Origin of the sequence: Weizmannia acidilactici (genome assembly GCF_008974225.1) — a bacterium.
GTDB classification, from domain to species: domain Bacteria; phylum Bacillota; class Bacilli; order Bacillales; family Bacillaceae_C; genus Weizmannia; species Weizmannia acidilactici.
This window is the reverse complement of the sequence record NZ_BKZR01000008.1, coordinates 1-57,671: the sequence shown is the minus strand read 5'-3', so window position 1 is coordinate 57,671 and position 57,671 is coordinate 1. Positions and strand designations below refer to the sequence as shown.

50 protein-coding genes, 3 pseudogenes and 1 riboswitch are annotated in these 57,671 nt (G+C 48.1%); of the genes and pseudogenes, 21 read left to right on the top strand and 32 right to left on the bottom strand.

Features of this window, described 5'->3' with window-relative positions; genetic code table 11:
* Positions 1-84: 84 nt before the first annotated feature.
* Positions 85-1,242 carry an iron-containing alcohol dehydrogenase gene (locus tag GBH70_RS04565; protein WP_151679924.1) on the top strand — a complete coding sequence of 386 codons (1,158 nt, stop codon included), beginning with the start codon at positions 85-87 and terminating at the stop codon, positions 1,240-1,242.
* 1,115 nt (positions 1,243-2,357) lie between these two features.
* Here GBH70_RS04565 and GBH70_RS04560 read toward each other — a convergent pair.
* The 3 genes and pseudogenes from GBH70_RS04560 to GBH70_RS04550 all read right to left on the bottom strand — a co-directional run bounded on the left by GBH70_RS04560 (position 2,358) and on the right by GBH70_RS04550 (position 6,134).
* Positions 2,358-3,761, bottom strand: coding sequence for an amino acid permease (locus GBH70_RS04560; RefSeq protein WP_151679923.1), 1,404 nt, complete (start codon positions 3,759-3,761; stop codon positions 2,358-2,360).
* A 1,289-nt stretch (positions 3,762-5,050) separates the two neighbouring features.
* A pseudogene (locus tag GBH70_RS04555) lies at positions 5,051-5,566 on the bottom strand (amidohydrolase family protein); the annotation flags it as partial.
* Positions 5,567-5,666: 100 nt separating this feature from the next.
* On the bottom strand, positions 5,667-6,134 hold the full coding sequence (locus GBH70_RS04550; protein WP_253693476.1) for a PucR family transcriptional regulator ligand-binding domain-containing protein: 468 nt from the start codon (positions 6,132-6,134) through the stop codon (positions 5,667-5,669).
* A gap of 243 nt (positions 6,135-6,377) precedes the next feature.
* Here GBH70_RS04550 and lutA point away from each other — a divergent pair, with 243 nt between their 5' ends.
* Genes lutA through GBH70_RS04535 form a run of 3 tightly spaced genes read left to right on the top strand, consistent with a single transcriptional unit; the run spans position 6,378 to position 9,286 of the window.
* Positions 6,378-7,097, top strand: coding sequence for a lactate utilization iron-sulfur protein LutA (gene lutA, locus GBH70_RS04545; protein ID WP_151679922.1), 720 nt, complete (start codon positions 6,378-6,380; stop codon positions 7,095-7,097).
* A 26-nt stretch (positions 7,098-7,123) separates the two neighbouring features.
* The gene (locus GBH70_RS04540; protein WP_151679921.1) at positions 7,124-8,545 is read left to right on the top strand and encodes a LutB/LldF family L-lactate oxidation iron-sulfur protein; all 1,422 of its coding nucleotides are present in this window, start codon (positions 7,124-7,126) and stop codon (positions 8,543-8,545) included.
* A 21-nt stretch (positions 8,546-8,566) separates the two neighbouring features.
* Positions 8,567-9,286 (top strand): LutC/YkgG family protein, encoded by a 720-nt coding sequence (locus tag GBH70_RS04535; RefSeq protein WP_151679920.1) that lies wholly within the window; start codon positions 8,567-8,569, stop codon positions 9,284-9,286.
* Between the two features lie 763 nt (positions 9,287-10,049).
* Here the strand turns inward: GBH70_RS04535 and bcaP are convergent.
* Positions 10,050-11,459 (bottom strand): branched-chain amino acid transporter BcaP, encoded by a 1,410-nt coding sequence (gene bcaP, locus GBH70_RS04530; protein ID WP_151679919.1) that lies wholly within the window; start codon positions 11,457-11,459, stop codon positions 10,050-10,052.
* Between the two features lie 1,041 nt (positions 11,460-12,500).
* Between bcaP and GBH70_RS04525 the strand changes: the two genes are divergently transcribed.
* Positions 12,501-13,892 (top strand): tetratricopeptide repeat protein, encoded by a 1,392-nt coding sequence (locus tag GBH70_RS04525; RefSeq protein ID WP_151679918.1) that lies wholly within the window; start codon positions 12,501-12,503, stop codon positions 13,890-13,892.
* A 323-nt stretch (positions 13,893-14,215) separates the two neighbouring features.
* Here the strand turns inward: GBH70_RS04525 and GBH70_RS04520 are convergent, their stop codons facing one another.
* The 5 genes from GBH70_RS04520 to GBH70_RS04500 form a co-directional block, all read right to left on the bottom strand.
* Positions 14,216-15,289 (bottom strand): ABC transporter substrate-binding protein, encoded by a 1,074-nt coding sequence (locus GBH70_RS04520; RefSeq protein WP_151679917.1) that lies wholly within the window; start codon positions 15,287-15,289, stop codon positions 14,216-14,218.
* Positions 15,286-16,089, bottom strand: a complete 804-nt coding sequence (locus GBH70_RS04515; protein WP_151679916.1) for an ABC transporter permease — start codon at positions 16,087-16,089, stop codon at positions 15,286-15,288. Before GBH70_RS04515 ends, GBH70_RS04520 begins: the two co-directional genes overlap by 4 nt.
* Positions 16,090-16,098: 9 nt before the next feature.
* Complete coding sequence (locus GBH70_RS04510) at positions 16,099-16,890, bottom strand: ABC transporter permease (protein WP_151679915.1); 792 nt, start codon at positions 16,888-16,890, stop codon at positions 16,099-16,101.
* Positions 16,880-17,986, bottom strand: coding sequence for an ABC transporter ATP-binding protein (locus tag GBH70_RS04505; protein ID WP_151679914.1), 1,107 nt, complete (start codon positions 17,984-17,986; stop codon positions 16,880-16,882). The genes GBH70_RS04510 and GBH70_RS04505 overlap by 11 nt, the downstream gene beginning before the upstream one ends.
* Before the next feature lie 62 nt (positions 17,987-18,048).
* The gene (locus GBH70_RS04500; protein WP_172967521.1) at positions 18,049-18,591 is read right to left on the bottom strand and encodes a helix-turn-helix domain-containing protein; all 543 of its coding nucleotides are present in this window, start codon (positions 18,589-18,591) and stop codon (positions 18,049-18,051) included.
* Positions 18,592-18,879: 288 nt separating this feature from the next.
* Positions 18,880-19,074: riboswitch (Lysine riboswitch) on the top strand.
* Positions 19,075-19,175: 101 nt separating this feature from the next.
* Here GBH70_RS04500 and GBH70_RS04495 point away from each other — a divergent pair.
* A complete protein-coding gene (locus GBH70_RS04495) occupies positions 19,176-20,672 on the top strand; it encodes an amino acid permease (protein WP_172968277.1) in 1,497 nt (498 codons plus the stop codon).
* Positions 20,673-20,988: 316 nt separating this feature from the next.
* On the top strand, positions 20,989-22,485 hold the full coding sequence (locus tag GBH70_RS04490; RefSeq protein ID WP_151679912.1) for a peptide MFS transporter: 1,497 nt from the start codon (positions 20,989-20,991) through the stop codon (positions 22,483-22,485).
* Between the two features lie 511 nt (positions 22,486-22,996).
* Here GBH70_RS04490 and GBH70_RS04485 read toward each other — a convergent pair.
* The 3 genes from GBH70_RS04485 to GBH70_RS04475 form a co-directional block, all read right to left on the bottom strand.
* On the bottom strand, positions 22,997-24,352 hold the full coding sequence (locus tag GBH70_RS04485) for an amino acid permease (protein WP_151679911.1): 1,356 nt from the start codon (positions 24,350-24,352) through the stop codon (positions 22,997-22,999).
* A 433-nt stretch (positions 24,353-24,785) separates the two neighbouring features.
* A complete protein-coding gene (locus tag GBH70_RS04480; RefSeq protein ID WP_151679910.1) occupies positions 24,786-25,352 on the bottom strand; it encodes a nitroreductase family protein in 567 nt (188 codons plus the stop codon).
* Positions 25,353-25,439: 87 nt separating this feature from the next.
* Positions 25,440-26,372 carry an aldo/keto reductase gene (locus GBH70_RS04475; RefSeq protein WP_151679909.1) on the bottom strand — a complete coding sequence of 311 codons (933 nt, stop codon included), beginning with the start codon at positions 26,370-26,372 and terminating at the stop codon, positions 25,440-25,442.
* A gap of 151 nt (positions 26,373-26,523) precedes the next feature.
* On the opposite strand from GBH70_RS04475, the gene GBH70_RS04470 reads away from it, so the two are divergent.
* Complete coding sequence (locus GBH70_RS04470) at positions 26,524-27,018, top strand: spore coat protein (RefSeq protein ID WP_151679908.1); 495 nt, start codon at positions 26,524-26,526, stop codon at positions 27,016-27,018.
* A 277-nt stretch (positions 27,019-27,295) separates the two neighbouring features.
* Here the strand turns inward: GBH70_RS04470 and GBH70_RS16645 are convergent, their stop codons facing one another.
* The 6 genes and pseudogenes from GBH70_RS16645 to GBH70_RS17085 all read right to left on the bottom strand — a co-directional run bounded on the left by GBH70_RS16645 (position 27,296) and on the right by GBH70_RS17085 (position 30,086).
* Positions 27,296-27,460: a hypothetical protein gene (locus GBH70_RS16645; RefSeq protein WP_172968276.1), complete on the bottom strand. Its 165-nt coding sequence runs from the start codon at positions 27,458-27,460 to the stop codon at positions 27,296-27,298.
* Positions 27,459-27,644, bottom strand: a pseudogene (locus GBH70_RS04465) (MFS transporter); the annotation flags it as partial. The gene GBH70_RS16645 and the pseudogene GBH70_RS04465, both read right to left, overlap by 2 nt.
* A gap of 97 nt (positions 27,645-27,741) precedes the next feature.
* Positions 27,742-29,097, bottom strand: coding sequence for a PFL family protein (locus tag GBH70_RS04460; protein WP_151679907.1), 1,356 nt, complete (start codon positions 29,095-29,097; stop codon positions 27,742-27,744).
* Between the two features lie 22 nt (positions 29,098-29,119).
* Positions 29,120-29,389: an ACT domain-containing protein gene (locus GBH70_RS04455; protein WP_151679906.1), complete on the bottom strand. Its 270-nt coding sequence runs from the start codon at positions 29,387-29,389 to the stop codon at positions 29,120-29,122.
* Positions 29,390-29,641: 252 nt separating this feature from the next.
* The gene (locus GBH70_RS17090) at positions 29,642-29,854 is read right to left on the bottom strand and encodes a carboxymuconolactone decarboxylase family protein (protein WP_253693473.1); all 213 of its coding nucleotides are present in this window, start codon (positions 29,852-29,854) and stop codon (positions 29,642-29,644) included.
* Positions 29,855-29,978: 124 nt separating this feature from the next.
* The gene (locus tag GBH70_RS17085; protein ID WP_253693489.1) at positions 29,979-30,086 is read right to left on the bottom strand and encodes a carboxymuconolactone decarboxylase family protein; all 108 of its coding nucleotides are present in this window, start codon (positions 30,084-30,086) and stop codon (positions 29,979-29,981) included.
* A gap of 197 nt (positions 30,087-30,283) precedes the next feature.
* On the opposite strand from GBH70_RS17085, the gene GBH70_RS04445 reads away from it, so the two are divergent.
* Complete coding sequence (locus GBH70_RS04445; protein WP_151679905.1) at positions 30,284-31,453, top strand: MalY/PatB family protein; 1,170 nt, start codon at positions 30,284-30,286, stop codon at positions 31,451-31,453.
* Positions 31,454-31,886: 433 nt separating this feature from the next.
* On the opposite strand, the gene GBH70_RS04440 is transcribed toward GBH70_RS04445, so the two are convergent.
* The gene (locus tag GBH70_RS04440; protein ID WP_151679904.1) at positions 31,887-32,531 is read right to left on the bottom strand and encodes an SDR family oxidoreductase; all 645 of its coding nucleotides are present in this window, start codon (positions 32,529-32,531) and stop codon (positions 31,887-31,889) included.
* Between the two features lie 62 nt (positions 32,532-32,593).
* Here GBH70_RS04440 and GBH70_RS04435 point away from each other — a divergent pair, with 62 nt between their 5' ends.
* The gene (locus GBH70_RS04435) at positions 32,594-32,878 is read left to right on the top strand and encodes a hypothetical protein (protein ID WP_151679903.1); all 285 of its coding nucleotides are present in this window, start codon (positions 32,594-32,596) and stop codon (positions 32,876-32,878) included.
* A gap of 132 nt (positions 32,879-33,010) precedes the next feature.
* On the opposite strand, the gene GBH70_RS04430 is transcribed toward GBH70_RS04435, so the two are convergent.
* The 5 genes from GBH70_RS04430 to GBH70_RS04410 form a co-directional block, all read right to left on the bottom strand.
* Entirely contained in the window at positions 33,011-34,099 is a 1,089-nt protein-coding gene (locus tag GBH70_RS04430) for a phosphomevalonate kinase (protein WP_253693470.1), read from the bottom strand.
* A gap of 236 nt (positions 34,100-34,335) precedes the next feature.
* Positions 34,336-35,316, bottom strand: coding sequence for a diphosphomevalonate decarboxylase (gene mvaD / locus GBH70_RS04425; RefSeq protein WP_151679901.1), 981 nt, complete (start codon positions 35,314-35,316; stop codon positions 34,336-34,338).
* A gap of 3 nt (positions 35,317-35,319) precedes the next feature.
* On the bottom strand, positions 35,320-36,267 hold the full coding sequence (gene mvk, locus GBH70_RS04420; protein WP_151679900.1) for a mevalonate kinase: 948 nt from the start codon (positions 36,265-36,267) through the stop codon (positions 35,320-35,322).
* A gap of 357 nt (positions 36,268-36,624) precedes the next feature.
* Positions 36,625-37,977 (bottom strand): tripartite tricarboxylate transporter permease, encoded by a 1,353-nt coding sequence (locus tag GBH70_RS04415; protein ID WP_151679899.1) that lies wholly within the window; start codon positions 37,975-37,977, stop codon positions 36,625-36,627.
* A 2-nt stretch (positions 37,978-37,979) separates the two neighbouring features.
* A complete protein-coding gene (locus tag GBH70_RS04410) occupies positions 37,980-38,219 on the bottom strand; it encodes a hypothetical protein (protein WP_151679898.1) in 240 nt (79 codons plus the stop codon).
* A 138-nt stretch (positions 38,220-38,357) separates the two neighbouring features.
* Here GBH70_RS04410 and GBH70_RS04405 point away from each other — a divergent pair, with 138 nt between their 5' ends.
* Positions 38,358-39,890 carry a glycosyltransferase family 2 protein gene (locus GBH70_RS04405; RefSeq protein ID WP_151679897.1) on the top strand — a complete coding sequence of 511 codons (1,533 nt, stop codon included), beginning with the start codon at positions 38,358-38,360 and terminating at the stop codon, positions 39,888-39,890.
* Between the two features lie 353 nt (positions 39,891-40,243).
* On the opposite strand, the gene GBH70_RS04400 is transcribed toward GBH70_RS04405, so the two are convergent.
* Complete coding sequence (locus tag GBH70_RS04400) at positions 40,244-40,438, bottom strand: hypothetical protein (RefSeq protein ID WP_151679896.1); 195 nt, start codon at positions 40,436-40,438, stop codon at positions 40,244-40,246.
* A gap of 110 nt (positions 40,439-40,548) precedes the next feature.
* Between GBH70_RS04400 and GBH70_RS04395 the strand changes: the two genes are divergently transcribed.
* From GBH70_RS04395 to GBH70_RS04385, 3 genes are all read left to right on the top strand, one after another.
* Positions 40,549-41,529 (top strand): NERD domain-containing protein, encoded by a 981-nt coding sequence (locus GBH70_RS04395; protein WP_172968275.1) that lies wholly within the window; start codon positions 40,549-40,551, stop codon positions 41,527-41,529.
* Positions 41,530-41,681: 152 nt separating this feature from the next.
* Positions 41,682-43,517 carry a glutamine--fructose-6-phosphate transaminase (isomerizing) gene (gene glmS / locus GBH70_RS04390; protein ID WP_151679894.1) on the top strand — a complete coding sequence of 612 codons (1,836 nt, stop codon included), beginning with the start codon at positions 41,682-41,684 and terminating at the stop codon, positions 43,515-43,517.
* Positions 43,518-43,844: 327 nt separating this feature from the next.
* Positions 43,845-44,783 carry a cation diffusion facilitator family transporter gene (locus GBH70_RS04385; protein ID WP_151679893.1) on the top strand — a complete coding sequence of 313 codons (939 nt, stop codon included), beginning with the start codon at positions 43,845-43,847 and terminating at the stop codon, positions 44,781-44,783.
* On the opposite strand, the gene GBH70_RS04380 is transcribed toward GBH70_RS04385, so the two are convergent.
* Positions 44,769-45,254 carry a hypothetical protein gene (locus GBH70_RS04380; protein WP_151679892.1) on the bottom strand — a complete coding sequence of 162 codons (486 nt, stop codon included), beginning with the start codon at positions 45,252-45,254 and terminating at the stop codon, positions 44,769-44,771. The two genes, GBH70_RS04385 and GBH70_RS04380, sit on opposite strands and share 15 nt — an antisense overlap.
* Positions 45,255-45,444: 190 nt before the next feature.
* On the opposite strand from GBH70_RS04380, the gene GBH70_RS04375 reads away from it, so the two are divergent.
* Complete coding sequence (locus GBH70_RS04375) at positions 45,445-46,899, top strand: S8 family peptidase (protein WP_151679891.1); 1,455 nt, start codon at positions 45,445-45,447, stop codon at positions 46,897-46,899.
* Positions 46,900-47,374: 475 nt separating this feature from the next.
* A complete protein-coding gene (locus tag GBH70_RS04370; RefSeq protein ID WP_151679890.1) occupies positions 47,375-48,016 on the top strand; it encodes an FMN-dependent NADH-azoreductase in 642 nt (213 codons plus the stop codon).
* Positions 48,017-48,058: 42 nt separating this feature from the next.
* Here GBH70_RS04370 and GBH70_RS04365 read toward each other — a convergent pair whose 3' ends face one another.
* The 5 genes from GBH70_RS04365 to GBH70_RS04345 all read right to left on the bottom strand — a co-directional run bounded on the left by GBH70_RS04365 (position 48,059) and on the right by GBH70_RS04345 (position 52,985).
* Positions 48,059-49,057, bottom strand: coding sequence for an NAD(P)/FAD-dependent oxidoreductase (locus tag GBH70_RS04365; RefSeq protein WP_151679889.1), 999 nt, complete (start codon positions 49,055-49,057; stop codon positions 48,059-48,061).
* A gap of 69 nt (positions 49,058-49,126) precedes the next feature.
* Positions 49,127-50,125, bottom strand: coding sequence for a FecCD family ABC transporter permease (locus GBH70_RS04360; protein WP_253693467.1), 999 nt, complete (start codon positions 50,123-50,125; stop codon positions 49,127-49,129).
* Positions 50,122-51,150 (bottom strand): FecCD family ABC transporter permease, encoded by a 1,029-nt coding sequence (locus GBH70_RS04355; protein ID WP_371862231.1) that lies wholly within the window; start codon positions 51,148-51,150, stop codon positions 50,122-50,124. Before GBH70_RS04355 ends, GBH70_RS04360 begins: the two co-directional genes overlap by 4 nt.
* A gap of 30 nt (positions 51,151-51,180) precedes the next feature.
* Entirely contained in the window at positions 51,181-52,110 is a 930-nt protein-coding gene (locus tag GBH70_RS04350; RefSeq protein WP_151679887.1) for an iron-hydroxamate ABC transporter substrate-binding protein, read from the bottom strand.
* A 59-nt stretch (positions 52,111-52,169) separates the two neighbouring features.
* Positions 52,170-52,985: an ABC transporter ATP-binding protein gene (locus tag GBH70_RS04345; protein ID WP_151679886.1), complete on the bottom strand. Its 816-nt coding sequence runs from the start codon at positions 52,983-52,985 to the stop codon at positions 52,170-52,172.
* Between the two features lie 236 nt (positions 52,986-53,221).
* Here GBH70_RS04345 and GBH70_RS04340 point away from each other — a divergent pair, with 236 nt between their 5' ends.
* The 3 genes and pseudogenes from GBH70_RS04340 to GBH70_RS04335 all read left to right on the top strand — a co-directional run bounded on the left by GBH70_RS04340 (position 53,222) and on the right by GBH70_RS04335 (position 54,729).
* Positions 53,222-53,674, top strand: a complete 453-nt coding sequence (locus GBH70_RS04340) for a CHASE4 domain-containing protein (protein WP_151679885.1) — start codon at positions 53,222-53,224, stop codon at positions 53,672-53,674.
* A 23-nt stretch (positions 53,675-53,697) separates the two neighbouring features.
* A pseudogene (locus GBH70_RS17775) lies at positions 53,698-53,769 on the top strand (CHASE4 domain-containing protein); the annotation flags it as partial.
* A gap of 144 nt (positions 53,770-53,913) precedes the next feature.
* The gene (locus tag GBH70_RS04335; protein WP_253693464.1) at positions 53,914-54,729 is read left to right on the top strand and encodes a diguanylate cyclase domain-containing protein; all 816 of its coding nucleotides are present in this window, start codon (positions 53,914-53,916) and stop codon (positions 54,727-54,729) included.
* 89 nt (positions 54,730-54,818) lie between these two features.
* Here the strand turns inward: GBH70_RS04335 and GBH70_RS04330 are convergent, their stop codons facing one another.
* A complete protein-coding gene (locus tag GBH70_RS04330; RefSeq protein WP_253693461.1) occupies positions 54,819-55,703 on the bottom strand; it encodes a nuclease-related domain-containing protein in 885 nt (294 codons plus the stop codon).
* 168 nt (positions 55,704-55,871) lie between these two features.
* On the opposite strand from GBH70_RS04330, the gene GBH70_RS04325 reads away from it, so the two are divergent.
* Together GBH70_RS04325 and GBH70_RS04320 are read left to right on the top strand one after the other, a co-directional pair.
* Positions 55,872-56,624, top strand: a complete 753-nt coding sequence (locus GBH70_RS04325) for a DeoR/GlpR family DNA-binding transcription regulator (RefSeq protein ID WP_151679882.1) — start codon at positions 55,872-55,874, stop codon at positions 56,622-56,624.
* A 769-nt stretch (positions 56,625-57,393) separates the two neighbouring features.
* A partial coding sequence (locus GBH70_RS04320; RefSeq protein WP_172968274.1) for a transposase occupies positions 57,394-57,671 on the top strand: 278 nt, incomplete at its 3' end.

Below are 57,671 nucleotides of genomic sequence, written 5' to 3'. Positions count from 1 at the left end.
ACCATGCAAGCCTTTAAATTAATTGATGCATCCTAAAATGTGGTACAATCTGTCTGTAAAACGCAAAGGAAAGAAGGTTGTTGCATGAACCCATTTACATTTTACAATCCGACTGAATTGATTTTCGGAAAAGGGCAGCTGAATAAGCTGGAAGAGAAAATCGACCAGCTCGGCAAGCGGATTTTGCTTGTGTACGGCGGTGGCAGCATCAAACGTTCAGGGCTTTATGACAAACTGCAGGCTATCTTCCAAAAGAAAGGCTGCAATGTGCTGGAACTGGCCGGCGTTGAGCCGAACCCGCGCCTGTCGACGGTCAAAAAGGGGATTTCCATCATCCGCGAAAACGAACTCGATTGGATTTTGGCTGTCGGCGGCGGCAGCGTCATCGACTGCTCCAAAGCGATTGCGGTGGGCGCCCTGTATGACGGCGATGTGTGGGATTTTTATGAAAGAAAAGCGAAAGCCGAAAAGGCCCTCCCGCTCGGTACGGTGCTCACGTTGGCGGCAACCGGGTCGGAAATGAACCGGGGCTCCGTCGTCACCAATTGGGAAACGAAGCAGAAACACGGGGCAGGCATGACGTTCCCGACCTTCTCGATCCTTGATCCGGAAAATACGTTCACCGTACCGAAAAACCAAACCGTTTACGGCATTTCAGATACGCTTTCGCATGTGTTTGAACAATATTTCTCCCATACGAAAGAAATCCCGTTGCAAACCGGTTTTGCAGAAACAATCATGAAAACGGTCATTGAAAATGCGCGCAAAGTGCTCCAAAACCTTGAAGATTATGATGCGCGCGCCAACTTGATGCTGAGTTCGACATTTGCGCTGAACGGTCTGCTGGCCACCGGCGTTGAAACGGACTGGGCGACGCACTCGATCGAGCATGCGGTCAGCGCCGTTTACGATATTCCGCACGGCGGCGGCCTTGCGATCATCTTCCCGAACTGGATGAAGTACGTTTATAAAGAAAATGTCCCGCGTTTCAAACGGTTTGCTGTGGAAGTGTGGGGCGTGGATCCGGAAGGGAAAACGGATGAAGAAGTTGCTTTGGCCGGCATCGATGCGGTCCGCGCTTTCTTTAACGAAATTGGCGCACCAAGCCGCCTTGCCGATTACAATATCGGGGATGACAAACTTGATGTCATGGCGGAAAAAGCCCTGCCATTCGGCCCGATCGGCAACTTCACAAAACTTACTAAAGAAGATGTTTACGAGATTTTAAAAATGTGTTTGTAATGCGGAAGGATGTCCCCTTTTGGGCGGCATCCTTTTTTAAATGCGGTTTGAATGATGGCGGCGTCTGAAACTGCGATGATTTTTTCTTTTCGGCTTTGCGGAATAAGCGGAAACTAGAGGGAAATTGGCGGACTTCCTCAAGTAATCAGCGGGAAGACCTATTAAATCGGCGGTGCCGCACAAATAATCGGCGCTGGGCAAAAAAAAAGGAGGAAGCGGCACTGAACTTTTGCAAGATTTCCCCTAGAAACGGCGTTATAGTCTGAAACTCCGGCCGTTCTCCTCCTCTCTTTTTCCGGAATCAGCGGAAACTCCGGAAATATCGGCGGACATTCCTTGGAAATCAGCGGAAGGTTCGAAAAATTAGCGGAAAGGTACAAGAAATCGGCGAAAAGTAGAAAAAAAGAAATGATAGCCGCATCTCTATTAGAAAATAGTTGAAAAACCGGCGGTGAAACTTGAAACAGCAGCCAGTCAGCGTACTCATTTTAGAGGAATCAGCGAAAACTAGAGGGAAATCGGCGAATCTCCTCAAAAAATCAGCGAAAAGGCCAATAAATCAGCGAAAACGCACAAATAATCGGCGCTGGGCAAAAAAAAGGAGGAAGCGGCACTGAACTTTTGCAAGATTTCCCCTAGAAACGGCGTTATAGTCTGAAACTCCGGCCGTTCTCCTCCTCTCTTTTTCCGGAATCAGCGGAAACTCCGGAAATATCGGCGGACATTCCTTGGAAATCAGCGGAAGGTTCGAAAAAATCAGCGGAAAGGTACAAGAAATCGGCGAAAAGTAGAAAAAAAGAAATGATAGCCGCATCTCTATTAGAAAATAGTTGAAAAACCGGCGGTGAAACTTAAAACAGCAGCCGGTCAGCGTACTCATTTTAGAGGAATCAGCGAAAACATTGAAAAAATCGGCGAATTTCCCCAAGAAATCAGCGGGAAGACCAATAAAATCAGCTGAACCGTACGAGAAATCAGCGAAAAGAAAAAGATCCTCCGCCCCTTTACTAAAATCGAAGGATCCGCAGAAATTTATTGAATTTTCAATCCTATGTCCGAATCGAAGGAAATCCGTCGAGAAGTATTGTCTTCCCGACGGGTTTCCTTACTTTTTGTTAATTCAACACTTCTTTCAATGCCATGTTTTCCCTCATCAGAACCGGGTACAAAACCAATCCTACGATAAACAGCCCGATGCCGAGGAAGAACGTATTTAAATCGGCAGTGCCGGTGATAATCACCCACACTGAATAAACAAGCGCCATCGCGGTCATGATACCATCTGTTATGCGGGTGCGCAAAGTCGTATACGTTTCCCCGGTCAGAACCAGTTTGAACTGGTATATGACCGAAACGAGGTACGGGATCAAGTATGCCAATGTCGCCACAACAATCGCAAAATCATATGCCTCCGAAATCGTACCGGAAACGGTGGAGAATAAGAAGATTTGCGTCATGATATTCGTTACGGTTAGTGAACGGACCGGCGAGCCTTTGCCATTGCTTTTTCCGAAAAGTTCCGGGAACAGCCCGGCTTTCGCCGCCTGGTACGGCACTTCGGAGCTGACAATAATCCAGCCGACCGTTGAACCGAACAGCGAGATCAGCGCCAATGCCGCCAAAATATACTGGCCGTTTGCACCGAGTACCTGCCCGAGCGCATCGACAAGCGGTTTTTGCGATGCGCGCAGTTCAGCTTGAGACAAGGCTCCCATCGTAAGCAGCGTAATGCCGACATAAATGAGCATCGAAATGAGCAGGCCGAGCAGTGTTGCTTTTTTTACATCTTTTTGCGATTTCGCGCGGTTGGAAAGCATGACGGCCGACTCAATGCCGACAAATGCCCATAATGTCGAGATCGCCGCGCCATTGATCTGGCCGCCGAGCGGAACGGCGTTACCCTTTGCATCCACGAAAGCTTTCGCATTGCCGAAGTTGGCGTCATCAAAGGCAAAGACCGTGATGACAATGAACATCATAAAGCCGAGCACTTTTGTCACCGTTGCAACGAGGTTCATTTTCCCGCCGCTGTTAAAATTTTGGGCGAGAATCCACTGGATGCCCCACAGCATCGCCGTACATACAACGAATGTCAGGAATTTCCCAGTTTCCAATTGGAAAGATCCGATCGAAACCATGATTTTCGTGCTCTGCATGATCGGGAAAAAGGTCGTCAAATAGCCGGCAAACGAAATGATGACGGAAGCAGTGGCAGCCCAGTTGGCCGCCCAGTAGCCCCATGCCATGCTGTAGCCGGCGATTCTGCCCGCTTTTTTCGATTTAAACAATGATTGGGCATAGCTTTGCGGCCCTGCTTTTAATTCCGGTTTGCGGATTGCCAGATTTCCGAACACAAGCGCGATCGTCAAGACGCCGAACCCGGTCAGCAGCCATGCCAACGTCGAACCGAGTACGCCCGAAACTTGCGCCAGGTTCGCCGGCAGCATAAAGATCCCACCGCCCACCATATTTCCTACGACAAACATTGTTAACGTCCATAAACCCCATTTTTTATCCATTTATGTCCACCTTCTAGATTGTTCTCATTTCAATTCATGATATTATTTTAACGCATATCTTTAGTTTGATAAAATGGTAAATTGCTAATTGGATAAATAATATATGGGGATTTTTCCGTTATATGGCAATCAAGTAGGAGGAGGTGACTAACCTCCGTCCTCTCACACCACCGTACGTACGGTTCCGTATACGGCGGTTCCATGAAGTCAGTCGGATAGTGATTTGGTATCTCACTATCCGTTATGCTTTTCTGTCTCTCCTTAAACCACTTTAGTTCTCAGCCCTCTCAATGTCTCCCACGGAATTCACCGTTTCTATCCACTGAGTAAGTCCATCTTTGGATTGTCTGCTTCATTGAACAAAGTGAAATTCGAGTTTATTCCACACTCCTTCATGGTTCAGTCCTTCCAAATGAGGAACTACCTTATTTGTACTATGACCTCTGCTGACTTCTGACTGTTCAATAACCTATCACTAGGTTAGTTACCAACTGAGTCGGCATATCAGTCAGACCTCCCTGGGTAAGACTGCACTCTTTCCCTCCACCTATCTGCCTCATTTACGCTGTATCACCTTTGGCAGTACGGACTTTGCTTTGTTACGCAAGCTCATCCAATGATACCTAGCCTTGTATGAGGTTCATGTTCCTCAAGAATCGGAGGTTTGCCGCCCGCTTCCTTCAGATTCCGCATCACTACGAACACCCTTGCGTTAGGCTATCGCTACTACTGCCTTCGCGTTTCGGGACTTTCACCCTATAGCGTGCAGCCATGCTAGGCGCACCGTAGAAAAGCCCGGCAGCACCAGGCTGTCGGGCATTCAATGTTTGCATCATAATGGAAAGGCGGTTTTTTTACATTTTCTCTGTATATGACTCGTTGATGATCGCAAAATTCACGAGACTCCTGCGGGAAAAGCGAGCAAGAAGAGACCCCTCGTGCTGAGGGACGAGCGAGGAGGCTCTCGGCACGTGCGGAAAGCGATTGAATTTCGCGATCATCAACATTCTCAGATAACATTACCTTACATAAAAAAAGGGGTGCCCACTGGTCAATCTACTGACTTTTGGGACAGCTCCCTCTAATTCCTGCAATCACATTTTTAGCGGAAAATATTTTCTTCCTTCCGGCGTACGGCAGTATTGAAAAACCTTTATTTTTTGTAAAGGTGACAGCGGACCCATACACATCTTCCACCGCTTTCGAAATTTTAAATCCATTTTCGAGCAGATGTCAATCTCGGATTTTTCTTGTTTAAATAATTCTGATTCGCGCATGAACCTCCTCCTTTATACAGTGGCTGCAGCCGGGAACTGTAAAATGCCTTCATTGAATTTTTTCCGTTTGAGATATTTTCCGCTCCCCGGTTCACCGACAAACTGTTTGTCTTTGATAACGAAATTTCCGCGGCATAAAACGGAGACCGGCTCCCCGATAATTTCCATCCCTTCAAATGCGCTGTAGTCTACGTTCATATGATGGGTTCTCGCGGAAATCACACGCTTCACTTCCGGATCAAAAATCACCAGGTCCGCATCTGCCCCTACTGCAATCGTTCCTTTCTCCGGGAACAAGCCGAACAGTTTCGCCGGCTGGGTGGAAACAATATCGACAAACCGGTTTAACGTCAGGATGCCTTTTTTCACACCTTCAGAAAAGAGAATGCTGATCCGGTCTTCAATAAACGGTCCGACGTTCGAAATTTTCGAAAAATAATTGCGCCCGAGCTGTTTTTTTCCGTTAAAGTTAAAAGAGAACTGGTCTGACCCGAGCGTTTGCAGAATTCCTGCTTTTAAAGCGTTCAATCGTTTGCGCAAACGGCAGCATATCCGGCTGCTCCATATCTCTTTGGGTGCATACAATGATGCCGTAATCCGCATTTTTCCCGAAACCGAATTTGGAAAGTTAGTTCTGGATATGCTCCTTATCCAACCCCGGATTGAAAAGCAGTTCCACGAGGGTTTGCTGTGCGAGGGTCTGCCTGTGTTGTTCCATCATCAAAAACTGCACCGTGATTTTGATCAAATCGGCAACCCTGAGTTCCCAAGGCATTTGAAAAACAGGGAAATGATGCACATCGGCGAACTGAAAGACCTTAAGCGGAATTTCCGGAATATAAGGGCCCGTATTGATGACGATCCCAGCCGCATGCCGCTGGAAAGCAAATTTGACCATCTCCGTTAATTTTTCCGGATCATTTGCCATGCTGATCCCAGTCGTGACAAGCAGCTCGTTCGGCTTGAAAAATTGCGCCCAGTCCACACTCTCCGTCACATTGACCCCCGCCACCGCCCGGCTGATCCCCGCTTTCCCGGCAACAAGCGCAATCCGGCTGAAGGCGGGCAGTTCAACAAGTTTTTCCAACGTCACCATAGTTCCACCCCCTCCGTAAAAAGCATTTATGCTTTTATGTTAAGGTTGCAATCGAAAAATGTAAATTTTTTAAATTATTGTATAATGTTTTTCAGTGGTAAAGACTTTCTCAAACGGTAAAATAAAAAGAAAAGGGTTTCATTTCTTGCAAACTCTTTCATTGACAAGTTTTCACTATAAGGAGTATAATAATATAAATCCGATCATCTGATGATTTATCTAATTTTTAAGAAGGTGAAAACTGTGAAAGTGAGTTTGTTCATCACTTGTCTTGTCGATATGTTTAAAGCGGATGTCGGGAAAGCAATGGTGGAAGTGCTGGAAAGGCAGGGCTGTGAAGTCGATTTTCCAAAAGGCCAGATCTGCTGCGGGCAGCCGTCCTACAATAGCGGCTATTTGGAAGACACAAAGCCTGCGATGAAACAAATGATGAGAACGTTTGAAGACGCCGATTATGTTGTTTCACCGTCGGGCTCGTGCGCGTATATGTTCAAAGAATATCCGAAAATTTTCGCGGGAGACCCGGAATGGGAGCCGAAAGCGAAAGCATTGGCGGAAAAAACGTATGAATTTACGCAGTTCCTTGTGGATGTTTTAAAAGTCGAAGATGTCGGGGCAAGCCTGCACGGCAAAGCCACGTACCATCCTTCATGCCATATGACGCGCCTGCTCGGCGTGAAAGATGCGCCTATGAGACTATTAAAACATGTACGCGGCCTTGAATTTGTCCCACTGCCAAACGCGTTGACATGCTGCGGATTCGGCGGCACATTCTCCGTAAAAATGAGCGAAATCTCCGAGCAAATGGTCGATGAAAAAGTGGAACATGTTGAGGAAACGGGCGCGGACTATTTAATCGGCGGCGACTGCGGCTGTTTAATGAACGTCGGCGGCCGGATGCAGCGAAAAGGGAAACCGATTAAAATCATGCATATTGCCGAAGTCTTGAACAGCAGGGATTGAAAAAACACGGTAAAGGGGTGAAACAAATGGGTTTATCGATCAGTGACCAAAAGTTTAAAAGTAGAGTGGAAGAAGGCATCCGGGACGATTTTATGCGGGGCGCCGTCCGAAGTGCCCAGGAGCGGCTCCAGACAAACCGGCTGGCGGCTGCCAATGAACTGGGGAACTGGGAAGAATGGCGCTCGCTCGGCGAAGAAATCCGCCAGCACGTCTTAAACCATCTGGACTATTATCTCTATCAATTAAGCGAAAATGTTTCGAAACGCGGAGGCCATGTGTTTTTTGCGCAGACCGCTGATGAGGCAAGCCAATATATCAAAGAAGTCGTGCAAAAAAAGAACGCGAAAAAAGTGATTAAATCGAAGTCGATGGTGACAGAAGAAATCGGCTTGAATGAATACCTCCAGGAAGCGGGTTGCACTGTGGTGGAATCCGACCTCGGCGAATACATTTTACAGGTCGGGCAGGACCACCCTTCCCACATCGTCGCGCCTGCCTTACATAAAAACAAAGAACAGATCCGGGACGTGTTCAGGGACCGGTTGGGCTACACGGGGACGGAAAAGCCGGAAGAACTTGCCCAATTTGCGCGTGAGGTGCTGCGCAAAGAATTTTTATCCGCTGAAGTCGGCATTACGGGATGCAATTTTGCGATTGCCGAAAGCGGTTCTGTCGGCCTTGTCACGAATGAAGGGAATGCCGACATGGTCACGACGCTCCCGAAAACGCAAATCGCCGTCATGGGAATGGAACGGCTTGTCCCGACTTTTGAAGAATTTGAGGTTTTGGTAAGCCTGCTGACAAGAAGCGCGGTCGGGCAGCGGCTGACGAGCTATATTACGACAATTACCGGTCCGAAAGAAGAAGGCGATGTCGACGGTCCGGAAGAATTCCATCTCGTCATTGTGGACAACGGGCGTTCCGATATTCTCGGCACCGAATTCCAGCCGGTGCTGCAGTGCATCCGTTGTGCGGCCTGCATCAACGTCTGTCCGGTCTACCGGAATATCGGCGGCCATTCGTACGGTTCGATTTATCCGGGCCCGATCGGCGCGGTATTAAGCCCGCTGCTCGGCGGCTACGACAACTACAAAGAACTCCCGTACGCTTCATCGCTTTGCGGCGCCTGCACGGAAGTCTGCCCGGTCAAAATCCCGCTGCACGAGCTGCTGATTAAACACCGCCAAGTGATCGCGGAAAAAGAAAAACGTTCGCCGGTTGCAGAAAGGCTGCTCATGAAGGCGTTTGGAATCGGCGCTTCGAAACCGGGGCTTTACGGCATGGGGGCAAAAGTTGCTTCTAAAGTCGTCCGCCCGCTTTTGAAGGATGATACGATCCATAAAGGACCGGGGCCGATGAAACCTTGGACCGATGTGCGCGATTTCCCTGCGCCGAACAAAGAAACGTTTCGCGACTGGTTTGAAAAACGCAAAAAAGAAAATCAATAAGGGGGTAAGGAGGCAAGCAAAATGAACGGAACCATCCAAAATCGGGACGCATTTTTAGCGAACATTGCAGGCAAGCTCGGCAGAAAACCAATGGCTTCAGGTGTAAAACGCCCGGATTACAAGCACAAGCCGCAATATGAAGTGTTGCCGCAGGCCAGCAAAGAAGAACTGCTTGAAGTTTTAAGGCAGCAGTCGCTCAACGTCCACGTCGATTTTTTTGAAACAGATGTAAAGGCTTTGCCGGGAAAACTGAATGAAGTAGTTGAACTGTACGGCGGCGGGCCGGTTTCGCTTTGGGATGATCAGCGGTTCGAAACATTCGGCTTAACCCCGCTGATTCAAGAAGGCTGGCCAAAGATGGGGATGGATGTGCATGTGTGGGACCCGGCCATCGGCGAAAAAAATATCAAACTTTGCGAGAAGGCGAATGTCGGCATTACGTTCAGTGATATTACACTCGCCGAATCGGGCACGGTCGTCCTGTTCAGCAGCAAGGAACGCGGCCGGTCGGTGAGCCTTCTGCCGAAAACGTACATCGCAATTGTGCCGAAAAGTACGATTGTGCCGCGCATGACGCAGGCCGCCATCCAAATCCGTGAGAAAATCAAAAACGGCGAAACGGTTCCGTCTTGCATTAATTTTATTACGGGGCCAAGCAACTCCGCCGATATCGAAATGAACCTCATTGTCGGCGTCCACGGCCCGGTAAAAGCGGCTTATCTTGTGGTGAATGATAGGTGAACACCCCCCCGATTGCAGTGAACGCATTTGCGCAATCGGGGGGTGTTTAATCTGTATTATATTCACCATACTTCATACCAAATGGAAAAAAACTGCAAAAAAAAATCGAGTAGGAGGAGATAACTAACCTCCGTCCTCTCACACCACCGCACGTACGGTTCCGTATACGGCAGTTCCATGAAGTCAGTCGGGTAGTCTCACTGTCCGTTATGCTTTTCTGTCTCTCCTTAAACCACTTTAGTTCTCAGCCCTCTCAATGTCTCCCACGAAATTCACCGTTTCTGTCCACTGAGTAAGTCCATCTTTGGATTATCTGCTTCATTGAACATGGTTCAGTTCAGTCCTTCCAAATGAGGAGCTACCTTATTTGTACGATGACCTCTGCTGACTTCTGATTGTTCATCAATCTATCACTAGACTGGTTACCAACTGAGTCGGCGTTTCAATCACCGGGTAAGACTATTTCCCTCCACCTATCTGCCTCATTTACTCTATATCACCTTTGGCAGTATGGACTTTGCTTTGTCTGGTAAGCTCATCCAGTAATACCTAGCCTTATATGAGGTTCGTGTTCCTCAAGAATCGGAGGTTTGCCGCCCGCTTCCTTCAGATTCCGCATCACTACGGACACCCTTGCGTTAGCTATCGCTACTACTGCCTTCACGATTCGGGACTTTCACCCTATAGCGTGCAGCCATGCCAGGCGCACCAGTAAAACGGACAGCCCACACAGGCTGTCCATTTTTTATTATTGATTTTCTATTCAAGCTGATTTTTTTGTTTCAAGCTGCAGTGCGCTGTGCCTGTAGCCATATGCGAAGTAAACGACCATGCCGATTGCAAACCAGACAACGAAGCGGATCAGCGTTGCCGGCTGGAGCCCCGCAATCAATGTGCCGCAGGCCAGAATCCCCAGGACCGGAACAACCGGAACGAACGGCGTTTTAAACGGGCGTTCAAGATCCGGGCGCTTGTAGCGGAGAACGATCACAGCCGCGCATACGATGACGAACGCAACCAAAGTACCGATATTGGTCAGTTCTGAAACGATATTGATTGGCAGAAAACCTGCAGTCACAGCCGTTACAATCGCAACAAGAATAGTGGAAGTTGCCGGCGTTTTATGTTTTTCACTGACTTTTCCGAAAACTTTAGGTAAAAGCCCGTCGCGTGACATTGCAAATAATACGCGTGTCTGCCCGTACATCATCACAAGCAGTACGGAAGTGATCCCGCAGATCGCCCCGACGGAAACAAGTGCCGCTCCCCAGTGGATGCCGATTTGCTGCAGCGCATAAGCAACAGGGGCAGAAGCAGCTTCCGGTTTGCTGAAAATACTGAATTTTACAACCCCGGTTAAAATGGCAGAAACAACGATATACAGAACCGTACAGATCAACAGCGAATACAAAATTCCGCGCGGCATATCCTTTTGCGGATTGCGCGTTTCTTCCGCGGCTGTCGATACCGCGTCAAATCCGATGTAGGCAAAGAAAATCACTGCGGCACCGGAAATCACGCCTTTGAAACCGAACGGCATGAACGGATGCCAGTTCACCGGTTTGACATGTCCGACTGCCAGTACAATGAACAATAATACAACTGCGACTTTAATGCCGACGATCAGGCCGTTTAAACGCGATGTCTCTTTAACGCCCGAAATCAGGAGCAATGCAATCAAGCCGATGATCAGGATTGCCGGCAGATTTACGATGCCGCCGTCCATCGGTGCAAGCGTCAGTGCTTTTGGCAGGTGGATGCCGATGTTATTCAGCAGGTTTACCGCGTAACCGGACCAGCCGATCGCAACGGTCGCAACCCCAACGCCGTATTCCAGGATCAAATCCCAGCCGATCACCCATGCCCAAAACTCGCCGAGCGCCGCATACCCGTAAGTATAAGCACTTCCCGCTACCGGCACCATTGCCGCAAATTCCGCATAACAAAGAGCGGCAAATGCGCAGGCGAGGCCGGATAAAATAAAGGAAATGACGAGTGCCGGCCCTGAATAGTTCGCCGCAGCCACACCGGTCAAGACGAAAATACCCGTCCCGATAATGGCGCCGATTCCCAGCAATGTAAGGTCCAATGAGCTAAGCGCTTTTTTCAGCCCTTGTTTGCCCTGCGTTTCTTCTACAAGACGAGTGATTGCTTTAGTCTTAAAGATGCTCATGTAGTATCCTCCTAGTAAATTAGTATGATTACATTTTCTATTATACTTTTAACTGAAAATTAATCAATATAAAAATATAATTAAATTATTAAAAATTTAGCATTGTAAGATATTGTTACAACCTGCATTTTATTCCTGCCCATTCACACACTGGAAGGCGGATTTCCCTTGGACCCTTTTGGCCTAATCGTAAAGGTTTCTTGCAAATTGGTGTTATTATTCATCTTTATTTTGTAAACTTTTTTGCAGCCATACGCCCTGATCTTCAGTGTGTCTTCAAAGTATGTGTAAAATATTTCTCGAGGGAAAAATAGGGATCGATCAGCCTGTATACAAGCACTTCATCGGCAATAGGGAATTTGAGCAAGATTTTTAGGTTTTCATATCTTCACCTGGATAAGGGGCAATCCCAAAATCCTTTAAAAGGCTGAGAATACATGATGATCGCTAATTCCTGAGACTCCTGCGGGAAAAGCGAGCAAGAAGAGACCCAGTGTGTTTGAAGGACAAGCGAGGAGGCTCGCGACGCTTGCGGAAAGCGAGTAAATTTCGCGATCATCAAAAAGAGGTGCCCATATTCCCGGTTTAAAGGCTTTTTGGATTGCCCTTATCCAGAGAAGCAAGCAAAGCGCGGTAGCCAAAAGTGTACAAAAAGTGTTCACCGGAGGAACAGCCTACGGGTTAGAAGGTCGGGCAAAAACCTGGGGGCGCAGACTTTTTAAGTAGTCAAAGCTACAGAGTGTTCTCAGCGTTAACCCAAATGATCCTAAGACCATTATCTAGGAACATCACGAAACGCCCAAGTCCCAAATTGATGTTTTCGGGGCTCGCCCCGAAAACATCAAAGATTCACTTGTCAAAGAACAATCATTCAACTGGAAATTGACTCATTTAGTAGGATCGAAACTTATTATACGAGAGTGTCTGGAAATCACTGATTTTTAAACGATGTCGAGAAAAACTTGACACATACGCCTTAAAACCCTGCCACATGTTTTCCCTTTTTATATGTTATAATCAAACTATCGAGGAGGGGATTTTATGGCAGCCCAATTGACCATTATGGACCATAAGCACACCGTTCAGGCGGAGATCGAAAGGATGGCCGTTTTTTTACAGGGAAAAATCGTCGAGGTTTCAGGGGATGACGGCCGGTTGTGGTACCTCTTTTTTTACCGGAACCAGTATTTAAACGCCATGCCGACAACGAAAATCAAAAGAGGCTCTATTTTGGCCCACGCTTTCCGGGACGGCATCGTGTTTAAAGCACCTGATCCGCTGATCCGCATTCTTTTCCAGGCAAACCGCAACTTTAAGAAAATCAGTTTTGACCACCTCACAGGAAAAATTGAGAAATTGTTTACACCCCATGAAACTGCTTTGATTGCCACATTTTTTGAATCATTTGTCCCAAAACGGAAGCTGTTTGAATATATCCAGTCCATTTTTTATGAATACCGCCGCAACGGGCAATTGCTGCAATGCGCCCGCATTCTCCGCATTTTAACGGACTTTGCGCCGAAGCAAAGCTGGGTCAAACAAATTTCCCGCGATTTGAACTTGATTAAATATGAAAAACTGTACCGAACGGTCTCACCAGAACTGATCCAAAAAGACAGCCTCTATGCCGAAAAAATATTGTATAAGGAAATGAATGACGAAGCGTCTTTTCAAAAGCTGGTTAATCTGCTCCGTTCACAAAACCGCTGGCTGGATGAAACCGTATTGTGGATCCGGAAAATGGAACAGGCGCCATCGGATTCCGGTTACTCCGCCCTGCTGGATCTGCTGGACGGGCATTTGGCAGTACAGGATAAAATGGCCGTGCTGGAAAACCTCTATTCCCGCGCACCCCATTACCAACCGCTGCAGGAAGATTTGCTGGAATATTATCTAAAAATGAAACAGCCGGAGAAATTGATCCCAATGGTCCTCGATCCACAAGTGCAGCTTGGCGGGGAACAAGCCGAAAAAATCTGGAAAATGCTCGCATCATGGAATTTGGATGAAGGTGATGTTGACATTGAACCGCTGAACCGGCTTGCCCCGTTCTTTGCCGGGCACCCTGCACAGGCGGAAACATTCCTGGAAAAATGTATAACCCATCTGTTCCGGAACCGGGATACTTCTTATATAAAAGAATGGCTTCTTCCGTTTAAACAGGCGCTTGGAGCTTTGCCGGTAATCCGGAAAGTGGAACAAATGCACGGAATGGCCGACGACCCCGACCGTCAATCGGCACTCGGGGAACTATACTTTGAGTTTGGGCAGTATGAAAAAGCGATTGAATGTTTCAGCTGGGAAATGGAATTAAAGGGGAACGATCCGAATCCGGTCAAATGGCTGTCAAAAATCTACCATGAGCTCGGCATGCACTCCGAATCGAAAGCTTACCGGAATTTGTATATTGATATGGAAAAAAGAAGGGCGTAATGAGGGGCGGTGCCGACTCAAGACAGGATGGTTGGGGGCCGGATTTAATTTGGAAGGTTGCTACATTGGCTGGCTTGAAATGTCTAATTAGGACCCTCTATGAGACATTTCGGTTCCGGCTCCTCCGACTTTTGTCTAATTTGGACCCTCTATTAGACATTTCTACCGCGGTCCTCCTGTCATTTGTCTAATTGGGCTCTTCTTTGAGACATTCCGGCCGCGGATTTCCCGGCTATTGTCTTTTTCCTGTAACCGTCCTCCAGCCCCAGCCGCTCCCGGTACCCCTCTAAAAAAACTGCCCCGCTCTTTGCGGGACAGCTTCTTTATTTTGTATGCATTTTAAACTCCAAAAAGAGCTCGTTGTACCGGGCGAGATTTTTTTTGCCGAGGTTTTTGTATACTTCCAGCTTTTTCGTCATCGCCACGTCCGGGTAGAAGCGCTTATCGCCTGCGATCGATTTCGGCAGGAGCTTGAGCGCCGCTTTGTTCGGCGTCGAGTAGCCGACATACTCAGCATTTTGCGCGGCATTTTCCGGGTCAAGCATAAAATTGATGAACCTGAGGGCACCGTCCACATTTTTCGCTGTTTTCGGAATGACCATATTGTCAAACCAAAGATTCGAGCCTTCGCTTGGCACGACATAGTTCAGTTTTTTGTTTTCCGACATGATCTCTGCCGCATCGCCGGACCATACGACGCCGATCGAAGCTTCCTCGTTTGCCAAAAGCATCTTGATTTCATCGCCGACGATCGCCTTCACATTCGGCATCAGACGATCAAGTTTCGCTTTTGCCTGCTCCAAATGTTTTTCATTTGTATCGTTCAGCGAGTAGTGCAGGCTGTTGAGGCCCATGCCTATCACTTCGCGGGCGCCGTCCACAAGCAGGATCTCATTTTTCAAATCTTTGTCCCACAAATCATTCCAGCTTGTGATTTTTTTGCCGCCCAGCATGCTCGAATTGTACACAATCCCGACCGTGCCCCAGAAGTAAGGAACGGAATACTTATTTCCCGGGTCAAACGATAAATTGAGAAACCGCGGGTCAATATACTTTAAGTTTGGCAATTTAGAATGGTCGAGCGGGATTAAAAGGTGCTCTTTTTTCATTTTCTCTATCATATATTCAGACGGGACCGCAACATCAAACGTCGTGCCGCCCTGAGAAATTTTTGTCATCATCGCTTCGTTGGAATCGAAAGTTTGGTAGATGACTTTGATGCCGGTCTGCTTTTCAAATTTTTTGATCAAAGCCGGGTCGATATAGTCCCCCCAGTTATAAATCGTCAAAGTGTTGCCGCCGGCGTAGCCTTCCGTTTTGTTCAAGCGGACCGTGAGAAACTGCAAGGCAAGCGCGACAACGAGAACCGCGGCGAAAGCGCGCACCAATTGTTTCATTTTCTTACCCCCATTCCGTTTGTGCGGGCCTGACGCTGATTAATCAGGTAGTACCCGATCACAAGGATTATGGAGAAGAAAAAGAGCAGCGTCGACAATGCATTGATTGTCAGCGAAATCCCCTGGCGCGCCCGCGAATAAATTTCAACGGAAAGCGTGGAGTAGCCGTTGCCCGTGACGAAAAAAGTGACGGCAAAATCATCGAGCGAATACGTCAGGGCCATGAAAAAGCCGGCAAAAATCCCCGGTGTAATATACGGGAGAATGACTTTTGACAACACGTCCCACTGGCTTGCCCCGAGGTCGCGCGCCGCATCGATCAAAGTCGGGCTCATTTCCTGCAATTTCGGCAGCACCATCAGCACCACAATCGGGATGCAAAAAGCGATGTGCGAAATCAAAACGGATGTAAACCCAAGCTTGATCCCCGCAATCGTAAACAAAATCAGGAAAGATGCGCCGATAATGACATCCGGGCTGACAATGAGCACATTATTGAAAGACAGCAGCGTGTTTTTCGTCCTTCTTCTTTTCACAAAGCGGATGGCGAGGGCCCCCATCACGCCGATGACGGTCGAAATCGCGGAAGCAAGAAGCGCAATGACAAGCGTATTGATGACAATAATCATCAGCCTTGTATCGTGGAACACTTCTTTATACCATTCCCAGGTGAAGCCGGTAAAATCATGCATATTGCCGGCCTTATTAAATGAATAGTACATTAAGTAGAAAATCGGCGCGTAAAGGACAATAAAGACGAAGATCAGATAAAGGTTTGACAGTTTCCATTTTCTTTTCATGTTCACCCCTCACTTCCGATTTCCTGTCAGGATCATGATGATGACCATCGCAATGATCAAAAAGACGGCAATCGCAGAACCCATACCCCAGTCCTGCGTGACGAGGAAATGCTCTTCAATCGCAGTGCCGAGCGTAATGACGCGGTTTCCGGCAATCAGGCGCGTAATCATAAAGAGCGACAGGGACGGGATAAAAACGGCCTGGCATCCCGATTTGACGCCGTCCAACGTGAGCGGAAATACGACGCGGCGGAAAGTGGTCCATCTCGATGCCCCGAGGTCGCGCGCCGCATCAATAAATACCGGATCCAATTCTTCCAGGGCGTTATAAATCGGCAAAATCATAAACGGAATAAAAATATAGGTTGAAACAAATAAAAAGCTGAAATCGGTAAATAAAATCTGCTTTTGCCCGATGCCGATAAACTCCAAAAATGAATTGGCCGGGCCGAACGTGCCGAAAATGCCGAGGAACGCATATGCTTTTAACAGCAGGTTGATCCATGTCGGCAAAATGATAAGCAACAGCCACAGCTGCTTATGCCGGGATTTTGTCAAAAGATACGCGGTCGGATACGAAATGAGCAGCGTAAAAGCCGTAATTAAAAATGCGTACCAAAAAGAATTCAGCGCCATTTTCAAATAAACGGGCGTGAAAAATTTTTCATAGTTCACAAGTGACAAATGGCCTTCAATATCAAAAAAAGAATAATAGAGAATGAGCAGAATCGGCGCCACAACGAAGAGGACAATCCACAGCACGTACGGGACGAGGTATAAATTCCGCGCGTTAATTTTCATGACCCACCTCTTCGTACGTTTCCAGGCGTTTGTCAAATTCCTCTTCCGTTTCGCCGAATCTCATGACGTGGATCGCTTCCGGGTCGAAATGGAGCCCTACCCACTCCCCAACTTTTGCTTTTTTCGTGGAGTGGACAAGCCACTCATTCCCCTCTTCGTCGTAGCAGCAAATTTCATAATGTACGCCGCGAAACAGCTGCGTATCGACTCGCACTTTCAATTTCCCTTTTTCCGGGCTTGTCATTTCCAAATCTTCCGGGCGGATGACAATTTCAACCGGCTCGTTTTTGTCAAAGCCGCGGTCGACGCACTCAAACTGCCGCCCGTTGAATTCGACAAGACAGTCGCGGATCATCTTGCCCGGGAGGATATTCGATTCGCCGATGAAATCCGCGACAAAGCGGTTGATCGGTTCATCGTAAATATCGGTCGGCGTGCCACTCTGCTGGATTTTTCCATTATTTATGACAAAAATCTCATCACTCATCGCCAGCGCCTCTTCCTGGTCGTGCGTGACAAAAATAAAGGTAATGCCGAGTCGGCGCTGCAGTTCTCGCAGTTCGTACTGCATCTCCGTCCGCAGTTTCAAATCGAGGGCGGAAAGCGGTTCGTCCAGCAAAATCACTTCCGGTTCATTGACGATCGCGCGCGCAATGGCCACGCGCTGCCGCTGCCCGCCCGACATTTCGCTGATTTCCCTGTTTTCATAGCCTTCGAGATTCACAAACTTCAGCGCTTCTTTTACTTTTTGGTCAATGGCGGCCTGCTTCATTTTTTTAATGCGCAGCCCGAATGCGACGTTTTCATACACATTTAAATGCGGAAATAAGGCATAATCCTGGAAAACGGTGTTCACCTGGCGCCGGTCGGCCGGCACATCGTTGACAATTTTTCCGTTAAAGTAAATATTGCCATTTGTCGGCCCTGTAAATCCGGCAATCAGGCGCAGGATCGTCGTTTTCCCGCATCCGGACGGGCCGAGCAAGGTGTAAAATTTTCCGCGTTCAATTTCAAAACTGACATCGTCCAAAACGGCGGGATCGTCATCGTATTGCTTGGTGACATGTTCAAAACGAATGATGATATTGCTGTCCATCGCTGTCCTCCTCTTTGTTTTTACAGATGATTAACGGATACGGGCATCACCAGGCAAAATGCTTACAGGTAAGATTCCGTGGCAACAAGCAGGAGCCTTGACCGCCCGTTTGCACCATTCACGATCTGGTGCTCATCCGACGCATGGTAGTAAATGGCCTCACCCGCTTTTGCACGGTATATGCGTTTGCCAAGCCTCACCATAATCCGGCCTTCCAACACATAAGCAAATGTCTCCGATAAAGAAGGCTCAAATGTTTTAAATTCCCCTTTTTCCTCGAGCGTCAACAAAATCGGTTCCATTTCCTTTTCATTGGATTCCGGCACAAGCCACTGGATTTTGTAGCCGCGCTCTTCATCCGCATAATCGGTCTGGTCGTCTTCCCCGTATACAACTTTCTGCTCGCGCTCTTCCTCATCGAAAAATTCTTTCGGAGTGCAGCCAAGCACTTCCAAAATATTGAAAAATGTGTCGATTGACGGTGAACTCAAATCTCTTTCCAGCTGTGAAATATAACCTTTGCTTAAGTCGGTACGTTCCCCCAGTTCTTCCTGGGTCAGGCCTTTTTTCAACCGTAAATTTTTAATCTTTTTGCCTATTTCCATCATAAAACCTTCCATACTGTTTAACATTTGTAAACTTCTAAACAATAAAGTTTTACAAAAGTAAACTAAAAGTTTACTATCAACTGTATTATACAAAAAAGCACTTAAATGTCCAGCAATTTTTATGTGGGGCTATTTGATAAGCGGATCCCTCACGGACAACGACAATCTTTTAACAGAGCCTTCTCTCCGGCAAAAACAGCCTGGCAATCCTTCCCTATTGATTTTCCGTCAAAAACGAATATAATAAAAATAGTACTTCAATTGAATAAAAATCCTCATCAAATCCGGTGAGGTAGAGGTCGCAGCTTTTATGAGTAAGTTGGGTGAGACACGGGTAAAGTTAAGGACCCCGATTGAAAGGAAAAGCTGCCGAAATGTGGCGGAGGATCCCGGACCGCCATGTTGGGGCTGTTTCCGAACAGGAACAGAACTGTCACATATGCGCTAATCCTCTCGCATATGTGTTGAGCTATCTACGGAAGGTATGATGGAGGGTATATGCGACATGCCGCTGGTCTCCACGACCGCGGCATTTTTGTTTATTCCCTGCTCCTTCCCATCACAAAAAGGAGTGTATCAACATGGATGACATCTATAAAGGGCAAAGCACTGCAGCCGGAACAGGACCGGTTGCCATTCCGAAAACAGGAGAAGTTACGGAGCTGAAACGGAAGTTAAAATCCCGCCACCTGACGATGATTTCGCTCGGCGGATCGATCGGGACGGGGCTGTTTTTGGCAAGCGGCGGCGCGATCCACAGCGCAGGGCCGGGCGGAGCGCTTTTGGCCTATTCGTTAATCGGCGTCATGGTGTTCTTTTTAATGACAAGCCTCGCGGAAATGGCGGCGTATATGCCGGTTGCCGGGACATTCAGCACGTATGCGACAAAATTTGTGGACCCTGCATTGGGATTCGCGCTCGGCTGGAATTACTGGTACAACTGGGCAATTACGATTGCGGCCGAATTGTCGGCGGCCACGATTATTATGAAGTTTTGGTTCCCGCACACGCCTTCCATTGTATGGAGCGCGGCATGCCTTGTCATTATGTTTTTATTAAATTACTTGTCTGTAAAAGGATTTGGGGAAGCGGAATACTGGTTTTCCATCATTAAAGTCGTGACCGTGATCGCTTTTATCGTGGTCGGTGCTTTGATGATTTTCGGCATTATGGGCGGCAAAGCGATCGGCTTCCACAACTTCACTGTCGCAGACGGCCCGATCCACGGAGGATTTTTGGCCGTGCTCGGCATCTTTATGGCAGCCGGCTTCTCTTTCCAGGGAACGGAGCTGCTCGGAGTTGCGGCCGGCGAGAGCGTGGAACCGAAGAAAACGATTCCGCATGCGGTGAAATCCGTGTTTTGGAGAATCTTGCTCTTCTATATTTTGGCGATTTTTGTCATCGGCCTGTTGATCCCGTTTACGGATTCGAAATTAACGGCCGACGACATTACGATGAGTCCGTTTACGATTGTGTTCCAGCGCGCCGGGGTTGCGTTTGCGGCGTCGGTCATGAATGCGATTATTTTAACCGCCGTGCTATCCGCCGGAAACTCCGGCATGTATGCTTCAACGCGGATGCTTTGGGATTTGGCACGTGACGGAAAAGCGCCGAAATTCCTCGCGAAGCTGAATAAACGCGGCGTCCCGGTAAATGCTTTGATTGTCACTTCCCTTGTCGGCACGCTGGCATTTCTCGCTTCCTTTTTCGGCGACGGGGCAGTGTACAACTGGCTGCTGAACGCATCCGGCATGTCCGGTTTTATCGCATGGCTCGGCATTGCCATCAGCCATTACCGTTTCCGCCGCGCTTATGTCGCGCAAGGAAAGGATTTAAATGATCTTCCTTACCGTTCGAAATGGTTCCCGTTCGGCCCGATTTTCGCGTTTACCGTTTGTGCGCTTGTCATTCTCGGCCAAAATTATTCCGCATTTTTAGGTAGCCACATTGACTGGAAGAGCGTGCTTGTCTCTTACATCGGACTTCCGATCTTTATCGCTGTGTGGCTCGGCTATAAATTTGCGAAGAAAACAAAAATGGTTTCGTTGCAGGAATGCGATTTGAGAAGAGAACAATAATGTTGGTAAAAACCCGCGGGAAGGTACCGCGGGTTTTTTTGCGGAGCAACCCGGACCTACATATTATAAAAATCAGAAGGTTATCATTTTATATAATAATAGAAAATTATTTTTTAAAATTAGAGGAAAAACCGTTGTCTCATGCGGTTTTTCCTCTGAATTTATTATTTTAAAATATAATTTTGGAAATAAATTTATCTTTATTTTTTTTTAGTTTTACGCTAATATTTATTCTATCGTGTTCATTCCGTTCATATTCCAGCACTTATTTTTCAGTCAATTCCAACAATTTATATTTCAATAAGGAGGCAATTGAATGTCAGCAATCATAGATAGGAAAAAAATCCTGGAGACTGTGCCCCAGACAGGATTTTTCGGTCATCCGAAGGGATTGTCGACACTCTTCTTTACAGAGTTTTGGGAAAGATTTTCATACTACGGTATGAAAGGGATCCTCATTTATTACATGTACGACCGCCTGAAAAACGGCGGATTGGGCCTGGACCCTACGACCGCCGCATCCATCGCATCCATTTACGGTGCGCTCGTCTACATGTCGGGGATTATCGGCGGCTGGGTCTCTGACCGCCTGCTCGGTTCCGTGAAAACTGTTTTTTACGGCGGGGTGCTCATTATGCTCGGGCACATCGCACTGGCCATTCCGGCGGGGTTCCCGGCACTCATCGTTTCGATGGTGCTGATCGTGCTCGGCACCGGGTTATTGAAGCCGAACGCCGCTTCAACCGTCGGGGAATTATACGATGAGAAAGACTTGCGCCGCGACTCGGGATTCAGCATTTACTATATGGCTGTCAATTTAGGTGCGTTCCTTGCGCCGTTAATTGTCGGAACTGTCGGCCAAAAATACAATTACCATCTCGGTTTCAGCATCGCAGCTGTCGGTATGTTTTTAGGCCTCGTCGCTTTTTCGACAACGCGGAAAAAATATCTCGGCCTGGCGGGTTCTGTTGTACACAATCCGCTGACGCCGGATGAGAAAAAATCCACCTTTATGAAAATCGGATTGGGCACCATAGGTTTGATCATTATTTTGGCTGCCACGATTCCTACCGGGATATTAAACCTGGACCGCTTTATCACATTGGTCAGCATTTTAGGTTTCTTGATCCCGGCATGGTATTTCGTCATGATGTATTTCAGCAAAAAATCAACACGGGATGAACGTTCGCGCCTGTTGGCTTATATTCCACTGTTTATCGCGTCCATTGTGTTCTGGGCGATTGAAGAACAAGGTGCGAGTCTGCTTGCCGTTTATGCGGACAAGCGGACACAGCTCGATTTCGGCGGCTTCCATATCCTGCCGTCCTGGTTCCAAACCTTGAACCCGCTGTTTATTGTTGTGTTTGCGCCGGTTCTTGCTTCATTGTGGATGAAACTGGGCGACAGGCAGCCGTCGACGCCGGTTAAGTTTTCATTCGGATTGATTTTTGCAGGGCTTTCCTTTATTGTGATGATGGCGCCGGCTTACTTTAACGGATCCCACACCCTTGTGAATCCGTTATGGCTTGTGCTGAGCTACTTCCTCGTTGTCATCGGGGAACTTTGCCTGTCGCCGGTCGGTTTGAGCGTATCGACGAAACTCGCCCCTGCCGCATTCTCGGCGCAAATGCTCAGCCTCTGGAACTTGTCGGATGCAGCGGCGCAAACGCTGAACGCGCAGCTTGTCAAAATGTATGACGCCAACCACGAAGTCATGTACTTCGGCGTTGTCGGCCTCATATCGGCTGTATTGGGCGTTTTCCTTCTGCTCTATACACCGGTCATCAAACGGCTGATGAGAGGCGTAAAATAAAAATCATCATTGAAAAAGGCCGAGGTGGTTATGCCCCGGCCTTTTTTCTGTTTTGGCCGGCCCGGGGGCACCTTTTTAAATTAAGATTGGAAAACAGGCGGCCAATCTCCTCTTCGTTTTTCCGGAATCGGCGGAAACCGCTGGAATATCGGCGGCCTTGTTCTTGAAATCGGCGGAGAGGTCAAAAATATCGGCGAAAAGATGCAAAAAATCGACGAAAGGAAGAAAACTAAGGGAAGTAGGACGTACCCATATTTGAAAAAACTTAAAAAACGGCGGTCAAATCTAAAACTCTGCCCGTCCCATTCCAACCGAAGGAAGAATCGGCGGAAACTCCGGAGAAATCAGCGGACTTAACCAATAAATCAGCGGTAAGATCAAAAATATCGGCGGGAAAATCAAGATATCGGCGCAGGGTAGAAACGCTGCCTCTTTTAAAAATGGCATCTCATTTTGATACCAAAAAAACCCGTTTGGAAAAACCATTTTCCAACGGGTTTTTTAAAAGCTTTTACTTTTTCCGCATCAGCCCATAGGCGATGGCGAGAAGAATGAACCATACTGGCGTGACAAACAAAGCGACGCGCGTATCTTCCGCAAAACCGAGAACGACTAGGACAAAAACAAAAAAGGCAAGCACAATCCAGTTGATCAATGGCGCGAGCGGCATTTTAAACGTGATTTTTGCCGCTTCTTCCGGCATATATTTCCGGAAACGCAGATGGGCAATCAAAATGACGCCCCATACCCATATAAAACAGATTGTCGCGATACTCGTCACAAGCGTAAATACTTTGTCAGGCAATAAATAGTTGAGCAGAACCCCGACGAGCAGGACAGCTGTCGAACCGAGCAGGGCGGGCGCAGGCACGTTGCGGTTGTTCAGCCGCTTAAACATTTTCGGTGCCTTCCCCTCATCCGCCAAGGTGTACAGCATGCGGCTTGTGCTGAATATGCCGCTGTTGCATGAAGAGGCAGCCGAAGTCAAAACGACAAAATTGATAATGCCTGCTGCAGCCGGTACGCCGATATCAGCAAACACTTTGACGAACGGGCTCGCATTCGGATTGACGCGATCCCAGGGATAAATCGACATAATTACGAAAAGTGCCCCGACATAAAACAGCAAAATCCGCAGTGGAATTTGGTTAATGGCCCGCGGCAGCGTTTTCGACGGATCTTCCGCTTCCCCGGCCGTCACGCCGACCAGTTCAATCCCGACGAAAGAAAATACAGCCATTTCAAATGCGAGCAGGAAGCCCCTCGATCCGTTCGGGAAAAAGCCGCCGTGCTGCCACAAGTTGGCAAATGAAGCATGTGTTCCGTTGCTTTTAAATCCGGCGAGCACAAGCACAATCCCGATTATAATCAACGCAATAATTGTAACGACTTTAATGATGGCAAACCAAAATTCAATCTCGCCGAACGCTTTTACGGTTGCGATATTGATGAGAAAGAGCACAGCGACGCAAACTAGGGCCGAGACCCACTGCGGCACATGGGGCGCCCAAAATTTTACATACACACCGACCGCTGTAATTTCGGCAATGCCGGTCACAATCCAGCAAAACCAATATGTCCAGCCAGTAATAAAACCTGCCCACGGGCCGATAAACGTTTCGGCAAAGTGCGTGAATGAGCCTGTAGTCGGCTTGTACATCAATAATTCACCGAGCGCCCGCATCATAAAGAAAAGGGCCACGCCAATAATGAGATAAACAAGCATAATAGACGGCCCGGCAAAATGGATCGAGTTCCCCGAACCGAGAAACAGTCCTGTCCCGATGGCGCCCCCGATCGCAATTAATTGAATGTGGCGGTTTTTCAGCCCGCGTTCCAATGCTTGTTCATTTGAGGTTTCTCCCATACCGATCAACTCCTTTATATGTACACCATTGTGTCCCATCTGAAAAAAAATGCCGACTTCATGATTATAACATAACGAACGGCAATCCCCTTTGCCCGCCATTGCGGCGAATGCGCTTTCTGAAAGGATGCAAAAATTCAGCGATTTTCCAGCCTTCTTTTTAGAATACACAAAAAATTTGGCAAACAAAACTTTTGTTTTTTCTTTCGCGGCAGACAGCAAAAATTTGCCGAGTGTCCGCCCTCGCTTCAGGCAACCAACTGCCCGTCTACCCCCGGGCCGTCTTTTATTCGTGTGCCGGCCGCCCTGTTTGAACCTGCTCCAGTTTTGTCCGGCAACATCCAGCGGCCGCTTGCCCCCGTGTTTGAACCCGAAGTTTTTAATGCGGCAAATAAACAAAAAACCGGCCTTGGGCGGGAGCCGGCATAGAGGTTTAGTCAAACCACTTTGTTTTTTCTTCTGCAGGTGTACGTTGCGCTTTGATATCCATTTCTTTTTTCGGATAGCCGACATATACGAGCCCGGCAACTTTATCTGCCGGTTCAAGGGCAAGATATTCTTTCAATTCCGGTTCGTGAGCGATCTCGCCGGTTCTGACGATGGTCGCCAAACCCAGTTCGGTTGCTGTGAGCAGCAGGTTTTGGATCGCGCAGCCGGTTGCGACAATTTCTTCAATTTCCGGCACTTTTCCGGACGGGCTGACGGCAACCGCAATGACAACCGGCGCCCGCAGCGGCCCTTTCCGCGCTTTTTCTATCTTTTTCGCCACTTCTTCTTCGCTTAAGCCTTCCGTTTTCGACGCTGTGATGCGCGCCATTTCTTCACCGAGTTTTACGCGGCCTTCGCCTTTAAACACGCGGAATTTCCACGGTTCCGTTTTTTTATGGTTCGGCGCCCACGTGGCCGCTTCGAGCAATGTTTTAACCACTTCATCGGGCACATCTTTTTCAGCCGTAACCCCGATGGAACGGCGTGATTTGATCAGATCCATAACGCCCATTGTTCCCAACTCCTTTAACGTTTCTAATTTTAAGTATATGCCAGGAAAATGAAGCCATCAACGGTAAACTACTTTTTCACCGTGAAATCATTTGAAAATCTCGCTGATGTTTTGGACATCTTCCGCCGTGAGATCAACTTCCAATGTTTTCAGATTGTCTACCACCTGCTCCGGCCTTTTTGCACCCGGAATGACCGCGTCAATGGAATCTTGCGCGAGATACCAGGCAAGCACGACATGGGCAACGTCCGCACCTTTTTCTTCGGCAATCGCGCGGAGCTTGTCGACTTTTTCCAAATTGCGGATAAACGTTTCGCCCTGGTACAACGGATTTTTCGCACGGCTGCCTTCAAATTTTGTATCTTTCGTGTATTTGCCGGCCAGAATGCCCGAAGCAAGCGGGAAATACGGGATAAACGAGATGCCGTTTTCAGCGGTATACGGGAGCAAATCTTTTTCCGCCTGGCGTTTCAATAAATTGTACTCGGATTGCAGCACATCGACATAGCCATCTTTGTTCGCTTCTTTCAATTGCCCGATCGTAAAGTTGGACACGCCGATTGCACGGATTTTCCCTTGGTCTTTCAGTTCTTTCAAGGCGCCGACCGCTTCATCTTTCGGCGTATTTTCGTCCGGAAAATGGATATAAAACAAATCAATGTAATCAGTTTGCAGGCGTTTCAGGCTGCTTTCCACCGCGGCTTTTAAAAATGCCGGTGAGTTATCGAACACGACTTTTCCGTGCACGAATTTATGCGCGCCTTTAGTGGCGAGCACAACTTGATCGCGGCAGCCTTTTTCCTTAAGCACTTCACCGATCAATTCTTCCGACCGCTCCGGACCGTAAATAAATGCGGTGTCAAGGAAGTTGATGCCGTGGTCGATCGCGGTGCGCACCACTTCTTTCCCGGTTTCATCGTTCAGATTTGGATGGATGTTATGGCCGCCGACCGCGTTTGTGCCAAGCCCGATCGGATTGACGTACAAGTCTGTTTTGCCGAGCCTTGTTTGTTTTTCCATTTTTCACTCCGCCTTTCATGTCATTTTCATCCATATCATAGCAAATCACGGGGAAATGTAAAAATATTTCGGCTTCTGGTAATACAGGCACATGCTGTGGCTTTGCGAATACAAATGGGTTAGTGTGAGGAGTAAAAGGAGGGATCCGCCAATGCCGAAAACATTGGCCTGGCATGAAACATTGGAAATTCACGAGCTGGTTGCATCGCAAACGATTTGCCTGATCCAGTGCAAATCTTCTTTGAACAATGTGACGGATGATAGGCTCCGCGAACTGTATACTTTTTCTGTGCAGGCGCTGGAGAAAAATATCCGGGATTTGCTGCAATTTTATCCGCAGGCGCCGCGCGAAGAGGAAATGTTGGAAGATGAAGAGCGGCAGACCGGCACGGGGTTCCAGGCCGGCGAGCTGCTGAGCGCTTCGAAATCTGCGGTTAGAAATTATGCGATTGCGATTACGGAAACCGCAACGCCGGCTTTGCGAAATGTGCTCATCCGCCATTTAAACAGCGCGATCGACTGGCATGCGCGCGTATTCAACTATATGCATGAACATGGCATGTACCAGGCCTACAACTTAAGCCAGTTGCTGAACAACGATGTCCGGAACGCCAACCGGGCGCTGCAAATGCGGGAAGAGGAATAATAGGGCGTTTTGGCAAGCTGTGTGGACGGCTTGCTCGTTTTTTATTACTTTCTAAAAAATAGGGCTGTCCCAAAAGCCGGTAGATTGACCAGAGGGCACCCCTTATTTCAAGGTAATGTTATCTGTGGTTCTGAGAAGCTTACTCAGCACCGTTTGAGAAAAAATCCCCCGTGGATATGGTTCACAGAAGCCTTATCAGGACCGTTGAGAAAAATTTCTGCTTAAGAGGGACTTTTGGGACAGCCCCGTGTTTCTCCTTTTCCAAAAAACTTTTTTGTCATTTATAAAGGTTGCTAATTACTTCCTTTAACCCGCTCCCAATAGCTGTAAAAGTAATTTCAAGGAGACGGATGCCCGCCCGAAGAAGCTGTTCACCGTTTTCTATTGCATCTGCTGCAGTTTTCCCACGCAGCACTGCAATAAAACGGTTTTCATAGATCAATCGACATCCATAAAACAGTGACAGGGTTTCCCAAAATTAAGAAAGTGTTCGCGCGGGAACGTTCTTCTTTTAAAAACCAGTTGCTTAAAAAGACAAGCATGGCCGGCATTACAGCAGATTCCACCACGCCAAGGAAAAACCGGATCGAATACAGCCACGTAACATCGTGTACCAGTCCGGTTGAAGCAAGCCTCTTCGTTTCGGCACAGGTCAGCATGATTCTTGTTCAAGAGATTCATAAACCAAAAAAGAGAGCCCTTTTCCAAGAGCTCTCCTTTAAATCAGTTTTTAAACGAGTGGATCGGTGCCGGAATTCTGCCGCCGCGGGCGATGAATTCCGCCGATGAGCAGGAATGAACGCCCATGACCGGCGCATGGCCGAGCAGGCCGCCGAATTCGACGCGGTCACCGACGTTTGTGCCCGGTGCTGGAATGATCCGGACCGCTGTCGTTTTATTGTTGATGACACCAATTGCAGCTTCGTCTGCGATCATCGCCGAAATCGTTTCGGCCGGAACGTCGCCCGGGATTGCGATCATATCGAGCCCAACCGAGCAGATCGCAGTCATCGCTTCAAGTTTCTCGAGATTCAAAGCGCCGCGGTTAACCGCATCGATCATGCCGGCGTCTTCGGAAACCGGGATGAACGCACCGCTAAGCCCGCCGACATGGCCGCACGCCATGACGCCGCCTTTTTTCACGGCATCGTTCAATAACGCGAGCGCCGCCGTAGTCCCGTGCGTACCGACCGATTCAAGGCCCATTTCTTCCAAAATATGCGCAACGGAATCGCCGACAGCCGGGGTCGGGGCAAGCGACAAGTCCACAATGCCGAACGGGACGCCGAGCCGTTTCGACGCTTCCATGCCGACGAGCTGGCCCATGCGCGTAATTTTAAACGCTGTTTTCTTCACCGTTTCCGCCACGACATCAAACGGCTTCCCTTTTACTTTTTCGAGGGCGCGCTTCACGACACCCGGGCCACTCACGCCGACGTTGATCGCAACATCTGCCTCGCCGACCCCGTGGAAAGCGCCGGCCATGAACGGATTGTCTTCCACCGCATTCGCAAACACCACTAGTTTCGCGCAGCCGAGCCCCTGCGAATCCGCGGTCAGTTCAGCCGTTCTTTTAATGATCTTGCCCATGTCGCGGACCGCGTCCATATTAATGCCCGAACGTGTCGAGCCGACATTGACCGATGCGCAGACGCGTTCCGTTTCGGCCAGAGCCTCGGGGATCGAATCGATCAAAATTTTATCGCCTTTATGGTAACCTTTTTGCACCAGTGCCGAGAATCCGCCGATAAAATTGACGCCGACTTTTTTCGCCGCCGCATCGAGCGTTTTGGCAAAAGCGACATAATCTTTTTCATCCGTTGCACCGGCAATCAGCGAAATCGGCGTGACCGAAATGCGTTTATTGATAATCGGGATCCCGTATTCCGACTCTATATCTTCCCCAACCTGGACAAGATTTTCAGCCAATGTCGTAATTTTATCGTAAATGTTCCGGCGCGCTTTTTCCCCGTCCGCGTCGATGCAGTCGAGGAGCGAAATGCCCATCGTAATCGTGCGGATATCGAGTTTTTCTTCTTCAATCATGCGGATCGTTTCAAGTATTTGCTTTGTTTCCATTGTTTGTGTCATCCCTCACTTTTTACAGGCTGTGCATCGATTGGAAAATTTCTTCGCGCTGGATTTTGATCTGTACCTGCAATGCTTCTCCTTTTTTCGCAAGGGCTTTTTTAATTTCGTCAAAACTTGCTTGCGCATTCGACAAATCCAGCATCATCATCATCGTAAAATAGCCGCTCATGATTGTTTGGCTGACATCGAGAATATTGATTTTCATCTCCGCCAGCTGCGTGCTCACACCGGCAATGATGCCGATGTTGTCTTTGCCGATTACCGTCAAAATTGCTCTCATTTTGTCCACTCCTGTTTTGTAAAAAAATTCATACTATCAATATCACAAATTTTCGCTGTCTTGTCTATGTAGATTTTTGGAATTTAACCGGATTTTTATTTTTCTCAGGCGAATTTCAAATGCCCGCAAAAAAGCGGTGGACTTATGCCATTGGCAGCCGCTCACCGCTTTTTATACATCAATCATATTGGCGATATGCATGCAGGCTCCGCCAGCTGCCAGCGCGCCAGCAATGAGGATTGTCTCTGCCAGCTATTCTTCTGTTGCGCCCGATTTTTGCGCCGCTTTGGCGTGAGCGTCAATGCAGTAAAGGCACTCTGAGCAACGGCAATCCGTACTTTTACGAGCGGGCAGTTTGTCGGCTTTCATGGTTGTGCTGTTGACGGAATGGTACGCTTCGAATCCGTCTTTTGCAAAGCGGTTCATGTTTGCGAGTTTCTTTGTATTCGATTTTTTATAGATCATATCATCGACATCTTCAATGAGGGCAAGCTGCATATGGACACTGTGGGCAACCGCGCCCCCACTTCAAGTGCCGCAGCATCAAAAGCCGCTTCCGCCAATTCTTCCAAGCCCACGCCTGCCGCTTTCACTTTTTTCGTATGGATATCGTGCAGTACGGGCACTCTGTCGCATGGGCCACGGCCACTGCGAGGATTTCTTTTTCCCTGCTTGAAACGGCTCCGTCTTTGAACACCACGGCATTGAACCGGCCGAACTCTTCCGCCTGTTTCTGCGCGAGATCTTTTCATTTTGACAGATGGTAGAGCTGCTTTTCCATACAAGCATATTGGGATACTTGTCTTTCATTATATCCCTGCCATTCAAAAATGAGTATTCATCCTCCTCCGTATGGTAAAATGAAAAGAAATCAAATTTCAGGATGGTGATCAAATGGCTGTGTTTGACTTTGATACTGTCATCAATAGAGAAAATACTGCTTCCGTCAAGTGGGAGCAGGTGAAACAGGTTTTCGGTCAGGAAGATGTGCTGCCGATGTGGGTGGCCGATATGGATTTCAATCCGCCGCATGAGGTGGCAGAAGCAATTAAAAAAAGGATTGAGCACGAAATCCTCGGTTATACGTTCATCCCGGATTCCACCGGGGAAGCCATTCAGGCATGGCTGAAAAAACGGCACAACTGGGAAATCCATCCGGCATGGATTGCGTACTGTACCGGCATTGTTCCTGCGATCAGCACGGCGATCCAGGCGTTTACCGAACCGGGCGACAAAGTGCTGCTGCAATCCCCTGTGTACCATCCGTTTTTCCGTATGGTTGAAAAAAACGGGCGCGTGGTCGCTAACGCGCAGCTCAAGCTCGTTGATAACTGCTTCGAAATTGGTTGGGAGCAGTTTGAAACGCGCCTGAAAGAGGGGGCAAAACTGTTTTTGAGCTGCAACCCGCACAATCCGGGCGGGCGCGTCTGGACGAAAGAAGAGCTCGCCAAAATGGCCGATCTTTGCGCACAGTATAACTGCCTGTTTTTATCCGATGAAATCCACTCCGATCTTGTGTACCCGCCGCATGTACATACGCCGGTCGCTGCGCTGGGAGAAACATACCGGGACATGACGATCACTTGCGTGGCGCCGACAAAAACATTCAACCTGGCCGGGCTAAAAGCTTCCGCTGTGATCATTCCGAATCCGGAGCTGCGTAAAAAATTCAAAGATGTCCAGGCGGTGAACGGCACATCGGCCCTAAATACGTTCGGGATTGTCGGCATGGAAGCGGCTTATCGATACGGTGGCGAATGGCTCGATGCCCTGCTCGTTTATTTAAAGGAAAACATCGATACAGCAGCGCGGTTTATCGCGGAACGCCTGCCGCAGATCAAAGTGATGGAAACGGAAGGGACTTATTTGATGTGGCTGGACTGCCGCGCATTCGGGCTGAGCGAGGATGAATTGAAGGATCGCCTCTGGAAAAAAGCCAAACTCGGCGTTGAGATTGGCAGAAAATTCGGCCCCGGCGGAGAAGGGTTTGTGCGAATCAATATCGCCTGCCCGCGTGAAACGCTGATGGAAGGATTGTCCAGGCTGGAAAAAGCTTTTGCATGAGGAAAAAAGGGGCATTCCAAAATCCAGTTCACAGGCTTTTGGAATGCCCGGATTTAAAGACCTCTTTATGGCTGAAATTCCGGCAAAATTTTCTTTAAAGCAACACTAGACTAATTAGAGCAAAAATGATTGAAAACGGGCTTAAAGTCCGCATCAGAACCACTTTCAGGGGGAAATTTTGATGAAACGGTCCTGACAAAGCTTCTCAGAACCGTTTCATCGGGGAATTTTTGCTCTAACGGTCGTAACAAAACTTCTAAGGATCATTTTCACGGAGAAATTTCCCTCTAACGATCCTGAGAGAGATTCTAACAACCGTTTCGAGACGAATATTTTCCTCTAATGGGCCTAGAAGGGGGTGCTGAATACCTTTTTCAAGCAAAAGGGCCTTTGGAAAAGCACCTTTTGCCGCAGTCGAAATGCCCGGCTCTTTTTATATGCTTTTTAACTCTGCTTCAATCGGTGTGTCCCCGGAAACAAGGTCGAATGCTTTCCGGTATGTGTTCGGTTCATCGAGGCTTGCCAAAATCGTTCGCGCCACGTCTTCGCGCGGGATCGTACCGCGTTTTAAATTTTCTGATGCCTCGACTTTTCCGGTGCCCGGTTCATTCAGCAAACCACCCGGCCGGATGATCGTGTAATCCAACTTGCTCGCCTGCAGCACGCGGTCCGCATAATGTTTCGCCACATAATACGGCTTGATTGCTTCATTCCAGTTTTCGCGGTGATGCGCCTGCAGTGCACTCACGATGATGAAGCGGTCAATTCCTGTCTGTTCCGCTGCTTCCATCGTTTTGACGGCGCCGTCCAAATCGACAAGCAGCGTTTTGTCCGCTCCGGTATGCCCGCCCGATCCGGCAGTGAACACGACCGCATCGCAGCCGGTAGCCGCTTCTGCAATTTCATCCACTGTCCCTTCAAGATCCGCCAAAATGGTTTCCACACCTTTTTGTTGGAAAAACTCAACCTGTTCTTCTTTCCGCACCATGGCGCGCGGCGTATGCTTTCCGCTCTTTTGCAGCAGATCAACAAGGATTTTCCCGATCTGCCCGTTTGCACCGACGACAAGTACTTTCATCGGCTACCCATCTCCTTTCGTTTTTTTCCATTATTTCAAATGAAAAACGAAGAAGCAAATGATTGGGCATGCTTCGCGAAGCAGTCAGGGATTTTTATCGAGTTTCGCTGGTTTCCGAGCAGGTTCCATTGACCTTTCCTTTCTCCTTGGAAAAAGGAGACTCGCATTTAAAACGCACAGCTGATTTTTTCATCCTTTCCGCCGATTTTTCCGATGTTTCCGCTGATTTTTTAATCCCACCCGCTGATTATGGAAGCTTTTTCGCCGATTATGCTCCAAGAAGGCTGTGTTATGTTAACTCTATTGGTCAACGAATGCCTTTTTCGAGGTTCCACCCTCTTGAATGACTCTTTTTGTACCGATTAAAAACGCACAGCTGATTTTTCTTTTCACTTTGTAAAATCGTTCGCGTGCTCAAAATCTTTTTCTACGGGATTCCCCCAAAAGCGAAAAAATCCGCGGCCATTTCGCGGATTTTTTCATTCAATGACGGACACGCCCTGGGTGGAAACCTGCAATGGAAGCGGCACAATTCCTGCCTTCTCCCAAGCTGCATGTAAGGCAGCGGTTTTCTCTTCTCCGTCCACAAACGCAATGCCGCAGTCCCCGCCGCCTGCACCCGATGATTTGCCGGCGCCAAAGCGGTCTGCGATATCAGCGAGCTGCTTCAGCTTCTCCGTTTCAATGTCCGTATCGGCGTATGCACCGAGTTTTTGCAGCGCACGGCGGTTTCGTGCAATGCTGGCCAGTGCCCCCGCCGGATCCTGCCGCGCAAAGCTTTCCGCAAGTTTTTCGACCACTGTCGTGCTTTCTTCCAAAAATGCTTTGTATTTTTCCAGTGAAGTTTTCTTCAAACGGCCGATCCTTTCCACCATCAGGCCGGTTGCTGCCGATTTTCCGGTCCACCCGGCGCAAAACTGCAAACCCTGCGGAAGATCGAGCCTTTCAATCGACAAATACGGCCAAGGTTCGTCCAAAAGTCTGCTGATCCGGCCTTTTTCCAATTCGGAAAAAATCCAATCCGGGCGGAATGCCGTGTATTTGATCCACCCGCCGTACACGGAAGCTGCAATGTCAGCGCCCGACCCGTTTCCCTGCGTTTTTAAGTGGGCGATGCTGGCCAGTTTAAAAATCGTTTCTTTCGTTTCCGGAAGTCTCTCATATATATGCAGCAGCGCAGAAAAAACGGCAGCCAGAACCGCCGCGCTGGAGCCAAGCCCGTATTTTTGCCCGGTCGCAGCGTCATCCAGTTCGCTCGTCACCGTCAAATGGAGGGAGCGGAGGGCAATCGATTTTTCTTCAAGCAGCCGGTGAAAGACGGCGAGGGCATTTTGAATAAAACGAAGCTTTGGATCTTCACAGTCAAACCGCACCGCTCCGCCTTCCCAACGCCAGGCAGCGTGCGTGATGCCAAGCTGAGGCAAAGAGAAAAGATTCTCTGTGCTTTCTTTTACATCTATTGTGATGTAACGGTCAACCGCCGAAACGATCGCAGGACAGCCGGGCTCGATGACCGCGTATTCGCCGGCGATCATCAGCTTGCCCGGCGCCTTGACTTGAAAATGCATACCTATCATCTCTATCTGTTGGAATAAAATAACTACCATTACTTTTTGCTGTGCACAATTGATCCCGGGATGGCCCATTCAAAAAAGGGGCAATAGCCGAAACGGACCCGCCCGCACCAACTCCCGGCCTTAACTTTGCCGGACATCCGCAAACTTAATATCAAAACGGCCGTCACTGCTCCAGGCCTAAACTTTGTTGCGGAATAAAAAACGCCGGTGCCTCTGTAAATCTAACATCAATACGGCCCGTAACTGACCCCCGGGCCCGGGTGGCAGATGAAAACACGCTGGACACCCGGGATTGCCGCGAGGGTTTCGCGCACCGCTTCTTCATCTTTCCGCCCGCACAAGACTTTTACATTCGGGCCGGCATCAATCGTAAAATACGCTTCGATCCCACGTTCGCGCAAAAGTTCCACTTCCCGCATGACATCAAGGGTGGCACTTTGCCAGTATAAAAACGGCGGGTCGGCCCCGAGCGTTGTCGCATGCATTTTCAGGGCGTTGGCTTCGAGGATACGCCCGAGCAATGCAAAATCGCGCCGGGCAATCGCGGATTTTGCGGCGGCCAAGTCTTTTTCCACCGTTTCGAGCCAGCCTGCATAAAACGGGGAAGTTTCCACCGTCCGTTTCATCCCTTCCCTGCTCGAAATTTTTTTCTGTTTGGACTCGAGGAGACAGGACAAAATGCTGAGTTCCCAGTCGTCTCTGCCGAGGAGCGGGACGGCGTACGAATCGGAGCCGTCCGCTTTTTCGCCTTTTTGCCACTCGACAAAACCTCCGTAAATGCTGCGGCAGGCGGAACCGGAACCTTGGCGCGCAAGCTTCGACAGTGTGCGGCCGTCGACCTGAAGGCCCAATGCTTTTACCGCAGCAGCCGCGAGTGCCGCCATGCCGGATGCGGAAGAAGCAAGACCGGCCGCGGTCGGAACTTCGTTTTCCGACTCGATCACCGCGTACCATTTTGCGCCCGCAAAATCCCTGATTTTATCCATAAACCGGGAAATTTTTGCCGTTTCCGCTGCTCCGGCCGGCTTTCCGTTCAGAAAAAATCGGTCTGCTTTAAGGGCCGGGTCAAACACCACTTTTGTCGTCGTGTAAAACTTGTCCAATGTAATGGAAAGGCTGCTGTTCATCGGGAGGAAAAGTTTCTCGTCCCGTTTTCCCCAGTATTTAATCAGGGCAATATTCGTATGGGCCCTTGCCGTTGCTTCCATCCCTCATCGTCCTTCCAGTGAAAAATACCACGTCTTTATAGCGCCGGCTCTTTGCAGGGCTGCAGCAACCGTTTCCGCCTTTTCCCGGGTTTCGGCGAGTGCAATTATGCAGCCGCCCCGGCCCGCGCCGGTCAGTTTTGCTCCAAGCGCGCCGGCCGCCCGAGCCGCACCGGTCAAATCGTCAAGCCCCGCATCGCTTACCCCCAAAGCGGAAAGCTGCGCCTGTGCTTCATTCAACAGCTGCCCGAGCCTGAACCCGTCTTTTGCATCCAACGCTTCTTTTACTTCGTATACAATTTTCCCGAGCCGCCCAATTGCCTTGTTGACCATTTCAGGTTCATATTGCCGTTTTTCCCTGATGCTTTTTACGGCCAAAGATGTATCGTGGATCCGCCCGGAATCGGCAACGACCAAATAAAACCGCAGGGAGACCGGCATCGGGCGGACCGGTTTCCCTTTTTCAAACCAGATCGGGTGGTCGTTGATGACTGTCATCATGTCAATGCCGCTCGGATTGCCGTGAGCGAAGTTTTCGGCAATTTGCACGAGCCGCTCCAATTCGGCTTCAGACAGTTTCCTGCCAAAAAATGCGTACAACCCGCGCACGACCGCAACCGCAACCGCTGCGCTGGAACCGAGGCCGCGCCCGATCGGAACGGTGGATTCCAGTTTGATCACAAGATTTTCAGCCGGCTCGTTTAACGTTTTTAATGTTTCTTTTGCACAGGCGGTAATGCCCATCATTTTCGGCGGCGCTTCGTCCATTGCCCCCGTGTAATACAAGCAGTCAATGGAGAGCGGGCCCGATTTCCGGATGACGTTCGCTTCCACCTGCACGAGATGGAACGGAAGCGCGATCGCCGGTTTTCCATAAACGACGGAATGCTCCCCGGCCAAAATCAATTTTCCGTGTGCTGTCCCGGTTGCTGTTTTGCCGGGAATTTTTATCATTGTAACCCCTCGCTTTCCCTCTTGCTTGAAAAATTTTTGCCATACAACTGCGGGCGCCTGAAAATGGTATTTTCGTCATTTCAAAAAGTCTTCTCTTGGATTGTGAACACCTGTAATTGCGCCGTTCGCGGAAAAATTTTCTCTTTAAGAAACCGCGGATCGCTTGAGCTTGTCTGTCATCAATTCGCGAAAGACATGTAAAATTTTTTACCGATCCATAGACCTGCGTCTTGCAGCGATCATTTCTTTTACGTCCATAAAAAGAGCCATTGCTTTGCACGCTCTGTCAGCGTAACGTGCGCGCCATGAAATTCATTGAACAGCTATCCTCATAAAAAAATTTCTTTGCCCAATCCATCAATGGAACAGCGTTACGAGCCATGGTGCCGAATACAACGTCATAAACATAATACCGTAATTGACGCCCCAGCGGTGAAGGGTGCCACTTATAATCCCTATCAATAATACACCAAAAACGTTCATCCAGCCCGCGTCCATGTACGCAAGCAGAAGGACAAGGCCGAAAAACAGCCCAAGAATCGCTTCGTGCGGCACTTTTTTAAACACAAACGCACAGATCGGCTGGGCATATTTTATCGCAATAAAATACGTGATGACAATGCCGATACCCGTGCCAATGATCGTAGCCCAGACAAAATCTCCGCCCGATAAAATGTGGTGCATATTGTGTTTCAGCGTAAAAACAGGCGGCGCGTTAAACAGCGCGTTGGCCGGCCCGATGGCGACAGGCGAAAGCGGAATGCCGAGGGCGATCAGCGGAATGAGCGCGCCTGAAATATAAGTGGCGTTCGCGAGCCCGTTCATGCCGACAATGGCAACCGAAGCTTTTTTTACCGGATCTTTTATCCGGCTTGCAAACAGTTCCCCTAAAAACGTCGTCACGCCGACAGGGCTTAAAATGAACGTAAAGCAGCCGATGACAGAAGCGAGCATTCCCGTGGCACATTCCCGTTTGTCCATCACATGAAACGGATTTAACTGTTTTCTTTCGTAACTGTTATTCTTCAGCACAATTTTTTTCGCTTCAAAACGTTTCAGGCTTTCCCTTTTATCCCAGTTCAACAGTTCAAAAAGGGTGAGGATAACCGGACCGATCGTAATGCCTAAAAAGAAAGAAATTGATACCATCGTGTCTTTTGGCACGGCGCCGGTTCCCCAGTACAAATAGCGAAGGCCTTCGATCAGCAACGAAAACGGTAAAATCGAAGCAAGGGCAAGCCATTTGTTTTTGCTCATGAGCGAAAGGAGCACAGCGCCTGCCAGGAATAACGGGTTGGCGTATTCTTTTATGGCACTGGCAAACGGGATCAGGCTTTTTGCAAGCAGCAGGCTGACCGGGACGCTGACAAGAACACCCAAGAAAGACCCGGCGGCCATTTTGCGGATGCTGAGATTGGCGAGCCCGTGTTTTTTCAAAGCGAGCGCATGGTCGACAAGCGGGCTTGTCATGACGCCACCCGGAATGCCTGCGACCGCGGCCGGAATCGAGTCCATCAAATTATTGGCGACAACCGCCGAAATAAAGAAAGCAAGTACAACAACCGGCTGGACGCCTGTCAGCACGAGGACCAATGTAATCGGCACAAGCACCGCGGTTTCGTCCGTTCCCGGTACAATGCCGATGACGGTATAGATGACAGCTGCAAGCACGGCGGCCGCAGCCATTTGTGCGATTAATGCGATATCCATATTTATTCCCCTCTTTCTTCCTCTTCAAAAATCCGTTTTGGCCTGATGAGGATGGTACAAAGGGAAAATCCGATCATTGCGCCTATCAGGCCGAATAACAGCGGTTTCGGCGGGTCGTTTGGCGCCAAAAAATAACCGCCCATAGTTGTGAAACTATTCACAATCAGAGCGATAACCAACTCTTTAATGGAAACAATATCTTCCCAGACTTCAATCAGATCTTTTCTATGTAAACGAAACATCTTCATCTACTCCTGCCATGGTGATTTCCCGTATATTCTATCGAAAATCATTCTCAATTGCAACAAAAGCACGGCCGGTTTCATTTTCAAGAGGATTGAACATACTAGAAACGATATCAAGTTTATGGAGGATGTTTTGTGAAAATCAGCACCATACTGCCTGTTTATAATGTCAAAGCCTATTTGGACGCATGCATGGACAGCCTTGCCCGCCAGACATACCCGGCATACGAGATCATTGCAGTCGATGACGGCTCAAGGGACGGAAGCTGGAGAGTGCTGGAAAAGTGGGCGGAGCGCCTCCCGCAGCTGCGGATCATCCGCCAGAAGCACAGCGGCGCACCGGGCGGCCCCCGGAATAAGGGATTGGCGCTTGCCGGGGGCGACTACATCCATTTTTTGGATCCGGATGATACGATTGACCCGAATTTTTACGAAAGCTCGCTTCAATATATCCGCCGGCATGATCCCGATATGGTCGTGACCAATATTTTAAAATTTAATTCGAAACAGAAATGGCCGGTGTATACGTTCAAACTGCTCAGCCTTTTTCAGGAAAACCGGCTGACCAATTTATATGAAACAAAAAATCTCATCCATAATTTAGGGCCGGCCAATAAAATTTTTAAAAAGGAATTTTTAATGCGCAATAAGCTGCAGTTTCTCGAAGGGCGCCGCTTTGAAGACGTCCATTTTATCACCTGCTGCCTGTATTTGGCGGAAAAAGTGTTTATCAATTGCGATACGCATTATTATTGGCGGAAGCGCGAGCGTTTGCGCAATTTGTCAATTACGCAGAAAAATTTTATGTTCAGGGCCGTGAAAGACCGCGTTTTCATCCACCAGGAAATTGACCGGTTTTTGCTGGAACACGGCCTGCTTGGGCACCGCTATATTAAAGATATCCGCGCGGTTCTTGATTTTACGCGGTATGCGGCTAACTTTTACCGGTATTTGCCACATTCCCGCCGCCGCTTTTTCCCGCTTGTAAACAGCTATCTGCAGCATATTGATGAGCGGGCTTTCGCCTATGTGCCGGAACCCGAACTCGTGCGGGCGCGTTATTTTTTCCTGCGCAATCATATGGCATTTGAGTTTGCCGCAACCGGTTCTGCGTCCCGCGGCTATCTTCCGGTGAAGGTGAATGAGCGCGGCAGTCATGTATTTGATTTTCGCCATTTGAAAGGGAAGCATGCGTTTGACCATCTGCTGCCCGCCACAATGCCGGTGCCGAAACATTTAATGCCGGAAAAAGCGGAGCTGCTTAAGGCGGACTTTTGCTCCCGCTCCCTGTCTTTAAAAGGGGTCGGCCAGATCGGTTACTTGCCGCCCAAGTCGAAAAAAGATGCCGGTATTGCGGTGATTTTACAAAACCGCACAACGAAAGAAGAAAGGCAGTTCCCGGCTGTCGTCCGGTTGATGCCGCCGGAAAGAAAAATCGGGTTTATTGCCGCGGTTGATGCCCGGCTTTTGGAAGACTGGCTTGCGCAGCAGCAGGTAGTCGACATTTTTCTTGAAGTGACAGCCGGTTGTTTATCGAAAAAGCTCCGGCTCAATGCCGATCCCCATGCAAAACTCGGAAACTACGGCCGGCTCGGTGAACTGTCAGTGACCAAATACGGGAATGTTTCAGTTGTTCCCGCCACGGCTGAGTTAAGAAAACGGGCGTGAGAATAGTTACCATAGGATGGCACTGCATCCCGGGAATAGGAGTAGTACAAGACCAATACACAATTTCGTATTTGGCATTGCATTTGCCCGAGCCGGTACTTTCGGTGAGGGTTCGTGTCCGCCTGCGATTTAGGATCTGGACGTCATTAAAATTTTTTAGGTGAGGCAAAAGGCGCGATCCTGATAGGTTGCGCTTTTTATCTAGTATACACTGATACCACCGGGTGTATATTTATGAGGACACACTGATTCTTTTGAGATTTCCGCCGATTTTTCCAATATTTCCGCTGATTTCTTGGACCTCACCGCCGATTTCCAAACCTTTTTCACTGATTTTTTTCGGAATGTCGATGTTATGTTAACTTCTCCAGTATCCGGGTTCTATTCATGGTGCTCTCCCCCTCTTGAATGACTACTTTTGTATCAGTTTGAAACGAACCGCTGATTTTTACATTCTCTCCGCCGATTTTTCCAATGTTTCCGCTGATTTCTTGGACCTCACCGCCGATTTCCGAAGTCTTTCCGCCGATTTCCAAAACGGCTTCCAAAAGAAAATGCCCCGCCCCTAAAAGAAGCAGAAAATTTTCTCATCGATGCAGGAATTTTTACAAGTCGTGTTGAATACTAGTCCAAAAAAATTACAAAGGAGGATTTTCCGTTGATTGAAAAGAAACGAAGTATACCGTTCCGGATCCAGGTGGATGAGGCATTATTGCGAAGGTTGCCGCTCCATCATCCGAAACGCCCGGAAATTGAAAAAGATTTGGCAAAAAGAAAAGCGGGTTTCTCAGGGGAACAGAATCTCGACTATTATTTCAGCTTTCTGCCGGATGATGAGTTTTCCATCTATCATGATCTGCGCATTCAAAACGGCAACTATTATTTTCAAATTGATACTTTCATTTTAAGCCAGAATTTTGCTCTCATTCTCGAAGTTAAAAATATCAGCGGAACGATTTATTTCGATTCGGTTTTCCGGCAGATGATCCGCGAAAAAGACGGCAAAGAAGAAGGTTTTTCCGATCCTTTATCACAAGTCCAAATGCAGGAAATCCAATTAAAAGATTGGGCCGTAAAGCAGCATCTTCTCCTGCCCCCGATTGAAACCCTCATCGTATTCAGCAATCCCGCCACCGTTTTAAAAACTTCTTCCGCCCCGGGCATATATGAGAAAAAAGTATGCCACAGCCACCGGCTTCTGCAAAAAATCAAATCCCTTCAAAAAATCTACCAAAAAAATTTCCTAAGTAAAAAGGACATGCGGAAATGGAACCGGGTTCTGCTCCAATCCGATACCCCGCTTGTGCATCAAGATCCGCTCCCTTTCGATCTGCAAACCGCAGAACTGCTCACGGGTGTCCAATGCCCCGTCTGTTGCCGGTACCGGATGAGGCGCCAACACAAAAAATGGTACTGCCCGCATTGCGGTGCTTACAGCAAGGATGCGCACAAACAGGCGGTAAACGATTACTTCCTTCTTTTCCACCCTTTCCTTACCAACCAAAAATTATGCGAGTATCTTCATATACAATCCCCAGACTTATCAAAGCGGCTGCTGGCAGGCCTTAAGCTTTCACAAGACGGCGATAACCGGGGAAGAAAGTATTTCTATTCCTCCACTTTTACTGCGAATAAATAACAGGGGGCGCTGCTTGCAGCCATGCCGCACATTACGCCGGCATCGTACTTTTCCCATGCGGAATTGCTTTATTTCCACTCCCGATTCATGTTAGCATTAAAGTATGAATACATGTATTAAAGGAACTGAAGCGATACATTGAGGTGAACAAGATGAGTGGAATCGTAGGGTATATCGGCAAGCATTCCGCGCAGTCGATTCTGCTCGACTGTCTGAAAAAATTGGATTACCGCGGCTATGATTCCGCAGGCATTGCCGTATCTGACATGAAAACGATCGGACTCCGTAAAGAAAAAGGGCGCGTTGAAGATTTGGAAGCATCCCTCCAGCTCGAACCGATCCAGCCCGGCTGCCTCGGGATCGGCCATACAAGATGGGCCTCGCACGGCATGCCGACCGTGGAAAACTCCCATCCATTATGCGATGAAGAAGAGCGCTTTTACGTCGTACATAACGGCATTATTGAAAATTATCAGCAGTTGAAAAAATTTCTCATCGCAGAAGGCCACCATTTTCAAACGGACACCGACACGGAAGTCATCCCGCATCTGCTCGCGCATTATGATACAGGGAATTTTGAAGAAACGGTAAGGATTGTCATCCCGCAGCTAAAAGGGGCGTTTGCGCTTGCAATCATGGCAAAAGACCATCCGAACCAAATCATTGCAATTTCTTACGATAATCCGCTGATCATCGGCTTCGGGCACGGGGAAGCGTACCTTTCTTCGGATATCCCTGCACTGCTTCCATATATAAAAGAAATTTACCCGATCAAAAACGGGGAAATGGCGATTTTGACGCAGACGAATGTGGAAGTCAAGACGCTTTCCGGGGAGAAGATTTTACCGAAAAAAACAGCTGTGCACTGGAGCCATGATGAGCTCAGCCTGCAGGATTACGACCACTACATGTTAAAAGAAATTATGGAGCAGCCGGAAGCGATTAAACGCACGTTAAAAAACCGGTTAGCGGCCGGTGATGTCATCATTCCGGAAGTCGAGGAATTTTTCAAAGAACGGCAGCTTACCGATATTGAAAAAATTACCATTGTCGGCAGCGGCACCTCGCACCACTCCGGCATGATCGGCAAAAAGATTTTGGAGACGATGCTGGATATCCCGGTCGAAGCGGCGATTTCGTCTGAATTCAGCTGCGAACACGGCCATTTAAATGAAAAACATCTTGTCATTGTGATGAGCCAGTCGGGGGAAACGGCGGATACAATTTCGGCCTTGAAAAATGCGAAAAAATTCGGGGCACCGGTGATTGCAATTACCAATTATCGGAAAAGCACATTGGGAAGGAAATCGGACTGTCTCATTTATACACATGCCGGTCCGGAACTCGCGGTCGCCGCGACAAAAGCATACACCACCCAGATCACCGCACTCATTTTGCTTACGATTGTGCTGACGAAAAAACTGAACGGCCCTGGAGAGGATAAAATTCCTGTCCTGCTTGATGCCCTTCATTCGCTCGCCGATGATGTGGAAAAATGCCTCGTCATGACGCAGGATGCGATCGATCAATTCGCACAAGTCACCAATGACCAGGGGCATCTCTTTCTGATCGGGCGCGGGCTTGATTATGTACTGGCATTGGAAGGCGCGCTCAAACTGCAGGAAGTCGCCTATCTCCATGCCGATGCCTACGCGGCCGGGGAAATGAAGCACGGTACGATGGCGCTAATCACACCGGGCGTGCCTGTCATTGCGCTCGCTACGCAGCCGCATTTGCGCGATAAAGCGATCAATAATATTAAGGAGGTTAAGGCGCGCGATGCGTATGTTGTCGGCGTCACCACGACCGGGGATGACGAAGTGAGCGCGGTCGTTGATGAGGTGCTTTACATTCCGGAAGCCCATCCGTTCCTCATGCCGATTTTGGCGGCCATCCCGCTCCAGCTGCTCGCTTATTATGCGGGCACAGTGCGCGGCTACAACGTCGACCGGCCGCGCAATCTTGCCAAAAGCTTAACCGTAGAATAAAAATATGCCAGGCTGCACCAATAAAAAAGCGATGAGTACAGCAGCATGTGCTCACCGCTTTTTTATTGGCTCCGGTTCCTCACCCGCGTCCCTTCTTGTTTTCCCGTACCGGCCGGCCTTTCACGCCTTAACATAGATTATCATATAATATAAATTATAAACAAAGGGCATATTCTTTTATTTCAATAACAATTAGCAAAATAATATTGATTCACATTCTCAATTATATATAAAAAATTCGTTTTAATTGAGAATATCCCCTGTTCATTTTCTCTCCTTTGTGCTACAATACGGGGAAAAGAATAAAAAGGAAGAGGTGTGTGGTTGATGGACTATGATTATCATCACCTTCCCCATGTGAAAGTCCAGTCCAAGTCCAGAACGGCGCTTTGGGCAACGCTGCTCTTAACCTTGTTTTTTACATTCGTGGAAATTGCCGGCGGTTTGATCTCGCATTCGCTTGCTTTGCTTTCCGACTCTGCACATATGGCTTCTGACGTCATCGCACTCCTCTTCAGCATGCTGGCTTTGTTCATGGCGACACGCCCGCCAAACCGCAAGTATACTTTCGGTTATTTGCGCTTTGAGATTATTGCTTCTCTCCTCAACGGCCTCACGCTCACTGCCATTGCCATCGGAATTTTTATCGAAGGAATCAAACGTTTTATCCATCCGCAAACGATTGATTTTAAGTGGATGCTCATCATTGCGTCCATCGGGCTTGTTGTCAATATCGCCCTCACGGTTGTCCTGCACCGGAGCACAAAAGAAGAGGAAAACTTAAATGTAAAAAGCGCTCTGTGGCATTTTATCGGGGATTTGTTGAATTCGGCCGGCGTCATTATTTCCGCGCTGCTGATTTACTTTACGGGCATGAATTTTTTCGACCCGCTGATCAGCATCATCATCGGTGGTGTGATTTTTTACGGCGGCGCGAAAATTATCCGCGAATCTTATCTCATTTTGATGGACACCGTGCCGGACGGTTTTGACCTCGAACAAATCCGCGCCGATATGTACGCAATTGAAGGCATTGAAGATGTCCATGACATGCATCTGTGGAATATCTCATCCGACCACTGTTCGCTGACCGCCCATGTATTTGTTAAAAACGGGTGCGAACCGCTGCATGTCATTTTGGCTGTGAATCAAATGCTGGAAATAAAATACGGCATCCGCCATACAACCATCCAAACGGAAGATCCTGCCATCCATGACCATGCCGATTATCTCCGTCAAAAAAAAAAACGTTTAGCCGGCGCCTGAAACAGGTGCGGCTTTTTTATTTTCCAAGTGGGTAATCCATTTGAAAAAAGCGAGCAGGATCAAAAGCAAAACCGGGTTCATAACCACCGAATAATGCAGTTTCCACCAGCCGTAATGAAAATAACCCCATGGCGCGGGAAGCAGAGCAAAGCTTTCATACATCAATAGCAACACTTCCCACCCGAAAATATATAGGACCTTTTTCATAAGCGACTTTTGGAGCGGAAACCAGTTGAGAAACAGGATATTGACAGGCGGAATCAGAAAGATCATGCCAGGCAGATTCACCCAATCAATGCCTTTTGAAAAATACCAATAGCCGTGGTATTTATAATCGACAAAAGTATCAAAAATCAATTGAAAAGCGATTGTAAATGTCCAAATTTGCACAACTTGGCACGGCGCCAGCCGCTTGTTGGCAAAAAAAGCAACCGTATTAAACAAGATGATGGCAGCAAAATACCCAATCATTTTTCGCCCTCGCAATCGGCAGTGAGTTTTCTTCAATAGCTTGTGTACATGCCGTTTTTCTATGCATCCGGGCTTCCGGACATTGCCGCGGAATCCACATGAAACCTTTCCAATAAAAACCGGCTCTCACAAACTTCCAATCTGCTATAATTGTGGAAACGGCATTGTTCAATTATAGGAGGGATTTTTCATGCCGGTTTCAAAATATTGGAGAAAATCTGTACTCGTTGCCTTATCTTTCCTCCTTGCTTTCCCGATTACGGCAGACCAGGTTCGGGCAAAAGGAAAAATGGAAAATGTAATTGTGACGTTTAAAGAAGATGTCCATAAAAAAGCGATCACGGAAGTCAACGGAAAAATCGAACAATCTTATGAACATATTCCGGCTGTGTCCGGTAAAGTGCCGGCATCCAGAGTGGCGGAGCTCGAGCATAACGATGAAGTCAAAAGCGTTGAACCGGACCAGCAGGCCGAAATCAGCGGGCAAACCGTTTCCTGGGGCATCGTGAAAGTAAAAGCATCAACTTCATGGAAATCCGGGGATACCGGCAAAGGCGTGAAAATCGCCATTATAGATACAGGCATCGCAAAACATGCCGATTTGTCCATCGCAGGCGGCGTTTCCATGATCTCATCAAGTTATAATGACAACAACGGGCACGGCACCCATGTTGCAGGCATTATCGGTGCCAAAAACAACTCGTTCGGGGTGGTGGGCGTTGCGCCAGGAGCCAGCCTTTATGCGGTGAAAGTCCTCGATTCAAAAGGAAAAGGGGACCTGGAAGATGTGATCAAAGGCATTGATTGGTCGATCGCGCATAAAATGAATATTATTAATTTAAGCCTCGGGGTCAAGGATTATTCGCCCGCCCTCAAACAGGCAGTGGATAAAGCATACAAAGCCGGCATTCTTGTCGTGGCTGCAGCAGGTAATAACTCTACATCCAAGACAAAATCCACAACGGACAATATCGATTATCCTGCCAAATATGCATCGGTCATTGCCGTAGGGGGAACCGATGAAAATAACGATCATGCGCCGTTTTCTTCCATTGGGAAAGAATTGGAAGTTTCAGCGCCGGCCATTGACATTCTCAGCACTTATATTTCAAAAGCGCACCCTTATGCCAGGATGGACGGCACTTCCATGGCTGCCCCGTTTGCCTCGGGGGCACTCGCCCTTTTGATCCAGAAATATCCGGGAAAAAGCGCGGCATGGATCCGTTCAAAACTTGACAGCTCGGTGCACGATCTCGGCCCGAAAGGAAGGGACGTTTATTTCGGCTACGGTCTTGTGCAGGCGCCCGGCCTTGCAGCAAGTGTTTCATCTGCGAAATCCTCTTTCCAGGCATCTTTGACGACCGACCATTCAACATATAAAAAGGGAAGTTCCATCCAGATCACCGAAAAAGTTTTCAATCAGTTTTCGAAAAAAGCCATTCCGGGAGCAACCGTCAAGTTAACGCTGAAAACAGCAAAAGGTGTTGTGAAAACCGTGACCGTGAAAACCAATACGAAAGGCACCGCCACCTACAAATTTTCAACGGCATCCCAATCGTACAGGGGAACCTACACGATTTCCGCAACCGTGAGCAAGTCCGGTTACTACACCCGCACCCAGTTCAAAACGGTAAAAGTGGAATAAGCGGCAGTGACGCCGCTTTTTTTGCGCAGTTTGCGTAACAGTTCTTTCCCCCTGCTACGCTGATTTATTGCACTTGCCCGCCGATTTTTTTGGCATCTCCGCTGATTTCCCGCACATGTCCGCCGATTTTTCCCCCACTTTCGCTGATTCCTCAATGATACTAGCAGGGAGACCGACAAAAGTTCCTGGCTCAAACCTGTTTTGAAGGGATTGCGGGGCATTTCTCCTGTTTCCCCCGCGGAAAAGTCTGCCGTGGTTTCAACCGGGAACGCCAACCTTTGATACACGGCACCACGCCGTCACGGTTACAGTATCCGTTTGCGGAATGCTCACCCGGGCCTCACATTACAATATCTTGTCACATTTAAAAAACTCTATATGATTGCCGCTTTCATTTCACTATGTTACAATTTTCACATAGAAACAGAGGATTTTTTGTGAATAAGATCACAATCCACAACCGAGGTGAACGACAATGGCCCGTATTTTATTGATAAAATCTTCCCCACTCCCGGACGCGCTTTCCAGAAGCACGCAAATTGCCCGCATTTTTCTTGATGAAACATTGAAGCTGCATCCTAACGACACAGCCACTGAACTTGATTTGTACAATATGGACTTGCCGCTGATTGATCTGGATGTTTTAACCGCACGTGACAAACAGCGCCGCGGGGAAACCTTGACTGTTGAAGAAGCGGCAAAAATAAAAACACTTGATACACTGGCTGACCAGTTTATCGGGGCGGATAAATATATCTTCGTTTCGCCGCTTTGGAATCTCGGCATCCCGCCATTATTAAAGGCCTATTTTGATGCCATTACGGTCGCAGGCAAAACATTCGCCTACACCGAACACGGCTCCAAAGGGCTTTTGAAAAATAAAGTTGCCATCCATATCCACGGCTGCGGCGTCGTTTACTCCGACGGCAAAATTCCGCAGTTTGCCGATCCGTATGTGCGCGGGATTTTAACATTCTTCGGCGTAGATGTCCTCCCAACCATTTTTGTCGAAGGCATCGACGAACATCCGGAAAATGCGGAAGCCATTTTGGCAAAAGCGGCCGAAGAAGCGCGGGAAGCCGCAAAACATTTTGACGTTCATACCGTATTGGCTTAAGCAAAAAATTTCAGCGCCCGTTTCCAAAGCGGGCGCTTATGTTTATTTTGTGAATCTTTCATGATGGGTCGAATACATCGCCATCAGTTCGGCATCCGGAGAAATATATTTTGCCGCGCTGTTTACCGCAACCGGTCCCTCCGCAAACCCGCCGGCAATCAGTTTTAACTTATGCGGATAGGTCACGGCATCCCCGGCGGCAAATATACCGGCGATATTCGTTTCCATTGCTCCGTTTACCACAAAACGCCCTTCCTGCATAGCGAGTCCCCAGTTTAAAATTCCGCCGTAGTCCCCGTAGATCCCATGGTTGACAATAACGGCATCCGCCTCTAGCCAATGCATTTCTCCTGTATCCGCATGTTCTATTTCCACACGCCGGATCGACTCCCCTTCCCCGTACAGTGATTTTATTTTATACGGCGTAAAAACTTCCGCTAATTTTTTCATTTCACAAACCTGCCGTTCAAATCCGCCGAATAGATCGCGGCGATGGATAACCGACACTCTTTCCGCTACCGGCGCCAGTTCATTCGCCCAATCAACAGCCGCGTTTCCTCCGCCTGAAATGACAACGCGTTTATTCCGGAAAACTTCCAGCTGCTCTATAGTATAATAAAGATTGCCGGATTCAAATCGTTCCGCCCCTTTTACATCCAGTTTGACCGGTTTAAAAATGCCGGCACCAGCCGTAAGAATGATTGTTTTTGTATGGTGGGGTTCCCCGTTATCCGTTTTTAAAAGAAACGAACCGTCCGGCATCCGCTCCAAACCGGAAACATGCCGGTTGCAGAGAATCGCGGGAGCAAATGTTTTTGCCTGGCCGATAAGCGCACGAACAAGGCCGGCACCGGTGACCGCCTGTATACCGCCGATATCGCGGATCGTTTTTTCCGGGTAAAACTGCGTTATCTTCCCTCCCAGCTCTCCGCTGCTTTCCAGCAATTTCGTTTTTAAGTTCCGCATGCCGCTGTAAAAGGCTGTAAACAAGCCGACCGGCCCTCCGCCGACAATGGTTACATCATATAAATCATCCGCCATGTTGATTCCTCCTTTTTCCAGATAGATCAAAGCACCCGCACAAATATCATAAACAGACTGGCAAACCGTTCAATTTTTCACCATTAAATACAGGAAATAAGGCGCGCCGATCACAGTCACGACAATCCCCGCCGGAATGCCGCTTGGATCAAGGATGACCCTACCGATCGTGTCGGCTCCCAGAAGAAGAACCGCCCCAAGTAAAGTGGCAACCGGCAGGAAAAAACGGTGCCGCGGCCCGACGAGTCGTTTTGCAATATGCGGGGCCATCAACCCGATAAACCCGATTCCCCCCGTCACGGACACAGATACCGAAGCAAGGGCGGCCGCTGTAAAGCCAAGCAAAAGATTTTCGCGCCCAATGTGCACCCCCAACCCGACCGCAGCATGTTCATGCAGGCTGAGTACATCAAGCGTATTCGATCTGAAAAACACAACCGGGACGAGAACGGCTATCCACGGCAACAGTGCAAGCACAAATGCCCAGTCATCCCCCCAGATCGTCCCCGCCAGCCAGCGTGCGATAAAATCATACTGGTCACGGTTGAAATGGGAAGCGAGCGCGATCATCGCACCGGAAAATGCCGAGGAAAGCCCCGCTCCGGTCAATACCATTCTCTCCGGCTGGATCCGCTCCCCTTTTTTGAATGACAGGACGTAGATCAAAACAGCAGCCGCTATGCCGCCGAGTAGTGCAAAAACGGGCAGAATATAAAGGAAGGACGACGGTTCAGACGTAAAAAAAGAGATAAAGACCGCAACCATTAAACCGGCGCCGGAATTGATCCCGAGGATACCGGGGTCGGCAAGTGGATTGTGTGTCATACTTTGCAGCACCGCCCCGGAAACTGCAAATCCGATACCGGCAAAAAAGGCAACAAGCATACGCGGCAGCCTGAATTCATATAAAATCAGATTTTCCGCATCCGTTCCGCGCCCGGCCAGAGTGGCCAACAGCCTGCCCGGGGAAAGCGAGATGTAACCCGAAGCCATGCCGGCAATAAAAACAGCAGCCAGCAAGAGGGCGGCGCCAGAGAAGGCAAAATAAAATTCCCACCGTTTCTTCACCGCAGTTTCCCTCCCCGCCTCGCAAGATAAAGGAAAAAGGGAACGCCAACCAGTGAAACGACGGCTCCGACCGGCGTTTCATACGGTGCATTGATCGTGCGTGCGGCCGTGTCTGCCAACACAAGCAGGACCGCGCCAAAAACGGCGGAACAGGGAAGGATCCAGCGGTAATCCGCCCCGACAAGGGACCTTGCGAGATGTGGAACCATCAGCCCGGCAAAAGCGACCTGGCCTGCAAGCGAGACGGCAGTACCGGCCAATATCAACACGATCAGGAGCAAAACGGTTTTCACCGCAAATGTACGCTGGCCGAGCCCTTTTGCTGTCTCCTCTCCGAAACTTAATACGGTAAGGCCCTTTCCCATCAGAACCGCCAAAAACAAACCGGCGGCTGTAACCGGAAGGACCAGTTCCAATTGGGGCCATGTGGTTCCCGACACCCCGCCCGCGCTCCAAAAAGCCAAGTCCTGTGACAGTTTGAAATAAAGGGCAATTCCTTCCCCCAAAGATGTCAGGAGCGCGGAAACAGCCGCTCCCGCCAATGTAAGGCGGAGCGGCGTTAAGCCCCCTTTTTTCAGCGATCCGAGGCCGAATACAATCCCCGCCCCTGCAGCCGCACCGATAAATGAAAAGAGCATTTTGGCGCCAAAAGAAGCGTGCGGAAAAAAGGCAAACAGGCAGGCCAGCCCCAAGCTTGCCCCCGCATTCAAGCCGAGCAGGCCGGGATCGGCAAGCGGATTGCGCGTCATGCCCTGCATGATGGCGCCGCTCACTGCAAGGGTGGCACCGACAACAGCGGCGCCAAGTTCACGCGGGAGCCTCAAACTCATGATGATGCGGTCCGCTTCCCTTGCCGGTTCATAATGAAAAACCGCCCGCCAAACGGCCGAAAACTGAATGTCCGCCGCACCCGCTGAAATGGCCGCCGCAATGCTTGCCACAAGCAAAACCATCCCGGCCGCCAAAACCGCCATTCTGGCCGGCCGCAGTGAAGCATGGCCGCGATTTTCCTTTTTAACTTCCATCTGTTTCACCGCCATCTACATGTATTTGAATCATTTTCCGGCTGACTGGAATTCTTTTACAAGGAGATCCAATTGTTTTTCCACGGAAATGGGATCATTAAAATAAAAGTTTTTCGAATCCACTTTGATGACACGGCCTTTTTTCACCGCCGGAAGATCTTTCCACACATCCGTTTTCATAAAAGCATTATCGCTTTGTCCGCCCCAGCTGGCCACAACAAAATAATCGCCGGCATATTTCGGGATGGTTTCCGTTGAAATGGCTTTATAACCCGGGCCCTGCACAACCTTTTTCACGGATTCAGGCATCTTGAGGCCGAGCGCTTGATAGATGACTTCCGTACCGCGCCCCCAGTTTTCTCCGTAAATATACAATTGCTTCGAATAATCCTCCAGTACCGTAACGGTTGCATTTTCTCCGATTGCCTTCTTCACTTTTTTGCTTGCCGCCTTTGATTTCTTATTCCATTCATTTACCCAAGCTTTGGCCTGCTTTTCTTTGCCGACGAGTTTGCCGATCTCGACAAATTGTTCCAAATAATTCCGTTTATCGTATGTATATGCAACTACCGGCGCAATTTTCGACAGCTTCTTGATGTTTTTGTCATTGCTGTACGCGATGATCAAATCCGGCTTGAGTGCCATGATTTTATCCAAGGAATCGGATGTCACGACTTCTGCCTTGTCCAATTTGTTTCCGTAATACGTATTATCTTTTGCATACTGGCTTACGCCAACCGGTTTGATGCCCAATTTCAAAAGATAGCCGGTATAGGTAAAAGTGGTGTCGACAACGCGTTTTGGCTGCACCGGCACTTTGACTTTTCCATTGTCAGCCTGGTAAGTTTTTTTCTCATCCGTTTTCTTATTTTCTCCGCTTCCGGTCTGATTCCCGCACGCTGAAAGCATAAGCAGAAAAATGAAAGAAAAAATCATAAAAGCCTTCGTGTGTTTTTGCATGTTTATCCTCCATCCTATTAATAATGATAATCATTATCAATTAAAATAAAAAAGAATTCTTATGCCATTTTTTCAATTGCCTGTCCGTATTCCTTAGCCAAATCATACGATAGACAAACCGGTTTTCCTGTTTTGCGGTCGAGGGCAATTTCCGCGTCAATTTGGAAAACGTCCCGCATCATCCCGCGCGTCATCACTGTTTCCGGACTTCCATGACGGTAAATCTCCCCGTCTTTCATCGCCACCATGTAATCGGAAAAACGCGCCGCCTGGTTCAAATCATGAATGACCATGACAATCGTCCGGTGTTCGGCCCGGTTTAAATGCTGTAAAAGTTTCAGCACTTCAAGCTGATGGGACAAATCCAAATAAGTGGTCGGCTCATCCAATAAGATGATATCAGTGCCCTGCGCGAGCGCCATCGCAATCCATGCCCGCTGCCTTTGCCCGCCTGAGAGCGCATCTACTTCGCGGTCTTTCAGCGGAAGCATGCCGGTTGCCTGTAATGCCCAGGACACGGCTTGATGGTCTTCCGCCTTTAATTTTCCCAAACCTTTTTGGTGCGGATACCTGCCGAATGACACAAGCTCGGATACGGACAAACCTTCCGGTGCATCAGGGGACTGCGGCAACATGGCCAGCTTTTGGGCAACTTTTTTGGTGGATTGTTTTACCACTTCTTTTCCGTCCAAATAGACTGCACCCCTGTTTGGAAAAAGAATGCGCCCCAATGTTTTCAAAAGCGTCGATTTTCCGCATCCGTTCGGCCCGATGATGGCTGTAATTTTGCCATCCGGTATTTCCAGACTTATATTTTTAATGATTTCTGTTTCTCCATAGGCAACACGAATCCCATCGGCATGCAGTTTCGGCATAACAGTTCCTCCTGTAATTTTGTGACTCTTCTTGAAAATGATTATCATTTTCATTTATATTTTATTTGATTGACAATTTTGTGTCAATTGCTTTTTTCATTGTTTTTCGCCGCTTTTGTATCCTCTGTTCGGATGATATGCCTTTACGAGATGGGAAATACGCCCCATAATATATATAAGAAAAATTTTAACCGCACGCCGGGGATGCGGCATGCGGGCGAAGGGACAAACAACGAGTGGGATTGCGCAAAAAAGTATTCATCTGGTCTGCCGTTTTACTAATCTTATTGCTGTTTTCGGTTTATTTTATCATCGGTTCCTTTCTTGAACATACGTATTCACATCTTGAGCAGGATCAGATGTACCAAAAACTGCACCAGTTAAACGACGTGTACAAAAACAGTTTGCAAAATTTGGGCGAATTCACCCATGATTATGCTGCTTGGGATGATACATATGCGTATATCCTTCATCCGGGGAAAAAGTATGAAGCCTCCAACCTCGTCCCAGGCACCTTCGCTACATACGACGTTGATTTTGTCGTTTATTTGAATGCCGGGCAGCAGATCGTCTACGGCAAGCAATACAATCCAATTACCCGTAAATTAGAAAACATCCAAAGCACCGCTTGGATCCGCCGGTACCATCTTGCACGGCTCATGCGGCCGGGTGAAAAAAATCCGGGCTGATCCGCTCCGGCAACGAAATTTATATGGTTTCAGCGCAGCCGATCCTCAAAAGTTCCGAGCAGGGGCCTTCCAGAGGGACGCTGATTTTCGGAAAAAAACTGGATGACGCCCAAGTTCGCAAACTATCAAAAATTGCCGGGTTCTCAGCATCGCTCTCTTCAAAGCCGAAACCGTCCGAAAATGCATCTCCTTTTCGGGTCAAAACCTCCAATGAACATGCGATCAAAGGTATCCTAATATTGAATGATTTGAATGGGGACCCGGCTGCCACGCTGTCCGTCCAAAGCAAGAGAATCATCTATCAAAAAGGGCAGCAAGCCATTTTTGCTTTTTTAATCACTTTGCTTGCTGTCGGAGCGATTCTTTTGCTCGCACTTTATTTTGCGCTCGATCATCTTGTCGTTTCCAGGATCGTCACACTCATCGAAACGATCCGCTATATCCGGCAAAGCGACCGGCTTTCAGCGCGCGTGCTTGCAAGGGGGAAAGATGAAATCGGGGGTTTGGCTAAAGAAATCAACGGCATGCTGTCCTCCCTCCAAGCTTACCAGCAGCAACTTTCGAGGCAGGCCTTTTACGACCCGCTTACCCATCTGCCGAACCGGCTTTTGCTAATGCAGAAACTGGACGAAATCACGAAAAAACAAGACGGGCATACAGCGATTTTGTTTCTTGATTTGGACGGATTTAAAGAGATTAATGATACATACGGGCATGCTTGCGGAGATATGCTGCTTGTGGAAGTCGGACGCAACGTGCTCCGGCAGCTGGAGGAAGGGGATTTATTTTGCCGCCTTGGCGGGGATGAGTTTATCATGCTCCTTTCAAACTGGGCAAACCGGACGGAACTGCTCGGCAAAGTCCACGCTGTGATCCGTGAAATAAGCCGACCTGTTGAAGTCGAAAGCCGGGATGTCACGGTGACGGTCAGCATCGGCATTTCCCTTTACCCGGACAACGGAACGGATCCGGAAGAACTCATCCAAAAAGCGGATGAGGCGATGTACCGTGCAAAAAGGGCCGGCAAAAATTTATACGATTTTTATGCGTTTTAATGCCGGTTCCCCGCCCCCCCAAGCTGCACCTGAGATTTTACACCCTTCCTGCTCCACATTCATTGAGGAAGGGAACTTCTTTCGGAAAGCTACCAACAGAGGCCCATTTCCTGGAGCAGTTTGGCAGTTTTTTCGGCGCCAAGGCGAAGAAAATCGCATAGATCCTGTTCAACCGCTGTTTTGCTGACAAGCAGAAAGAAATCTTCAATGGCCTGCCGGTGGGAAATTTTATCCGCATGCCCGCAATATTGGCAACGCCACACTTCATCTTTGTATTCCATTTCAAAACGCCGGCATACCGGGCATCGGACGCCCATGTACATCGCATCCCAATCGATTTTGAACGGAAAAATTTCAGCCGGCGGATGATGCGTCAATAAATGTTTTTCCCATTTTTTGAAATGTTTGCTGTCCAACACAGGCTGGCCGTACAGATCTCGCAGCCTGTTGATTTTGTAAACGGCCTGGTTTGCCAGGCAGATTTTTTGCTCGTCGGCGGTATTGGCTGGAGGAGCTTTCACTTCAGCTGTTTCATGGCAAAAGATAACCAAATATTCCACCGGCAGTTCCGGCAGATGCCGCGCCCGTGCCCAAGCCTGCAGGAAGCGTTTTTGTTTTTGGAGGCGGTAAAACGGATCGGGCCAACCTTTTTCGGCCTTCCCTTTGTGCTGGATCAGCTGGTCAAAAGCCGGATCCATATAAATCGTGTCGGACAGGTGGTTGTATTCGATGATCAGAACAAAAGCACGCGTGAGGATGAGTGTATCGATGAGCGTACGGCTGCTGCCGTTTTTAAAGGGGAGACCCTGGAAAACGAGGAGGCCGTCCCGCGGGAGAAACGCTAAATAGTCGTCCGCCCTCTTTTCCCTTTTGTATTTCGCCTTTCTTTTTTCGACATACCGCTCAATATCCCGGTACATCGGATGCCTTTCGGGAAGCCTTCTCAAATAAGCCTGCCCAACCTGGATTTCCACGGGACATTCCCGCTTTTTTGCGATCACTTTTGATTTCCCCTTTTTAAGGATGAGTCTTTTTTATTTTATTAGAAATTTTTATTTTTATTCGAAACAGTTGACATCAAACTGTGATAAATGTAAATTGCAATTGAATATCAAAAAATTTACAGTAGTGGGTGTATTTATATGTTAAAACACGAAAGGTATCGCTTGATTTTATCCACACTCGAAGAAAAGAATTCTGTGGAGGTATCCGAACTTGCCAAATCTTTAGATGTTACGGAAATGACAATTCGGAGGGATTTGAAAGCCTTGGAAGATGAGGGACTTTTAGTGCGTGTTCATGGAGGCGCTAAAAAAAAAGATGCTGATTATATAACTGAATTACCGTACACCCAGAAACAAACAATTAATGTTGACAAAAAAAAGCATATTGCCAAATTATGCGCCGAGTTAATAGAAGATAATGATACCATTTTTATTAGTTCTGGAACCACAAACGATTTTATTTTTGATTATTTACAAGCAAAAAATCTGAATATCATTACAACCTCTCTGACTGTATTTAATCGGGCAAAAGATTTTCCAAATACTGAGGTTATTTTAACGGGCGGACGGTACCGCAAAAAAAGCGGGACTTTCGTAGGCTATTTTACCAACAAACTGTTAAGTGAGATAAAAGTAAAAAAAGCTTTTATTGGTACAAATGGAGTCAGCGGTAGAAAAATTACAACTGCCAATGAAGAAGAAGGACACGGTCACCAAATAATCCTTGACAATGCGGTTGAACGGTATATACTAGCTGACAGTACAAAATTCGGTACAGAGGCCTTTTTTACATTTTATGATGTAAAAAATATCACTGCAATAATAACAGATGAAAATATTAACCCACATACAGAAGATTATTATAAGGAAATAGTAAAAATTCTGAAGTGATATAACTAAGTGGGCCTTCCCAAAAGCCAGTTTTACTTTACTGGTATTGGGAAAGACCTGTTATTTTAATTAGAGTTTGCTGAACAAATTACTAGTAAAAATTTAATTCATTCTTTTAAAATTCCAAAGGTAGTTTTTAAGATATTAAAGAGCCATTCAAAATTCACGCACCAGACTATACATAAGAATTGAATGGTAGACTATAAAGCCTAATCGATATGCTCTTGCCTTCAATAAATTTCTTCATGGCATGGAAGACTCTGTTTTGGCAATCTTCCTTAATCTTTATCTTCAATCCTTAAACAGAAGTCACCATTCCACTTAGACAGATGGAGAAAAATCAATAGGCCAAGCTTTTTCGGTTAAAATCCAAATTCCTATGTAGTATTTTTAAATGAATTCATTAGAATAAATAAACTTCACTTTATTTTCCTCCAATTAAACATCTTGACCAGACATTCCTCGATAATACTTGTGCGATTTTCAAACCGAAGTCATCGTTCGCATTCTTTCTGCCCACATTATAATACAGTGATTTGGAAAAAATCCTTTCTTTTCCTTTACATTTTTTTGAAAACATTTTCAAAAAAAATCATGTTACATTTAAAACAGAAAGAGATTGAAGCTCCTCATTTTGATTCTATTATAGGGCTTGCTGAATAAGTAAAAATTCCAGATTTGACAAGGGTTTTAGCCACTTTTGTCGAATATAAATTGTAAGGATTTTATGGAAAATACGTGAAAAACCTTGCACTTGGAGGCCATTTCAATGTACAAAAAAGCGGAACATCAGTTAACTTTCGTAGAAGATTTTTTTCTACCATTCGGCGGAAAATTAAATAAAGAAAATCGCTGGGTTCGCCTGGCTGATATTATTCCTTGGTGGAAAGCTGAAGAAAAATATGCCAAGTCCTTTAAGAATAAATTCAAAGGCGAACGAGCTTACTCCGTAAAAATCGCTCTTGGAGCTCTCTACATCAAAGAACGGCTTGGGCTGACTGACCGTGAAACTGTCGAACAGATCACAGAAAACCCGTATTTGCAGTG

Coding starts and splice junctions, on each gene's coding strand:
- GBH70_RS04565 (WP_151679924.1), top strand. CDS start 85: ATGAACCCATTTACATTTTACAATCCGACTGAATTGATTTTCGGAAAA.
- GBH70_RS04560 (WP_151679923.1), bottom strand. CDS start 3,761: ATGGATAAAAAATGGGGTTTATGGACGTTAACAATGTTTGTCGTAGGA.
- GBH70_RS04550 (WP_253693476.1), bottom strand. CDS start 6,134: ATGGTGACGTTGGAAAAACTTGTTGAACTGCCCGCCTTCAGCCGGATT.
- GBH70_RS04540 (WP_151679921.1), top strand. CDS start 7,124: ATGGGTTTATCGATCAGTGACCAAAAGTTTAAAAGTAGAGTGGAAGAA.
- GBH70_RS04535 (WP_151679920.1), top strand. CDS start 8,567: ATGAACGGAACCATCCAAAATCGGGACGCATTTTTAGCGAACATTGCA.
- bcaP (WP_151679919.1), bottom strand. CDS start 11,459: ATGAGCATCTTTAAGACTAAAGCAATCACTCGTCTTGTAGAAGAAACG.
- GBH70_RS04525 (WP_151679918.1), top strand. CDS start 12,501: ATGGCAGCCCAATTGACCATTATGGACCATAAGCACACCGTTCAGGCG.
- GBH70_RS04520 (WP_151679917.1), bottom strand. CDS start 15,289: ATGAAACAATTGGTGCGCGCTTTCGCCGCGGTTCTCGTTGTCGCGCTT.
- GBH70_RS04515 (WP_151679916.1), bottom strand. CDS start 16,089: ATGAAAAGAAAATGGAAACTGTCAAACCTTTATCTGATCTTCGTCTTT.
- GBH70_RS04510 (WP_151679915.1), bottom strand. CDS start 16,890: ATGAAAATTAACGCGCGGAATTTATACCTCGTCCCGTACGTGCTGTGG.
- GBH70_RS04505 (WP_151679914.1), bottom strand. CDS start 17,986: ATGGACAGCAATATCATCATTCGTTTTGAACATGTCACCAAGCAATAC.
- GBH70_RS04500 (WP_172967521.1), bottom strand. CDS start 18,591: ATGGAAATAGGCAAAAAGATTAAAAATTTACGGTTGAAAAAAGGCCTG.
- GBH70_RS04495 (WP_172968277.1), top strand. CDS start 19,176: ATGGATGACATCTATAAAGGGCAAAGCACTGCAGCCGGAACAGGACCG.
- GBH70_RS04490 (WP_151679912.1), top strand. CDS start 20,989: ATGTCAGCAATCATAGATAGGAAAAAAATCCTGGAGACTGTGCCCCAG.
- GBH70_RS04485 (WP_151679911.1), bottom strand. CDS start 24,352: ATGGGAGAAACCTCAAATGAACAAGCATTGGAACGCGGGCTGAAAAAC.
- GBH70_RS04480 (WP_151679910.1), bottom strand. CDS start 25,352: ATGGGCGTTATGGATCTGATCAAATCACGCCGTTCCATCGGGGTTACG.
- GBH70_RS04475 (WP_151679909.1), bottom strand. CDS start 26,372: ATGGAAAAACAAACAAGGCTCGGCAAAACAGACTTGTACGTCAATCCG.
- GBH70_RS04470 (WP_151679908.1), top strand. CDS start 26,524: ATGCCGAAAACATTGGCCTGGCATGAAACATTGGAAATTCACGAGCTG.
- GBH70_RS04460 (WP_151679907.1), bottom strand. CDS start 29,097: ATGGAAACAAAGCAAATACTTGAAACGATCCGCATGATTGAAGAAGAA.
- GBH70_RS04455 (WP_151679906.1), bottom strand. CDS start 29,389: ATGAGAGCAATTTTGACGGTAATCGGCAAAGACAACATCGGCATCATT.
- GBH70_RS17090 (WP_253693473.1), bottom strand. CDS start 29,854: ATGATCTATAAAAAATCGAATACAAAGAAACTCGCAAACATGAACCGC.
- GBH70_RS04445 (WP_151679905.1), top strand. CDS start 30,284: ATGGCTGTGTTTGACTTTGATACTGTCATCAATAGAGAAAATACTGCT.
- GBH70_RS04440 (WP_151679904.1), bottom strand. CDS start 32,531: ATGAAAGTACTTGTCGTCGGTGCAAACGGGCAGATCGGGAAAATCCTT.
- GBH70_RS04430 (WP_253693470.1), bottom strand. CDS start 34,099: ATGCATTTTCAAGTCAAGGCGCCGGGCAAGCTGATGATCGCCGGCGAA.
- mvaD (WP_151679901.1), bottom strand. CDS start 35,316: ATGGAAGCAACGGCAAGGGCCCATACGAATATTGCCCTGATTAAATAC.
- mvk (WP_151679900.1), bottom strand. CDS start 36,267: ATGATAAAAATTCCCGGCAAAACAGCAACCGGGACAGCACACGGAAAA.
- GBH70_RS04415 (WP_151679899.1), bottom strand. CDS start 37,977: ATGGATATCGCATTAATCGCACAAATGGCTGCGGCCGCCGTGCTTGCA.
- GBH70_RS04410 (WP_151679898.1), bottom strand. CDS start 38,219: ATGTTTCGTTTACATAGAAAAGATCTGATTGAAGTCTGGGAAGATATT.
- glmS (WP_151679894.1), top strand. CDS start 41,682: ATGAGTGGAATCGTAGGGTATATCGGCAAGCATTCCGCGCAGTCGATT.
- GBH70_RS04385 (WP_151679893.1), top strand. CDS start 43,845: ATGGACTATGATTATCATCACCTTCCCCATGTGAAAGTCCAGTCCAAG.
- GBH70_RS04380 (WP_151679892.1), bottom strand. CDS start 45,254: ATGATTGGGTATTTTGCTGCCATCATCTTGTTTAATACGGTTGCTTTT.
- GBH70_RS04375 (WP_151679891.1), top strand. CDS start 45,445: ATGCCGGTTTCAAAATATTGGAGAAAATCTGTACTCGTTGCCTTATCT.
- GBH70_RS04370 (WP_151679890.1), top strand. CDS start 47,375: ATGGCCCGTATTTTATTGATAAAATCTTCCCCACTCCCGGACGCGCTT.
- GBH70_RS04365 (WP_151679889.1), bottom strand. CDS start 49,057: ATGGCGGATGATTTATATGATGTAACCATTGTCGGCGGAGGGCCGGTC.
- GBH70_RS04355 (WP_371862231.1), bottom strand. CDS start 51,150: ATGGAAGTTAAAAAGGAAAATCGCGGCCATGCTTCACTGCGGCCGGCC.
- GBH70_RS04350 (WP_151679887.1), bottom strand. CDS start 52,110: ATGCAAAAACACACGAAGGCTTTTATGATTTTTTCTTTCATTTTTCTG.
- GBH70_RS04345 (WP_151679886.1), bottom strand. CDS start 52,985: ATGCCGAAACTGCATGCCGATGGGATTCGTGTTGCCTATGGAGAAACA.
- GBH70_RS04325 (WP_151679882.1), top strand. CDS start 55,872: ATGTTAAAACACGAAAGGTATCGCTTGATTTTATCCACACTCGAAGAA.